The sequence below is a fragment of the Mesorhizobium sp. M0862 genome (assembly GCF_040319795.1).
Lineage (GTDB): Bacteria > Pseudomonadota > Alphaproteobacteria > Rhizobiales > Rhizobiaceae > Mesorhizobium.
On the sequence record NZ_JAMYOJ010000011.1, the window covers coordinates 1 to 57,158 of the forward strand.

The 57,158-nt window shown below is 63.9% G+C and carries 50 protein-coding genes and 1 pseudogene (1 of these 51 running past the window's edge); 24 read left to right on the top strand and 27 right to left on the bottom strand.

Going from position 1 to position 57,158, the window contains the following annotated elements; genetic code table 11:
• Positions 1-373: 373 nt before the first annotated feature.
• From NKI15_RS17590 to NKI15_RS17600, 3 genes are all read left to right on the top strand, one after another.
• The gene (locus tag NKI15_RS17590) at positions 374-1,243 is read left to right on the top strand and encodes a carbohydrate ABC transporter permease (protein ID WP_023745368.1); all 870 of its coding nucleotides are present in this window, start codon (positions 374-376) and stop codon (positions 1,241-1,243) included.
• On the top strand, positions 1,240-2,064 hold the full coding sequence (locus NKI15_RS17595; protein WP_023668609.1) for a carbohydrate ABC transporter permease: 825 nt from the start codon (positions 1,240-1,242) through the stop codon (positions 2,062-2,064). Before NKI15_RS17590 ends, NKI15_RS17595 begins: the two co-directional genes overlap by 4 nt.
• Positions 2,065-2,135: 71 nt before the next feature.
• On the top strand, positions 2,136-3,611 hold the full coding sequence (locus NKI15_RS17600) for a M81 family metallopeptidase (protein ID WP_352514905.1): 1,476 nt from the start codon (positions 2,136-2,138) through the stop codon (positions 3,609-3,611).
• Positions 3,612-3,770: 159 nt separating this feature from the next.
• Here NKI15_RS17600 and NKI15_RS17605 read toward each other — a convergent pair whose 3' ends face one another.
• From NKI15_RS17605 to NKI15_RS17630, 6 genes are all read right to left on the bottom strand, one after another.
• A complete protein-coding gene (locus tag NKI15_RS17605) occupies positions 3,771-5,825 on the bottom strand; it encodes a M3 family metallopeptidase (RefSeq protein WP_352514904.1) in 2,055 nt (684 codons plus the stop codon).
• 88 nt (positions 5,826-5,913) lie between these two features.
• Complete coding sequence (locus NKI15_RS17610; RefSeq protein ID WP_352514903.1) at positions 5,914-6,327, bottom strand: nuclear transport factor 2 family protein; 414 nt, start codon at positions 6,325-6,327, stop codon at positions 5,914-5,916.
• 67 nt (positions 6,328-6,394) lie between these two features.
• Complete coding sequence (locus NKI15_RS17615) at positions 6,395-7,039, bottom strand: carbonic anhydrase (protein WP_023681438.1); 645 nt, start codon at positions 7,037-7,039, stop codon at positions 6,395-6,397.
• Positions 7,040-7,188: 149 nt separating this feature from the next.
• Positions 7,189-7,953, bottom strand: coding sequence for a DUF429 domain-containing protein (locus NKI15_RS17620; protein WP_352514902.1), 765 nt, complete (start codon positions 7,951-7,953; stop codon positions 7,189-7,191).
• Positions 7,950-8,834: a pyridoxal kinase PdxY gene (pdxY, locus tag NKI15_RS17625; RefSeq protein WP_352514901.1), complete on the bottom strand. Its 885-nt coding sequence runs from the start codon at positions 8,832-8,834 to the stop codon at positions 7,950-7,952. Before pdxY ends, NKI15_RS17620 begins: the two co-directional genes overlap by 4 nt.
• 133 nt (positions 8,835-8,967) lie before the next feature.
• The gene (locus NKI15_RS17630) at positions 8,968-9,219 is read right to left on the bottom strand and encodes a hypothetical protein (protein ID WP_023698736.1); all 252 of its coding nucleotides are present in this window, start codon (positions 9,217-9,219) and stop codon (positions 8,968-8,970) included.
• Positions 9,220-9,382: 163 nt separating this feature from the next.
• Here NKI15_RS17630 and NKI15_RS17635 point away from each other — a divergent pair, with 163 nt between their 5' ends.
• From NKI15_RS17635 to ppa, 7 genes and pseudogenes are all read left to right on the top strand, one after another.
• Positions 9,383-10,015, top strand: coding sequence for a LemA family protein (locus NKI15_RS17635; RefSeq protein WP_023681434.1), 633 nt, complete (start codon positions 9,383-9,385; stop codon positions 10,013-10,015).
• A gap of 239 nt (positions 10,016-10,254) precedes the next feature.
• On the top strand, positions 10,255-11,019 hold the full coding sequence (locus NKI15_RS17640; RefSeq protein WP_352514915.1) for a TPM domain-containing protein: 765 nt from the start codon (positions 10,255-10,257) through the stop codon (positions 11,017-11,019).
• A 49-nt stretch (positions 11,020-11,068) separates the two neighbouring features.
• Positions 11,069-11,527: pseudogene (locus NKI15_RS17645) on the top strand (TPM domain-containing protein); the annotation flags it as partial.
• 35 nt (positions 11,528-11,562) lie between these two features.
• On the top strand, positions 11,563-12,453 hold the full coding sequence (locus NKI15_RS17650; RefSeq protein WP_352514900.1) for a TPM domain-containing protein: 891 nt from the start codon (positions 11,563-11,565) through the stop codon (positions 12,451-12,453).
• A 6-nt stretch (positions 12,454-12,459) separates the two neighbouring features.
• Complete coding sequence (locus NKI15_RS17655) at positions 12,460-13,098, top strand: TPM domain-containing protein (protein WP_352514899.1); 639 nt, start codon at positions 12,460-12,462, stop codon at positions 13,096-13,098.
• A gap of 168 nt (positions 13,099-13,266) precedes the next feature.
• Entirely contained in the window at positions 13,267-13,773 is a 507-nt protein-coding gene (locus tag NKI15_RS17660; protein ID WP_352514898.1) for a GNAT family N-acetyltransferase, read from the top strand.
• Between the two features lie 123 nt (positions 13,774-13,896).
• Positions 13,897-14,430, top strand: coding sequence for an inorganic diphosphatase (gene ppa / locus NKI15_RS17665; RefSeq protein WP_023668623.1), 534 nt, complete (start codon positions 13,897-13,899; stop codon positions 14,428-14,430).
• Positions 14,431-14,657: 227 nt separating this feature from the next.
• On the opposite strand, the gene NKI15_RS17670 is transcribed toward ppa, so the two are convergent.
• Positions 14,658-15,254, bottom strand: coding sequence for a hypothetical protein (locus NKI15_RS17670; protein ID WP_023712049.1), 597 nt, complete (start codon positions 15,252-15,254; stop codon positions 14,658-14,660).
• Positions 15,255-15,508: 254 nt separating this feature from the next.
• The gene (locus tag NKI15_RS17675; protein WP_023835195.1) at positions 15,509-16,126 is read right to left on the bottom strand and encodes a TetR/AcrR family transcriptional regulator; all 618 of its coding nucleotides are present in this window, start codon (positions 16,124-16,126) and stop codon (positions 15,509-15,511) included.
• A 73-nt stretch (positions 16,127-16,199) separates the two neighbouring features.
• On the opposite strand from NKI15_RS17675, the gene NKI15_RS17680 reads away from it, so the two are divergent.
• Positions 16,200-17,483, top strand: a complete 1,284-nt coding sequence (locus NKI15_RS17680) for an MFS transporter (protein WP_023835196.1) — start codon at positions 16,200-16,202, stop codon at positions 17,481-17,483.
• A gap of 100 nt (positions 17,484-17,583) precedes the next feature.
• Here NKI15_RS17680 and NKI15_RS17685 read toward each other — a convergent pair whose 3' ends face one another.
• On the bottom strand, positions 17,584-17,862 hold the full coding sequence (locus tag NKI15_RS17685; protein ID WP_032891500.1) for a hypothetical protein: 279 nt from the start codon (positions 17,860-17,862) through the stop codon (positions 17,584-17,586).
• A gap of 197 nt (positions 17,863-18,059) precedes the next feature.
• Between NKI15_RS17685 and typA the strand changes: the two genes are divergently transcribed.
• A complete protein-coding gene (gene typA / locus NKI15_RS17690; RefSeq protein ID WP_023747336.1) occupies positions 18,060-19,889 on the top strand; it encodes a translational GTPase TypA in 1,830 nt (609 codons plus the stop codon).
• A 59-nt stretch (positions 19,890-19,948) separates the two neighbouring features.
• On the opposite strand, the gene NKI15_RS17695 is transcribed toward typA, so the two are convergent.
• Together NKI15_RS17695 and NKI15_RS17700 are read right to left on the bottom strand one after the other, a co-directional pair.
• Entirely contained in the window at positions 19,949-20,575 is a 627-nt protein-coding gene (locus NKI15_RS17695) for a DUF1062 domain-containing protein (RefSeq protein WP_352514897.1), read from the bottom strand.
• A gap of 339 nt (positions 20,576-20,914) precedes the next feature.
• A complete protein-coding gene (locus NKI15_RS17700) occupies positions 20,915-21,949 on the bottom strand; it encodes an L-idonate 5-dehydrogenase (RefSeq protein WP_352886456.1) in 1,035 nt (344 codons plus the stop codon).
• A 139-nt stretch (positions 21,950-22,088) separates the two neighbouring features.
• Between NKI15_RS17700 and NKI15_RS17705 the strand changes: the two genes are divergently transcribed.
• On the top strand, positions 22,089-22,703 hold the full coding sequence (locus tag NKI15_RS17705) for a LysE family translocator (protein ID WP_023668632.1): 615 nt from the start codon (positions 22,089-22,091) through the stop codon (positions 22,701-22,703).
• A gap of 25 nt (positions 22,704-22,728) precedes the next feature.
• Here the strand turns inward: NKI15_RS17705 and NKI15_RS17710 are convergent, their stop codons facing one another.
• Both NKI15_RS17710 and NKI15_RS17715 read right to left on the bottom strand, forming a co-directional pair.
• Positions 22,729-23,169: a hypothetical protein gene (locus NKI15_RS17710; RefSeq protein ID WP_352514896.1), complete on the bottom strand. Its 441-nt coding sequence runs from the start codon at positions 23,167-23,169 to the stop codon at positions 22,729-22,731.
• A gap of 3 nt (positions 23,170-23,172) precedes the next feature.
• Positions 23,173-23,736 (bottom strand): peroxidase-related enzyme, encoded by a 564-nt coding sequence (locus NKI15_RS17715; RefSeq protein WP_023668634.1) that lies wholly within the window; start codon positions 23,734-23,736, stop codon positions 23,173-23,175.
• Between the two features lie 131 nt (positions 23,737-23,867).
• Here NKI15_RS17715 and NKI15_RS17720 point away from each other — a divergent pair, with 131 nt between their 5' ends.
• Complete coding sequence (locus NKI15_RS17720; protein WP_352796513.1) at positions 23,868-28,658, top strand: NAD-glutamate dehydrogenase; 4,791 nt, start codon at positions 23,868-23,870, stop codon at positions 28,656-28,658.
• 275 nt (positions 28,659-28,933) lie between these two features.
• Positions 28,934-30,313, top strand: a complete 1,380-nt coding sequence (locus tag NKI15_RS17725; protein WP_352886459.1) for an MFS transporter — start codon at positions 28,934-28,936, stop codon at positions 30,311-30,313.
• Between the two features lie 44 nt (positions 30,314-30,357).
• On the opposite strand, the gene purH is transcribed toward NKI15_RS17725, so the two are convergent.
• The 3 genes from purH to NKI15_RS17740 all read right to left on the bottom strand — a co-directional run bounded on the left by purH (position 30,358) and on the right by NKI15_RS17740 (position 34,880).
• Positions 30,358-31,974, bottom strand: a complete 1,617-nt coding sequence (gene purH / locus NKI15_RS17730; protein ID WP_023752666.1) for a bifunctional phosphoribosylaminoimidazolecarboxamide formyltransferase/IMP cyclohydrolase — start codon at positions 31,972-31,974, stop codon at positions 30,358-30,360.
• Between the two features lie 106 nt (positions 31,975-32,080).
• Complete coding sequence (locus tag NKI15_RS17735) at positions 32,081-33,805, bottom strand: heparinase II/III family protein (RefSeq protein ID WP_352514894.1); 1,725 nt, start codon at positions 33,803-33,805, stop codon at positions 32,081-32,083.
• Positions 33,806-34,022: 217 nt separating this feature from the next.
• Positions 34,023-34,880: a helix-turn-helix transcriptional regulator gene (locus NKI15_RS17740; RefSeq protein WP_502898700.1), complete on the bottom strand. Its 858-nt coding sequence runs from the start codon at positions 34,878-34,880 to the stop codon at positions 34,023-34,025.
• A 159-nt stretch (positions 34,881-35,039) separates the two neighbouring features.
• Between NKI15_RS17740 and NKI15_RS17745 the strand changes: the two genes are divergently transcribed.
• A complete protein-coding gene (locus NKI15_RS17745) occupies positions 35,040-35,891 on the top strand; it encodes a phytanoyl-CoA dioxygenase family protein (RefSeq protein WP_502898705.1) in 852 nt (283 codons plus the stop codon).
• Between the two features lie 19 nt (positions 35,892-35,910).
• Here the strand turns inward: NKI15_RS17745 and NKI15_RS17750 are convergent, their stop codons facing one another.
• Both NKI15_RS17750 and htpX read right to left on the bottom strand, forming a co-directional pair.
• Positions 35,911-37,296, bottom strand: coding sequence for an RsmB/NOP family class I SAM-dependent RNA methyltransferase (locus NKI15_RS17750; RefSeq protein ID WP_352514892.1), 1,386 nt, complete (start codon positions 37,294-37,296; stop codon positions 35,911-35,913).
• Complete coding sequence (gene htpX, locus NKI15_RS17755; protein WP_023688861.1) at positions 37,287-38,312, bottom strand: zinc metalloprotease HtpX; 1,026 nt, start codon at positions 38,310-38,312, stop codon at positions 37,287-37,289. The genes NKI15_RS17750 and htpX overlap by 10 nt, the downstream gene beginning before the upstream one ends.
• A 105-nt stretch (positions 38,313-38,417) precedes the next feature.
• Between htpX and NKI15_RS17760 the strand changes: the two genes are divergently transcribed.
• The gene (locus NKI15_RS17760) at positions 38,418-38,624 is read left to right on the top strand and encodes a DUF1674 domain-containing protein (protein ID WP_023688862.1); all 207 of its coding nucleotides are present in this window, start codon (positions 38,418-38,420) and stop codon (positions 38,622-38,624) included.
• 166 nt (positions 38,625-38,790) lie between these two features.
• Here the strand turns inward: NKI15_RS17760 and NKI15_RS17765 are convergent, their stop codons facing one another.
• On the bottom strand, positions 38,791-39,456 hold the full coding sequence (locus NKI15_RS17765; protein WP_023668644.1) for an HAD-IA family hydrolase: 666 nt from the start codon (positions 39,454-39,456) through the stop codon (positions 38,791-38,793).
• 178 nt (positions 39,457-39,634) lie between these two features.
• Between NKI15_RS17765 and NKI15_RS17770 the strand changes: the two genes are divergently transcribed.
• Complete coding sequence (locus tag NKI15_RS17770; protein ID WP_023688863.1) at positions 39,635-40,504, top strand: transglutaminase-like domain-containing protein; 870 nt, start codon at positions 39,635-39,637, stop codon at positions 40,502-40,504.
• 387 nt (positions 40,505-40,891) lie between these two features.
• Positions 40,892-42,160 carry a class I SAM-dependent methyltransferase gene (locus NKI15_RS17775; protein ID WP_023688864.1) on the top strand — a complete coding sequence of 423 codons (1,269 nt, stop codon included), beginning with the start codon at positions 40,892-40,894 and terminating at the stop codon, positions 42,158-42,160.
• 66 nt (positions 42,161-42,226) lie between these two features.
• On the opposite strand, the gene NKI15_RS17780 is transcribed toward NKI15_RS17775, so the two are convergent.
• A complete protein-coding gene (locus NKI15_RS17780; protein ID WP_023688865.1) occupies positions 42,227-42,964 on the bottom strand; it encodes an MOSC domain-containing protein in 738 nt (245 codons plus the stop codon).
• A 9-nt stretch (positions 42,965-42,973) separates the two neighbouring features.
• Positions 42,974-44,929, bottom strand: coding sequence for an acetate--CoA ligase (gene acs, locus NKI15_RS17785; protein ID WP_352886463.1), 1,956 nt, complete (start codon positions 44,927-44,929; stop codon positions 42,974-42,976).
• 305 nt (positions 44,930-45,234) lie between these two features.
• On the opposite strand from acs, the gene NKI15_RS17790 reads away from it, so the two are divergent.
• Complete coding sequence (locus NKI15_RS17790) at positions 45,235-45,507, top strand: usg protein (protein ID WP_023668649.1); 273 nt, start codon at positions 45,235-45,237, stop codon at positions 45,505-45,507.
• Positions 45,508-45,567: 60 nt separating this feature from the next.
• Here NKI15_RS17790 and NKI15_RS17795 read toward each other — a convergent pair whose 3' ends face one another.
• Positions 45,568-46,602: an aldo/keto reductase gene (locus NKI15_RS17795; protein WP_023688867.1), complete on the bottom strand. Its 1,035-nt coding sequence runs from the start codon at positions 46,600-46,602 to the stop codon at positions 45,568-45,570.
• A gap of 43 nt (positions 46,603-46,645) precedes the next feature.
• Positions 46,646-47,827, bottom strand: a complete 1,182-nt coding sequence (locus NKI15_RS17800) for an MFS transporter (RefSeq protein WP_286458483.1) — start codon at positions 47,825-47,827, stop codon at positions 46,646-46,648.
• 123 nt (positions 47,828-47,950) lie between these two features.
• Between NKI15_RS17800 and NKI15_RS17805 the strand changes: the two genes are divergently transcribed.
• On the top strand, positions 47,951-48,859 hold the full coding sequence (locus NKI15_RS17805) for a LysR family transcriptional regulator (RefSeq protein WP_023700207.1): 909 nt from the start codon (positions 47,951-47,953) through the stop codon (positions 48,857-48,859).
• A gap of 51 nt (positions 48,860-48,910) precedes the next feature.
• On the opposite strand, the gene NKI15_RS17810 is transcribed toward NKI15_RS17805, so the two are convergent.
• The 3 genes from NKI15_RS17810 to NKI15_RS17820 all read right to left on the bottom strand — a co-directional run bounded on the left by NKI15_RS17810 (position 48,911) and on the right by NKI15_RS17820 (position 51,121).
• Entirely contained in the window at positions 48,911-49,960 is a 1,050-nt protein-coding gene (locus NKI15_RS17810; protein WP_023700208.1) for an aldo/keto reductase, read from the bottom strand.
• A 154-nt stretch (positions 49,961-50,114) separates the two neighbouring features.
• Positions 50,115-50,369: a type II toxin-antitoxin system Phd/YefM family antitoxin gene (locus NKI15_RS17815; protein WP_023700209.1), complete on the bottom strand. Its 255-nt coding sequence runs from the start codon at positions 50,367-50,369 to the stop codon at positions 50,115-50,117.
• Positions 50,370-50,458: 89 nt separating this feature from the next.
• Positions 50,459-51,121, bottom strand: coding sequence for a YggS family pyridoxal phosphate-dependent enzyme (locus NKI15_RS17820; RefSeq protein ID WP_023700210.1), 663 nt, complete (start codon positions 51,119-51,121; stop codon positions 50,459-50,461).
• 147 nt (positions 51,122-51,268) lie between these two features.
• On the opposite strand from NKI15_RS17820, the gene leuS reads away from it, so the two are divergent.
• Both leuS and NKI15_RS17830 read left to right on the top strand, forming a co-directional pair.
• Positions 51,269-53,896 carry a leucine--tRNA ligase gene (leuS, locus tag NKI15_RS17825; protein ID WP_352514891.1) on the top strand — a complete coding sequence of 876 codons (2,628 nt, stop codon included), beginning with the start codon at positions 51,269-51,271 and terminating at the stop codon, positions 53,894-53,896.
• Positions 53,883-54,479: an LPS assembly lipoprotein LptE gene (locus tag NKI15_RS17830; RefSeq protein ID WP_023831794.1), complete on the top strand. Its 597-nt coding sequence runs from the start codon at positions 53,883-53,885 to the stop codon at positions 54,477-54,479. The genes leuS and NKI15_RS17830 overlap by 14 nt, the downstream gene beginning before the upstream one ends.
• An 89-nt stretch (positions 54,480-54,568) precedes the next feature.
• Here the strand turns inward: NKI15_RS17830 and fsa are convergent, their stop codons facing one another.
• Positions 54,569-55,225 (bottom strand): fructose-6-phosphate aldolase, encoded by a 657-nt coding sequence (gene fsa, locus NKI15_RS17835; RefSeq protein ID WP_023698236.1) that lies wholly within the window; start codon positions 55,223-55,225, stop codon positions 54,569-54,571.
• Between the two features lie 90 nt (positions 55,226-55,315).
• On the opposite strand from fsa, the gene NKI15_RS17840 reads away from it, so the two are divergent.
• On the top strand, positions 55,316-57,158 hold the 5' portion of the coding sequence (locus tag NKI15_RS17840) for a primosomal protein N' (RefSeq protein ID WP_023704948.1). It continues 341 nt past the right edge of the window; only the first 1,843 of its 2,184 coding nucleotides appear in the window; the start codon lies at positions 55,316-55,318; its stop codon lies off the right edge, out of view.

Here is a 57,158-nt window from a genome sequence, read left to right on the forward strand (position 1 = left end):
CCCCGCCCCCGCCCCCCCCCCCCCCCCCCCCCCCACCCCCCCCCCCCCCACCCCCCCCCCCCCCCCCCCCCCCCCCCCCCACACACAACCCACCCCCCCCCCCCCCCCACCCCCCCCCCCCCCCCCCCCCCCCCCACCCCCCCCCCGCCCCCCCCCCCCCCCCCCCCCCCCCCCCCCCCCCCTCCCCCGATCGACGGGGGAGAGGAAGGGCTCCCTTCCGCAACCGCTGCGGAGGATGGGCAGGCAGGTGAGGGGCAGCGCAAACGTCCGCAGGAGATTCAAACCCTGAAGCGCTGCCTTAGACCGATATGCGAGATTGATCCGAGCTGGCGCGCCAGCGCCACTTATGTCCAACATGGTACGAATCCGGCCGATGCAAAATCGTTACCTGCCCTATTTATTGACCTTGCCCAGCCTGTTTCTGGCCGCAGTCGTCATCTTCTGGCCGGTCTGGGACCTGATCCAGATATCGACGCATGATGTCAGCCGTTTTGGGCAGCTGCGGGACTTCAACGATTTCGCCAATTATTCCGCCTTCCTCGCCGATCCCGATTTCCTGGCGGCACTCTGGCGCACCGGCCTGTGGACCGTGCTGGTGGTCGGCGGCGCGCTGCTGTTGTCCGTCCCCGTGGCGATGATCCTCAACACCGATTTCTACGGCCGCGGCATTGCCCGCGTCATCATCATGCTGCCCTGGGCGGTGTCGCTGACGATGACGGCGGTGGTCTGGCGCTGGGCGCTCAACGGCGAAAGCGGGATGCTGAACTCGGCGCTGATCGGGCTTGGCCTGATCCATGAAAACATCCAGTGGCTGGCGCGCGCCGAGACCGCCTTTCCGATGCAGGTGCTGATCGGCATATTGGTGACGGTGCCCTTCACCACCACGATCTTCCTCGGCGGCTTGTCATCAATCCCGGACGATCTATACGAGGCGGCCGCCCTGGAAGGGGCGACGCCGCTGCAGCAGTTTCGCGAGATCACCTTTCCGCTGCTGAAGCCGTTCATCAACATCGCCATCGTGCTTAACACCATCTACGTCTTCAATTCCTTCCCGATCATCTGGGTGATGACGCAGGGCGGGCCGGCCAACTCGACCGACATATTGGTCACCCACCTCTACAAACTGGCCTTCCGCATCGGCAAGCTTGGAGAGGCCTCGGCGGTATCGCTGCTGATGTTCGCCATCCTTTTGATCTTCACCATGATCTATGTGCGCCTCGCCATGCGGGAGCAGCGTACATGACGCCCAAGCTGAAGCGCACGATCATCGCCTGGCTGCTGCTTTCGCCGCTGCTCGTGGTGACGATCTTCCCCTTCGCGGTGATGTTTTTGACCGCGGTCAAGCCGCGGCAGGAGGTGCTGTCGCCGACCTGGTGGCCAAGCGAATTCCACTGGTCGAATTTTGCCGACATGTGGGTGGCGACGGGATTCGGCCAGGCGTTAGCCAATTCGCTCTATGTCTCGGTTATCGCCACCGTCGGCGCCATCCTGATCTCGGTGCCGGCCGCCTATGCCATGTCGCGGTTTCGCTTTGCCGGGTATGGCGCCTTCCGCCAGTTCCTGCTGATCTCGCAGATGATCTCGCCGATCGTGCTGGTGCTTGGCCTGTTCCGGCTGATGGCCGCCTGGGGCCTGATCGAATCGACGACGGCGCTCGGCGTCATCTACATGGCTTTCAACGTCGCCTTCACCGTGTGGATGCTGCAGAGTTATTTCGACACCATCCCGCGCGATCTCGAGGAAGCAGCGTGGATGGAGGGCGCCGGCCGCTGGCTGACCTTGCGAAAAGTGTTTCTGCCGCTTTGCCTGCCGGCAATCGCGGTCACCGCCATCTTCACCTTCATCAACGCCTGGAATGAGTTCGTCGTTGCGCTCACAATGCTGCGCAGCCAGGAAAGTTACACGCTGCCGATCCAGGTGTTCTCGCTGGTCGCCGGCCGCTACACGATCGAATGGCACCATGTAATGGCGGCGACGCTGCTGGCGACGCTGCCGGTGGCGATTCTGTTCATCTGGCTGCAGCGCTATCTCGTCCGCGGGCTGGCGCTCGGGGCCGTAAAATAGCAATTCCAGGAAAAGTGTGGAGCGGTTTTCCGTCCGGAATTGCGAAAAACAAATAGCCGTACGGAGTTTTCATGCGCATCTTCACCGCCTCGCTGGCGACCGAAACCAACACCTTCTCGCCGGTGCCGACCGACCGGGCGTCGTTCGAGATGGCGTTCTATGCCGGGCCGGGCAAGCATCCTGACACACCGACCTTGTGCTCCTCGCCGATGGTCGCCTTGCGCCGGCGCGCGGCTGCCGAAGGGCTGACCGTCGTCGAAGGCACCGCCACCTGGGCAGAGCCGGGAGGGCTGGTGCAGCGGCAGACCTATGAGGCGTTGCGCGACGAGATTCTCGGCCAGTTGAAGGCAGCCTTGCCGGTCGACGCCGTCATCCTCGGCCTGCACGGCGCCATGGTGGCGCAAGGCTATGACGATTGCGAAGGCGATCTGCTGGAACGGGTTCGCGCAATCGTCGGGCCGGATGTGGTGGTCGCGGTCGAGCTCGACCCGCACAGCCACCTGACGCCGAAGCGCGTGGCGGCATGCAATGTCATGGCCTATTTCCTCGAATTCCCGCACACCGACTTCTATGAGCGCGGCGAACATGTCGTCGAGCTTGGATTGGCGGCGGCGCGCGACGAGATCAAGCCGGTGATCTCGACCTTCGACTGCCGCATGATCCAGGTGCTGCCGACCAGCCGCGAGCCGATGCGCTCCTTCGTCGACCGCATCAAGGCGCTGCACGGCAAGGACGGCGTGCTGTCGGTCTCGGTCATCCACGGCTTCATGGCGGCGGACGTGCCGGAAATGGGCACGCGCATCCTGGTCGTGACCGACAATGACAAGGCCAAGGGCGATGCGCTGGCGGAGACGCTCGGGCGCGAGCTTTACGCCATACGCGAAAGGACGGCGATGACGATGCTGAACACCGAGGATGGCATCGCGCGGGCACTGGCCGTGCGCAAGGGAAACCCCGGCAAGCCGGTTGTGATTGCCGACATCTGGGACAATCCCGGCGGTGGCGTCGCCGGCGACGGTACCGTTGTGCTGCGCGCCATGCTGGAACAGGGCGTGGACAATTTTGGCGTGGCGACGATCTGGGACCCGATCGCTGTCACCTTTTGCCAGGCGGCAGGCGAAGGCGCCGTCATCGACCTGCGCTTCGGCGGCAAGGCCGGGCCGCTGGCCGGCGAACCGATCGATGCGCGCGTCAAGGTGTTGAAAGCCGTCCCCGAGGGCTGGCAGAGCTTCGGGCCGAGCCGGGTGACGCTCGGACCAACGGCGCTGGTGCGCATCGAGGGCACGGAGGTCGACATCATCCTCAACACCAACCGCACGCAGACCTTCGAGCCGGATATTTTCTCCAACATCGGCGTCGATCCGATGCGCAAGGACATATTGCTGATCAAGTCGACCAATCATTTCTACGCCGGCTTCGCACCAATCGCGGCGGAGATTATTTATGTTTCGGCGCCGAGCTCGTATCCGAGCAATCCGACGGTGACGGATTACAGGAAGCTGACGCGGCCGGTGTGGCCACGGGTGGCGGATCCTTGGCGCTGGTGATCGCCCCACTTGAGGGGGAGATGTCGCCAAAGGCGACAGAGGGGGTCCTCGCGCGTGAAGCGCCGACCTTCATCTGCCGCAGCGGGTCGAGCCCAGTCGGGCCGAGCCCCTCTGGCCGCTTTGCGGCCATCTCCTCCTCGAGGGGGAGATAAGCCGGCGCTACACCAATCCCCGCTTCACCATCATCGCCTCAGGCGAAGGCATCTTGCCACGGAACGCCGTGTACAGCTCCTCCGGATCCTTCGACCCGCCAGCGGCATAGATATTCTTCCGAAGCCGTTCCGCCAGCGCCGGGTTGAAGGGATCGCCGGTCTCCTCGAAGGCGGCGAAGGCGTCGGCGTCGAGCACTTCCGACCACATGTAGGAATAGTAGCCGGCTGAATAACCGTCGCCGGAGAAGATATGGCCGAAATGGGGGGTGCGATGACGCATGGCGATGGTGTCGGGCATATCAAGCTTTTCCAGCGTTTCGGCTTCGAAACGCAGCGGTTCCGCCGGCGCATCCGGCCGCGCGTGATACGCCATGTCGATCAGCGCCGACGCTGTGAACTCGACCGTGGCGAAACCGGCGCCGAACGTGCGGGCGGCCAGCATCTTGTCGAGCAGCGACTTCGGCATCGGCTTGCCGGTCTTGACATGCAGCGCATGCTTTTCCAGCACTGCGGGCACCGTCAGCCAGTGCTCGTAGAGCTGCGAAGGCAGTTCGACGAAATCGCGGGAAACCGACGTGCCCGCCACCGACGGCCAGGTGACGTCGGTCAGCATGCCGTGCAAAGCATGGCCGAACTCGTGGAACAGGGTCTTGGCCTCATCGACCGACAGCAGCGCTGCTTCCCCGGCCGGCGGCTTGGCGAAGTTCATGATGTTGTAGATCACCGGCTTTGAGCCATCCCCAAGCTTGTAGCCAGACTTCAGCGCGCTCATCCAGGCGCCAGAACGCTTCGAGGATCGGGCGAAATAGTCGGCGAGGAACAGGCCGCGCTCGCTGCCATCGGCGTTCTTCACCACGAAGACGCGCGCGTCGGGATGCCAGGCGGCGATGCCCTTCTTCTCCTCGAAAGTGATGCCGAACAGTTTGGTGGCGACGTCGAAACAGGCGTCGATGATGCGGTCGAGCTGCAGATAGGGTTTCAGCTCCGCCTCGTCGAAGGCGAATTTTTCGGCGCGCAATTTCTCCTGGTAGAAGCGCCAGTCCCAGGCGGCGAATTTTTCGTTGCTGCCGGCCTTGGTCGCCAGCCGCTCCAGCTCCTTCTGGTCGGCGGCGGCCTTCTCCAGCGCTTTCTCCCAGACCGGGTCGAGGAGGTCGTGCACCGCCTTCGGCGTCTTGGCCATGGTGTCGTCGAGCTTCAGCGCGGCGAACGAGGCATAGCCGAGCAGCCTGGCCTTTTCGGCGCGCAGTTTCAGCATGTCGCGCACCACTGCGGTGTTGTCGCTGGCGCCGCCGTTCTGGCCGCGCATGGTGAAAGCGCGGAAGGCGCTCTCGCGCAGGTCGCGGCGTTCGGAGAAGGTCGTGAACGGCTCATAGATAGAGCGCGACAAGGTGACTGCGTAGCGGCCTTTCTGGCCGCGCGTCTCGGCGGCTTCGGCCATCGAACTCTTCACGAAGTCCGGCAGGCCCGCAAGATCAGCCTCGTCGAGGAAAAGCGCCCAGTCGCGCTCGTCGGCCAGCACGTTCTGGCCGAAGGTCGTGCCGAGCGAGGACAGCTCCTCGCTGATGTTGGCCAGCCGCTTCTTGCCGTCGGCGTCGAGCTTGGCGCCCGAGCGCACAAAGCCTTTCCAGGTCTTCTCCAGCACCCGCAGCGTCTCGGCGCCGAGTTTGAGCGTCTCCCGGCGCTGATAGAGATCGTCGATGCGGGCAAACAGTTTCTCGTTCATTGAGATCGCCGAGAAATGCCGCGACATCTTCGGCGAGATCTCACGCTCCAGCGCCTGGATCGAATCGTTGGTGTGGGCGCCGGCCCGGCACCAGAAGATCGACGAGACATGGTCGAGCGGCTCACCGGCGAGCTCGAGGGCTGCCAGCGTATTCTGGATGGTCGGCACATCCTTGTTGCCGGCGATCGCATCGATTTCGGCCTCATGTGCCTTCAGCGCCGCGTCGAACACCGAGGAGAAATCGTCGTCGCCGATGCTGGCAAAATCCGGCAGGCCGAGCGGCCCTTGCCATTTGGTCAGCGGATGGGCGGCGAGATCGACGGTTTTCGTGGACGGCATGGGGGATCTTTCGATGATTGGCGGAGCTTGCTGACCGATGTAGGGCGATGACTGGCGCGGCGCAACAGCGCGGCCGTTCAAGCCCGCGTCAGAAGCCGTCGCAATTTTCCGCGATCGCCGCTTGCGAACTGGCGGTGATGCGGTAGCCGGTGACGGCGAACGTCTCCTGCATCAGCATGTCATTGTTGGGGAAATCATAGCAGGCGATGACAGTGGTGACGCCGGCCTCGCTCTTTTCGACGCGATGCCGGATTGCGGCGCCGGCGACCGCGCCCTTCCATTCGTCGATCGAGGCGATGAATTCCTGTTTCGACTGCACGACGCCGAGATCGTCGAGCTTGATGCTGGCATCGTCGGCGAGCAGGTCCGACAATTCGGTGCGATCGGCAACCAGCAGCGCCGAATACCAGCGGTCTATAATAGCGCCGTCATCGGAGCGGGCACGGACGAGCGAAATCAGCAGCGCCGCTACGGCGAAAGCGATCGCACGCCAAAGCCGCATTCTTGCCTCCTCTTATTTGACCATGCCCTAATCCGAAAACCGGTTCCCACTTTTCCGGATCATGGGTCTACGTCAAATCCGGCCGCTCGAAGTCCCCAGTGTCCTTGTTCATCACCCAGAGTTCGCCGGTCGAGATGTCGAACCAGGCGCCATGCAGCGACAGCCGCCCCTTGCCTTCGAGGATGGAGACGCAAGGGAAGGTCCTGAGATTGGCGATCGAATAGCGGATGGAGATGCGCTCCAGCGCCGTCTGCCGTTCCGTTGCCGTCATGAAGGTGCTGGACGACACGGTTTCGGCCGCCGGCGCGATCAGGCTCATCCATTTGCCGATGAAGTCGCCGGGCGACAGCGGCGCCGAATTGGTGTCGAGCGCGGCGCGGATGCCGCCGCAGCGGCCATGGCCCATCACCACGATGTTTTTCACCTTCAGGCTCTGCACGGCGAATTCGAGCGCGGCCGAGGTCGAGTGGAACTCGCCGTCCGGTGCATAGGGCGGCACCAGATTGCCGACATTGCGCAGAACGAACAGTTCGCCCGGACCGGCGTCGAAGATCGCCTCGGGGGCAGAGCGGGAATCGCAGCAGGCAACGATCATGGTTTCGGGCGCCTGCCCCTCGCGGGCGAGCTCGCGGTAGCGTCCGCTCTCGGTGAGATAGCGGCCATTCATGAAATTGCGGTAGCCGGTCCAAAGATGTTCGGGGAGATGGGGCATGGGCTAGGGATGAAGCCTTTCGGGGTTAGCGACGGCAGCTCATTTCAAGTTAGAAAGGCTCTAACGGCAAATGCCCGTCGCGGGCAATGCCGAATTGCGGATGGCTTCGTCGCAAATCGCCATGCCGCACGCATGGCTCGCCGCTTGCCTCACGCCCAGATCGCCAGGGGAATGCCCAAACGGTCGGCAAGCGGCGGGTCGGGAAACGGCTTTGCCTCGCCGCCGGCAATGCGTCCGGCAATCAGCATCATCGCTGCGGCGTCGAGGAAATCGTCGGCGGCAGCACCGCGTTGCGGCGGCTGGTCAAGGAAAGCTCTGGTATAGCCCTGCCGGCAGAGCAGTGCCTTGCGCTCTTCCATCCCGGCAGGATTGACTGCGCCCTTGATCTTCTTCGGCAGCGTCATCGGTTTTTCGCCGTTCAGCCGGCAGAAGGCCACTTCGGGGTGCGATTCGAAGACGCGGCGGCGCAGTTGCGGACGTGCGATCAGCAGCGCGTCGATCTCGCGTATCTTGGCAAAGATGCCGAAGGCCTGGATCGAGACGCCGCGTGGCGGATCGGAGGTCGCCCTGGCCACCTCGCTGGCGCGCCGATGCGCCTCATACCAGGCCTCGACCGTGGTGAAGTCGCTGATGTCGGCGTAGAGGGCCGCGCGGGACGGGATAGAGAAGACGCTGGATTGCCGTGCTCCGAGCATTGGCCGTACCAAGGTCTCCGGCCCGCGCCCGCCTCTTTGCGAGACGTCCGGCAGGCCGATCGGCATGTCGACGGCCACTGTCGCATCGGCGGGCAAGGCGTCGAGCAGGGCCGCAAAGCTGGGAAAGACGCGGACTGACGGCGCGGCATCCAGATCGCGGCGGACGGCGATCCAGCCGGCCTTGCAGCCGTCTACGCCGACGACCACGGTCGACGTCACGCCCGGCGGTCCCGCCCCGGATGCGTGAGGTGGCGCAGCTGCACCATCGCCATCGGATGCGACAGGCTCTGGGCATCGGTTTCAAGCTGCAACTCGTCGCCGCCACGCTTGGCGGTTCGCGCCAGGATTTCGTAGACGGCGGCGGTGGTCGATTGCAGCGCCTTGATCGGCGGCTGCCCCGACAGGATGCGGGCGAGGTAGACGGCCGCAGTCAGGTCGCCGAGGCCATTCGGCGGCTTGTCGATGAGGCGGTGTTCGGCCAGCAGCGCCTGGGTGCCGTCAAGCAGCAGATTGCCGGTGCCGCCGGTCATCATCGACTGTGCCGACGTCACCAGCATTGTTGACGGTCCGGCATGGAGGGCGGCCGAGATCACCGATTTCAGATCGGGCAAGGGCGCGCCGGCCATCCACTCCAGCTCATAGCGGTTGGGGGTGGCGATGTCGGCGATCGGCATCAGTCGATCACGCATGGCGGCGGCCGTCAGCTCGGGCACGTAGAGCCCGCCGGAATCGCCCATCACCGGATCGCATATATAGATCGCTTCCGGTGTCTTGGCCTTGACGGCCGCGACCAGCGAAGCGACGGCGTCGGCCTGGCCGGCCTCGCCGAGATAGCCCGACAGCACCGCACCGACCTCACCCAGCCAGGGCGCGCGCTCGAGATCGGCCATCAGCGCCTTGAACTGGTCGAGCGGCGGCACGATGCGCGTGGCGCGGCCGTGGCCCGGATGCCAGGGCAAGATGACCGTCGGTACCGCCCACACCGGAAAGCCCAGCGTCTCCAGCGCAAACACGGCGGCGCGGTTACCGACCGAGCCGCGGGCGACATGGCTGGAAATGACGATGACCGCGCGCGGCGCGTCGGCTTTTTCGCTGTTCATGGAAAATCCTAGATACGGATAATTTTTCGTTGAATCGTCATCCTGATCTATCTCTTTGGTTGGAGCATGATCTCCGGACAAAACGGTTCCCGTTTGTCCGAGAAAACCGGTTCCCACTTTTCAGGATCATGCTCTAGCTGCCCCGGGAGACGTAGTACACGAGCCAGATCAAAAGGCCGAGGGCGACGATGAGCCCAAGTGCGCGACCGATGCGGGTGCCCCAGACCTCGATCGGATCAGATCGGTCGGCCTCCGCTGCGGTAACATGATCGCGCGCGCCTTTCGCTGCCCGTGACACCAGCGATGCGCCGCCAAGGCCGCCCTCGTTCGCCACGCGCTCGATAATGCGGCGCGATTCGCTGTCATCGTCGCGGCCTTCCGCCATGATCCTGTCCTGTTTGCCGGCAACCATATCGTGTTCGCGCGATCAATCACAGGGCCTCGCCGGCGCATGAATGCGCGCCAGGAATGCGCGCCAGCGGCAGACATTTTCTTGAGCGCGGATTGTGCTAATGCTTCGCATGCAACTTCTGTCGAGGGACCTCACCATGTTTGCCCAGCGCCTTGCCTTCCCTTTCCGCAGTCTGCCGGCCGTGCTGATGATGGCCGTCGTGCTGCCTCTGCTCGCCGGCTGCGGCTTCAACACCATCCCGACGGCGGAGGAAAACGCCAAGGCGGCATGGAGCGAGGTGCTGAACCAGTATCAGCGTCGGTCCGACCTCATTCCCAATTTGGTCGAGACGGTGAAGGGCTATGCCTCGCATGAAAAGGACACGCTCGATGCGGTGGTCGAAGCGCGCGCCAAGGCGACGCAGATCACGGTGACGCCGGAAACGCTGAAGGACCCCGAAGCGCTCAAGAAGTTCCAGGATGCGCAATCAGGGCTGACCAGCGCGCTGTCGCGGCTGATCGCGGTGTCGGAGGCCTATCCCGACCTCAAGGCCAACCAGAATTTCCTGGCGCTGCAGGCGCAACTCGAAGGCACCGAGAACCGTATCGCCGTGGCGCGGCGCGACTACATCCTGGCGGTCAAGGATTACAATCTGACGCTGAGGACCTTTCCGTCGGTGCTATGGGCAACCTTCTGGTTCCGCAGCAACGAGCCCTTCGCCAACTTCACCGTCGAAGAAGACAAGATGCAGCCGCCGAAGGTCGATTTCGGCACGAAGCAGGGCGGGTGATGACGTCTGGGTGAGCTTGGCCTTTGCCAGCCTTGCGTTCCTTCACACCCCCCTCTGTCCTGCCGGACATCTCCCCCTCAAGGGGGGAGATCAGCTGTCTTCTGTCCTTGCGCCAATTATCAGCGTTGCCGGCTGAGCGTCGGCAGCGAGATTGCCAATCTCCCCCCTCGAGGGGGAGATGTCCGGCAGGACAGAGGGGGACGCGAAGGAACGCCAACCTTGGTGTTCTTCTCGCCTTTCTGGCCGTCTTCCTGCCCCTCACCGCCTTCGCCGCCGATCTCCCCACGCTGACCGGCCGCGTCGTCGATAACGCCGGCATTATCGACGCGGGAACCAAAGCCGCGCTCACCCAGAAACTCGCCGACTTCGAGACAAAAGGCTCCGACCAGATCGTCGTCGCCACCATCCCCAGCCTCGACGGCGAGGAGATTGAGCCTTACGCCAACCGGCTGTTCCGCTTCTGGAAGCTCGGCCAGGCCAAGGAAAACAACGGCGTGCTGCTGCTGGTGGCGCCGAACGACCGCAAGATGCGCATCGAGGTCGGCTATGGGCTGGAAGGCACGCTGACCGATTTGCACACCAAGCTGATCATCGAAAACGACATGGTGCCGGCGTTCCGCGCCGGCGATTTCTCCGGGGGCATTTCCAAGGCCGTCGACGACATGGTGATGGTGCTGGAAGGCAATCCGGAGGAATTGGAGGCGCGCGGCGAGCGCAACAAGAAGCCGCCCATCAATACCGACAATCTGTTCTTCGGCGTCTTCATCAGCATCTGGGCGATCATCTTCTTCGGCAGCATGGCTGCCTCCATCCTGCCGCCGATCTTTGGCAAAAAGCTCGGTCCCCGCCGCTATCGCTGGCTGGGCATGACATTCGAGCCGGGCCGGCGGTCGTCCAGCGGCGGGTCTTCGGGCGGGGGCGGCTGGTCGGGTTCAAGCGGTGGTGGCGGCTTTTCCGGCGGCGGCGGTTCGTCCGGCGGCGGCGGCTCCTCGGGAAGCTGGTGACGAGATGACCACACGCATCACCAATCCCTGGCATGGCCGTTTCGCCACGATGACCGGCGCTGCCTTGCTGGTCTTGCTCGTCAGCTTCGCGGCGCTGGCGGCGGAACTGCCCGCCCTCACCGGTCGTGTCGTCGACAATGCAGGCATCATCGACGCCGCGACCGAGCCGGCGCTGACGCAGAAGCTGGCCGATTTCGAGACCAAAGGCTCCGACCAGATCGTCGTCGCGACGGTTCCCAGCCTCGACGGCGAGGAGATCGAGCCTTACGCCACCCGGCTGTTCAACGCCTGGAAGCTCGGCCAGAAGGCCAAGAACAATGGCGTGCTTCTGCTGGTGGCCGTGAACGACCGCAAGATGCGCATCGAGGTCGGCTACGGGCTGGAGGGCACACTGACCAACCAGCAGGCTACACGGATCATTGAAGATGACATGGTGCCGGCTTTCCGCGCCGGCGATTTCTCCGGCGGTATTTCCAAAGCGGTCGACGACATGATCATGGTGATCGAGGACGGTCATGGTGGTTGAGGGGAGCTGGTGACGGCATGACAGTACGCGTCTTCAATCCGCCAAAACCTGGCCGCGCAGCCGCGACGATCGGCATCGCCTTGTTGACGATGCTCGCCATGCTGTTCGTAGCCTTGGCGGCAGACCTGCCGGCACTCACCGGGCGGGTGGTCGACAATGCCGGTATTATCGACGCCGCGACCAAGGCGGCACTAACGCAGAAGCTCGCGGATTTTGAGACCAAAGGCTCCGACCAGATCGTCGTCGCCACGATCAACAGCCTGGACGGCGAGGAGATCGAACCCTACGCCAACCGGCTGTTCCGCTTTTGGAAACTCGGCCAGGCCGGCGAAAACAACGGCGTGCTTCTGCTGGTGGCCAAGAACGACCACAAGATGCGCATCGAGGTCGGCTACGGGCTGGAAGGCACGCTGACCGACCTGCACACCAAACTGATCATCGAAAACGACATGGTGCCGGCGTTCCGCGCCGGTGATTTCTCCGGCGGCATTTCCACGGCCGTCGACGACATGGTCATGGTGCTGGAAGGCAATCCGGAAGAGCTGGAGGCGCGCGGCAAGCGCAACCCGGCCGACCACAGCACGCCCGTCGATCCTATAGTCGCGGTCTTCCTGATCCTGTGGGCGGCGATGTTCTTCGGCGGCCTGGCGATGGCCTTCCTGCCGCCGATCTTCGGCACCAAGCTCTCGCCGGGCGTGTATAAATGGCTGGGCATGACCTTTCGCTACGGCCAGGGGCCGAGCGGATCGTCCTCGGGCTCCAGCAGCTGGACAACAAGTTCGTCGTCGGGCAGCGGATGGTCATCGGGAAGTTCGGGCAGCAGCTGGTCTTCGGGCTCAAGCAGCGGCGGCGGGTTTTCTGGCGGCGGCGGTTCGTCCGGCGGTGGCGGGTCTTCAGGGAGCTGGTGAGAGAAGATGGCAACACGACCGATCAGCCCACAGGACCATGAGCGCATCGCCACCGCGATCCGCGCCGCCGAGGCCGAAACCGACGGCGAGATCTACTGCGTCGTTGCGCATGCCAGCGACGGCTATTTCTTTCCCGCCGCCTTCATGGCGACATCAGGCATGCTGATTGCCAGCCTCGCCGTCGCCTATGGGCTGGAAGCCTGGTGGCTGTCGATCCGGCTGCCGCATTTCGTCATTGTCCAACTGTCGGCACTGGCCTCGGTGTTGGTGCTTTTGTGGGCGCTGCCGGGCTTGCGTATCCATCTGGTGCCGCGCCGGCAGCGTTATCAGGCGGCACATGACAATGCGCTCAGGCAGTTCCTCGCCCGCAATGTCCACCGCACCACGGCGCGCACCGGCGTGCTGGTCTTCGTGTCGATCGCCGAACGTTATGCCGAAGTGGTCGCCGATTCGGGCATCGACAGCAAGGTCGGCCAGCATGTCTGGGACGGCGTGGTGCGCGATCTCCTGCAGCATGCCGGCGACGACCAACTCGCCGACGGCTTCGTCAAGGCGATCGGGCAGGTCGGCGCGGTGCTGGCCGAGCATTTCCCGGTGACGTCGGGCGATGCCAATGAACTGGACGATCATCTCGTCGAGATCTGAAAAGCCAGCACGCGCTACCCGGACGGACGCCTGACCGCGCCGGCTGGGTGCGTTTTCCAGGCAGGCTTTGCCCATTGTCAGCAGTGTCGCGATCGGCTGTGAGAAAGCGGTCGGCGGGCTGACCTCGACTCTTGCAAATGGCCGATGCGGGTTTATGGTTAACAAATCATGAATACGCTGAGCATCGACATCAGGAAAGCCGAACCGCGCGACGCTGGCGCCATTGCGGACGTGCACCAGCAGGCTTGGGAGGGCGCCTATTCCGGCATCATCCCGCATCGCTCGCTGACCTCGATGATCAACCGCCGCGGCGCCGACTGGTGGGCCAACGCCATCCGCCGCGCCGCCACCGTTCTGGTGGTCGAGATCGGCGGCACCATCACCGGCTATGCCACGATCGGCAAGAACCGCGCCCGCGAGCTGAAGCAACAGGGCGAAATCTACGAACTTTACCTGCGTCCGGAATATCAAGGCATCGGGCTCGGCAGCCGGCTGTTCAAGGCGGCGCGGGCGCGGCTTGCCGACCACGGGCTGAAGGGAATGGTGGTGTGGGCGCTGGAAGACAACCAGAACGCACTTTCCTTCTATGCCGGCGCGGGTGGCCGTGACGTCGCCGAAGGCGTCGAGATTTTCGAGCAGAGGGCGCTCAAGAAGGTCGCCTTCGTCTGGGAATGACCGGCCTCGGTTACAAATCATCATAAACCGTGCGCTTCCGTTAGCGCTTCGCACCAATCGCCGCATTGCACCATGCCGCGCCGCCCGCTATCGATCTTGGACATCGAGAGAGGGATTTAAGCCATGCGAATCGAAGCCATTGCCATCGGAAAGAACCCGCCCGAGGACATCAACGTCATCATCGAGGTGCCGATCGGCGGCGAGCCGATCAAGTACGAGATGGACAAGGAGGCCGGCACGCTGTTCGTCGACCGTTTCCTGCATACGTCGATGCGCTACCCCGGCAATTACGGTTTCGTGCCGCACACGCTGTCGGGCGACGGCGACCCGATCGACGTGCTGGTCTGCAACACGCGCGCGCTGGTGCCGGGCTGCGTCATCAATGTGCGACCGATCGGCGTGCTGGTGATGGAAGACAATGCCGGCCAGGACGAGAAGGTCATTGCCGTGCCGTCGCCGAAGCTGACGCTGCGCTACGAAAACGTCACCGAATACACGCAGCTGCCCGAGATCACCCGCGACCAGGTCCAGCACTTCTTCGAGCACTACAAGGATCTCGAGCCCGGCAAATGGGTCAAGATCGAAGGCTGGCACGATTCGAAATACGCCAAGAAGATGATCGTCGACGCGATCGCACGGGCGAAGGCGGCGAAGTAGCGCCGAGAGAGGCCTGCGTCTCGTTCAAGTAAGCGGCAAACGCCAGCGCGAGGCACCCCCCTCTGGCCTGCCGGCCATCTCCCCCTCAAGGGGGGAGATCGGATGTCGCAACGGCTTTCGTCAATTTTCAGCGCCGAAAGAAAAGCGCCGCCAGCGAAGCTGCCAATCTCCCCCCTTGAGGGGGAGATGCCCGGCAGGGCAGAGGGGGGTGCCTTGCACCCACGTGGCTAGTTATCCACCCGACCAAACGCCGGCACGTTGCCGATGACGGTGTGCTTGTCCTTGCCACAGGCGAAACTCTTCGCCTTTTCGTCCGCCAGCTTGCGCGCCTGGTCGTTGGCCTGAGGGTTGCCGGTGGCGAGCACGAGGCCGATGGTGCAGCCGTCGCGGGCTTCCATCTGGGCGACCTTGGCGACGAGCAGCACTTCGGTCGGCTTGTTCTCATCCTCGGGATTGCTGATCGAGCGGCGGTGGATCACCGCGAAGGGAACGGCAACGTCGCCCTTGGTCTCGATGCGCCATTCGACCTTGGCGCCGGACGAGTTGAAGCCGGAAAAGCTCTCCCAGACCGAGGTCATCTCGCCGCCGGGCGGAAACCCGTAGAATAGCGATTCACGCGCATCGTCGTAGGCGATCAGCACGGGATAGCCGCGATAGCCGGAGCAGGCGAGTTCGGCCCAGTCGCCATCGCCTTCCTCGGCCTGCGCATAGGTCACGCAATCCTTTTGCGAGTCGAGGTCGGTGTAGACGCTGGATATGCCATCGGCATGGGCTGCCTGGCAGAGGGCGGCGAGGGCGAATGGAACAAGCAGCAGGGTTCGCATGCGGACTTTTCCCTTGAGGTTGGCCCCAGCCTATCGCCAAATTTGCGGCCGGCCTAGCGTGCCAATCTCAACGTTGGCGCCGCCCACATCGCCCTGCCGGGCAATTCTCCCCCTGAACGGGAGAAAGTGGCCGGCTGCGCCGCTGGCGACAACCTTGCAACGCTGGCAATTGGCGAAATCGTGATGAGAGCGTTCCTCGCCCCATTTCCGGGAAAGGATGCCGTTAGGTGAGGGCGGCGCCAACGTTCGAAATGTTATTTCTTCAAGCTCGCCTCGATCAGCAGGTCGGCGTTGCGGGCCACCGATTGCGCCGGGCCGCCTAGGCCGAAGAGCTGGCCGCTGATATAGGCGCCTTCGATCAACAGCAGCAGGCCGTCGCCGAGCGTGTCAGGGTCTTTAGCGCCCATCGCTGCGGCCATGGCGCGCAGGCGGTGGCGCAGCTCCTGCTTGTTGGCCTCGCTGACGACACGCGCCGGATGGCCATGTTCGGGATATTCCACCGCCGCGTTGGTCATGCCGCAGCCGCGATAGTCCGGCCTTTGCGTGCGCTTGCCGACGCGAGTCAGGAAAGCCCTGAGCTGTGCGCGCGGGTCGCCGGGGTGGGCAGCCACGGCTTCGTCGAAACGCTCCCAATACTCACGGTCATATTGCCTGAGATAGGAAGCGGCGAGCTCGTCCTTGGAGGGAAAGCTGCGGTAGAGGCTGGGCTTGGTGACGCCGGCGCGCTTGACGATCTCGTCGACGCCGATCGCCCGGATGCCGCGGCGGTAGAACAGGTCGTACGCCACGTCGAGGATTTTCTTGGCAGCCTTGGGCGGTGCCACTGCATGACCGTCCTTGATGGTCAGTTCAAAATTTTTGTCCGTTGGCATGGTATGACTCGATTGACGTGTTACCGATCGGTACGTATACAGGTCCTCACCCTGCAACGTACCGGTCAGTAACATGATAGCTCAATCCCGTCCGTTTGGCCAGCGCTACGCTTTCGTCGTGGTTGGCGTCATCTTCCTCTGCCTGTTGATCGCGGCCGGGCTTCGTTCCGCACCCTCGGTGATGATGCTGCCGTTGGATAAAAGCTTCGGCTGGGGGCGCGATACGGTTTCGATTGCCGCCGCGATCGGCATCTTCCTTTACGGCCTGACCGGGCCGTTTGCCGCCGCATTGATGGAGCGTATCGGCTTGCGCCGCACGCTGCTTGCCTCGCTTGTGATCATGTCGGGCTCGACCGCGCTCAGCCTGCTGATGACCGAGCCATGGCACCTGTTCCTCACCTGGGGCGTGTTTTCCGGCATCGGCTCCGGCGCGGTCGCCACCGTGCTCGGCGCCACCATCGTCAACCGCTGGTTCAAGACCAATCGCGGCTTGGTGATGGGGCTGATGTCGGCCTCCAGCGCCACCGGCCTGTTGGTGTTCCTGCCGCTGCTGGCATCGCTCGCCCAGTCGGGCGGCTGGCAGCCCGTCGCTACCGCCGTCTCGATCGCCACCGCCTGTCTTCTGCCGCTGGTCTGGCTGTTGGTTCCGGAGCGTCCCGCTTCGATCGGCATGGTGCGCTATGGCGCCGGGGCGGATGACGTGCCGCCGGTATCGCCGGCATCGCAAGGCAATTTCCTGGCGCATACGCTGAACACGCTACGCCGCGCCGCCGGCACCCGCGTCTTCTGGTATCTGTTCGCCACGTTCTTCATCTGCGGCTTCACCACCAACGGGCTGGTCGGCACGCATCTGATCTCCTTCTGCGGCGACATGGGCATCCCCGAGGTACAGGCCGCAGGCCTGCTGTCGCTGATGGGTATTTTCGACCTGATCGGTACGACGCTCTCGGGCTGGCTCACCGACCGTTTCGACCCGCGCAAGCTGCTCGGCGTCTACTACGGCATTCGCGGTCTGGCGCTGATCTATCTGCCCTATTCCGGCTTCTCGGCGACCAGCCTGATCATCTTCGCCGTGCTCTACGGTCTCGACTGGATCGCCACCGTGCCGCCGACGCTCAGGCTCGCCAACGAGGCGTTCGGCGACCGCAGCGGCCCGATCGTGTTCGGCTGGATCGTCGCCGGCCACCAGGTGGGTGCGGCCACTGCCGCCGCCTTCGGCGGCACCATGCGCGAGCTGCAGGGCAATTACGAACTGGCCTTCTTGATCGCCGGCATGACGGCGATCGTGGCTGCGTGTCTGTCGCTGCTGATCAATACGAGCAGGCCGGCGTTCGATCCGGAGCCGCAAGCGGCGTAAGGCGCGGTACTAATCTCCCCTTGGTGACGCTCGATCCGGTGCGGTCGGCGTAAGCCTTTGGGTCGGTGCGAAGGATCGCTATGCCTGGAATGGGCAGCCGTCAGTCCGAGTAGCAAACCGTCGGAATCTTCGGCCACACCGCGCTGTCGCAGCCTGCAACCTGCTGCCTCTGCTTGAAAGAGGCGCTGACCGGGCCGGTGACCACGGGGTCGACGCCATCAGGGGCGTCGGCAAACATCTGCTCGGCCGTCCGGTCGGACGACGAAGCCGGATTGGCTTCCTTCACCGTGGCGGCCGATTGAGCGGCATTGGCCGCCAGCACGGCAGCGAATGCGACCGAAGCGATGAGGGGCCAAAATCGGTTGAGTTTGTCGGTCATGAATTTCGAACTACCCGGGCCCAGAAAGGTTCCCGCCTTGGTTAACAAAACCATCTCACACCGAGATGCTTAAGATTTGATGAGTATTTGGTGGTGCGCCTCCTCTTTCGCAATTGCGAAAAACCCTGTATGAGCCGCGCAACCGAAAGAGGCGGCGCCTTTTGGCCTGCTGCCTGCAACGCTCCCGAGACCACAAAATGAAAATTCGTAATATCGCGATCATCGCGCACGTCGACCATGGAAAAACCACCCTCGTCGACCAATTGCTGCGGCAATCCGGTTCCTTCCGCGACAATCAGCGCGTCGCCGAGCGCGCCATGGATTCCAACGACCTCGAAAAGGAACGCGGCATCACCATCCTGGCCAAGGCGACCTCGGTCGACTGGAAGGACACCCGCATTAACATCGTCGACACACCCGGCCACGCCGATTTCGGCGGTGAGGTCGAGCGCATCCTGTCGATGGTGGATTCGGCGATCGTGCTGGTCGACGCCGCCGAAGGCCCCATGCCGCAGACCAAGTTCGTCGTCGGCAAGGCGCTCAAGGTCGGCCTGAAGCCGATCGTCGTCATCAACAAGATCGACCGTCCGGACGCCCGCCACGTCGAGGTGGTCAACGAGGTGTTCGACCTGTTTGCAGCGCTTGACGCCACCGACGAGCAGCTCGACTTCCCGATCCTCTACGGTTCTGGCCGCGATGGCTGGGTCTCGGAAAATCCGGAAGGCCCGAAGGACCAGGGCCTGGCGCCGCTGTTCGACCTCGTCATCAAGCATGTGCCGGAGCCGACCGTTCATCCCGGCCCGTTCCGCATGATCGGCACCATCCTGGAAGCCAATCCGTTCCTCGGCCGCATCATTACCGGCCGTATCGAGAGCGGCACGCTGAAGTCCAACCAGGCGGTCAAGGTGCTCCACCATGACGGCACGCAGATAGAAACCGGGCGCATCTCCAAGATCCTCGCGTTCCGTGGCCTTGAGCGCCAGCCGATCGAAGAGGCGCAGGCGGGTGACATCGTCGCCATTGCCGGCCTGTCCAAAGGCACCGTCGCCGACACGTTCTGCGACCTGGCGGTGACCGAGGCGTTGCATGCGCAACCGATCGATCCGCCAACCGTGACCATGTCTTTCCTGGTCAACGATTCGCCGCTCGCCGGCACTGAAGGCGACAAGGTGACCAGCCGCGTCATCCGCGACCGCCTGCTGCGCGAAGCCGAAGGCAATGTCGCGCTCAAGATCGAGGAATCGCCCGACAAGGATTCGTTCTTCGTTTCCGGCCGCGGCGAATTGCAGCTGGCCGTGCTGATCGAGACGATGCGCCGCGAAGGCTTTGAAATCGCCGTGTCGCGTCCGCGCGTCGTCATGCAGAAGGGCGAGAACGGTGAATTGCTGGAGCCGGTCGAGGAAGTCGTCATCGACGTCGACGAGGAGCACGCCGGCATTGTCGTGCAGAAGATGTCGGAGCGCAAGGCCGAGATGGTCGAGCTGCGGCCTTCGGGCGGCAACCGTCAGCGCATCGTCTTCCACGCGCCGACGCGCGGACTGATCGGCTACCAGTCGGAACTGTTGACCGACACGCGCGGCACCGCCGTGATGAACCGGCTGTTCCACGCCTACCAGCCCTACAAGGGCGGACTGCCGGGCCGCACCAACGGCGTGCTGATCTCCAACGAACAGGGCGAGGCAGTGGCCTATGCCATGTGGAACCTCGAAGACCGCGGCCCGATGGTCATCGACCCGGGCGTCAAGGTCTATCAGGGCATGATCATCGGCATCCATAGCCGTGACAACGACCTCGAAGTGAACGTGCTGAAGGGCAAGAAGCTGACCAACATCCGCGCCGCCGGCAAGGACGAGGCGGTGAAACTGACGCCGCCGATCCGCATGACGCTGGAGCGCGCGCTGGCCTGGATCCAGGACGACGAGCTGGTCGAGGTGACGCCGAAGACCATCCGCCTGCGCAAGCTCTATCTCGACCCGAACGAGCGCAAGCGCTTCGAGAAGTCGGCCAAGGTTGTGGGCGCGGCGTAATCGTCTGATTTCCAAATCCGGAAGGAGGCGAAGCACCGATGTGCTTCGCCCTATTTCGTTTATCTGCTCGCCCTTGAGATGATGGTTTCTCGGTCGGCTTCGCCGGAGAGATCAATTCGCACGATCGTGCCATCGCGAGCCGGCTTGCGCAAAGCCCTGGCGCCTTCGGAAACGACAAACAGCAATCGTTTCTCCTCCAGCGCCTGAAGCCTTGATCGCGAGATGCCGAGTTCGCCGGCGAGCAGACGGTCTAGCCGCAGCGATGTCGGCATTTCCAGCCCAAGCCTGATTTCAAGCGCGGCTGCGGGTCGGCCTTCGCCGCCGAGCCGGTGTTTGTGAACGGCGACATCGGCAAACTCCTCGACGCGGCCGACCCGGTTTCGCAAAGCCACGACATCGAAGGCATGGCGGCGGGCGAGGGCCGGATCGTTGCTTTCGAGAGCGGTCAGCAGCGTCGGTTCGATGTCGCGGCGGTTGCAGCGTTCGAAAATGCCGAAATTCCACGAATTGTCGCAGTCGATGCAGCGATAGATCAGCCAGACATCAATGCGTTTGCCATTGGCGTTGACGCGGAATTTGTCGCTGCAGCGATAGGCTTTCACGGCGCCGCAGCGGTTGCAGTGGATCAGGGGTCGAGGTGCGATTTCGGGCGCGATTGCCCAGCGGATAGCGAGATGTTGGGACAAGCCGGAAGACCTTCCAGTGTGGAAGTTCTTCAGGTCGGCAATGGCGAGATGCCCATGCGGGCACGGCGTGGCGAGAGCTAGCTATGTCGGAAATCAGCTGTCACGGGCGGCAAAGCGCGCGACAACGGTTCAGCAGTGCCAAACCGGTCTCGAACCGCCGCCTGAGGAACACGTGAAATGGAGCAGGCACCGCTTAATGCGGCGCCCTGCCAAGTGTGATCAGGGAGTTGGCGAGACCGGCGGTTACTGAGGCAAAATGAAGCTCGAAATGAATGTCGGGACGGTTCTTCTAGCGGCAAGATGCCGAGCGGGCAAGGTTCATAGGGTGTCTCGCCCTGCTCAGGCGAAGGCGATCTGTACCTTCATCGATTTGTTGCGGTCGCCGGCGATCTCGAAAGCCGCAACCGCCTCGTCCATCGGATAGATGCCGGTCAGCAGCGGCTTGACGTCGACGCGACGGTTGTTGATCAGATCGACGGCCAGCGCGAACTCGTCGTGGAAACGGAAGGAGCCGCGCATTTCGATCTCCTTGGCGACGATGAGATTCTGAGGCAGCGACATGTCGCCGCCTAGGCCGAGCTGCACGAGCACCCCGCGCGGCTTCAGCACATCGAGCCCGGCTCGCACCGCGCGCTCATTGCCGGAGCATTCGAACATGAGGTTGAAACTGCCCTTCTCGACATTGTAGCCAGCGAGCTTGTCGGCATCTGTGGCGACATTGATGGTGCGGTCGGCGCCGATCTCGTTGGCCTTGGCCAGAACCGCGTCCATGACATCGGTGACGACGATCTCGCGCGCGCCGTGGACGCGCGCGGCCAGGATGCACAGCGCGCCGATCGGCCCGCTGCCGGTGACCAGAACCCGCTTGCCGAGCAGCGAACCGGCGCGGTTCACGGCATGCAGCGTTACCGCGAACGGCTCGGCAAAGGCGGCTTCGTTGATGGAGACATGGTCGGCGATTTTGTGGCACTGCCAGGCCTCCGCGACGAGGCGCTGGCGGAAGGCGCCCTGTATATGCGGCATCGGCATGGCGCTGCCGTAGAAGCGCATGTTGAGGCACTGGTTCTGCATGCCCTGCAGGCAATAGCGGCAGGCATTGCAGGGCCGGCTGGGCGAAATCGCAACGCGGTCGCCGACGGCAAGGCTGGAAACGCCGGCGCCAAGTGCCTTCACCGTGCCAGCGACCTCATGTCCGAGGATCATCGGCTCGCGCAGGCGCACCACGCCGAAGCCGCCATGATTGTAGTAGTGCAGGTCCGAGCCGCAGATGCCGCCGGCCTCGACCGATATTTCGACCTGTCCGGCGCCAGGCGCGCCCGAATCGGTCTCTTCGATGCGCAGGTCTTTTGCGGCGTGGATGACGATTGATTTCACGGCCGCGATCCTTTCTCAAACCGCTGGCACGGGCAAGTCCGATCTCCGAAATGTGTCGCGTTCGTTGGCCCTCAGGCAGAGGGTGCCAAATTGACGCCGATCGGATATTCTTCGCCATCCAACGCTCGAAGGCTCCGTCATGCACCTCACCTCGCTCCTGATCTTCGCCGCCGCCTTGTTCGTCGCTGCCGGTTCGCCCGGCCCGTCGATCGCCGCACTTGTTGCCCGCGTCATCTCGAAAGGCTTTCGCGACGTGTTCCCTTTCCTGCTCGCCATGTGGATCGGCGAGGCCATCTGGCTGTCGCTGGCGGTGTTCGGGCTGGCGGTCGTGGCGCAGACCTTCCATTTAGCCTTCGTCGTCGTGAAATGGATCGGCGTCGCTTACCTCGCCTACCTCGCCTTCAAGATGTGGACCGCACCTGTCGACGCAAAAGAAGGCGAGATGCCGCGCGAGGATTCGGCGACAAAGCTGTTCTTTGCCGGCATGGCGGTGACGCTCGGCAATCCCAAGATCATGATGTTCTATCTGGCGCTGCTGCCGACGATCATCGACCTCGCTTCGGTGAGTGTCATCGGCTGGGTCGAACTGACGGCGACGATGGCGGTGGTTCTGATCGCCATCGATCTCGCCTGGGTCGTCGCGGCCTCACAGGCGCGCAAACTGTTGAAGAGCAAGCGTGCGATGAAGATCGCCAACCGCATCAGCGCCACGACGATGGCCGGCGCCGCCGCGGCCATCGCGGCGCGATCCTGACCGCCTTTCTATGGGAACCTCAAAGCTAGACGTTGTCCAATAGACCCATGCTATCAGACGTGCCAACTTTCCAGCCGGCGAAGCATCCCAAAACGCCACAGGCCGCGCATCGTACGCCAACATAAAGCCAGCGAACGCCGTCACGTTCCGGGTAGATGGAAAACCCGACGCCGATGTTTGCAGCTTCGGAGCCGCACTCGGTGCACGCCCATCGTTCCGGCTGGGCTTCGTCCCAAAATTCCGCACTGTCGCAGATAAGATGCTCGGATCCGCAGACCGTGCACGTTCGTCGCGCCACACCCTCGTCATCGTCGGCATCGAGGAGAAACGAGATGGAACCGCACTTGCAGCGGGCGAGCCTGAAGTCATGAACCTCGGCGTTGTCGGCGCCATAGGCTTCCAAGTATTCTCCGATGTCAGTGGGCTCGCTGCCAACCCACCACTTGCCTGACGTATCTATCGTCATTGGTCACCTCGCCATTGAGTGGTATTCGTCGTTCGGGCGCATGTCGATGGCCGCCGCCACGCGGTTCGACATGTTGAAGAAGGCGGCGGTCGAGGCGATGTCCCAGATGTCTCGGTTGGTGAAGCCGGCGTTGCGCAGTGCTTCCCTGTCCGCCTCGACGATCTTTGCCGGCTCTTCCGTCAGCTTGACGGCGAATTCGAGCATCGCCGTCTGTTTCGGTGAAAGATTGGCAGCGCGGAAGTTCATCACCATCATCTCGCCGAGAGCCGGATCGCCGGAGAGCTGGCGCACCGCCGCGCCATGCGCGGTCAGGCAATAATAGCAGTGATTGATCGAGGAAACGACGACCGCGATCATCTCCCGTTCCAGCTTCGACAGGCCGGATTCACCCAGCATCAGATCATTGTAGGTGTCGGTAAAGGCGCGCAGCTTCTTCTCGTCGAAGGCATAGGCAAGAAGCACGTTGGGAACCAGGCCGAGCTTTTCCTCGCATTTGGCGAAATAGGCTTTTGTCGCCTCGCTCAGTTCCGCGATACCGAGGTCAAGTGCGCTGATTTTGCCGGACATGGGGTCTCCCTCTTCGTTCACCGCCGCCTGACCGTCGAATTCCTGTAATTCTTATCGAGCCGTCAAACCTTTGTCGCCAAACAGCGGTCATCTGCTACCATAGTCGTAAAAGCATGTGACGGGAGGACAACATGGCGAGCGTGAAATCCGCAGCTAAGCCGAAGAAAACAGCCAATGCCGGGGTGAAACCCGACGGGAAGCCGGCCAGGCTCGCCGACTATCTGCTGGCCCGCGCGCCGGCCGAAGACATTGCCGCCTATGACGCCGCCGACCTGGAGCGCGCCGCCGACCTGGCAGGACGTGCGGTCGCCGCCCACAAGAAGGGCCAAAGTGTCGTCGCCGTCGATGCCGGGTCGGGCGTCTCCCGCGAGGGCCGCCCGATGACGATCATCACCGTCGTCAACGACAACATGCCGTTCCTGTTCGATTCGATCCTCGGCGAGATCACAGAAACTGCCGGCGAACCGACTTTGGTCACCCATCCGGTCATCGCCGTGCGTCACGGCAAGGCCGGCGTCGACGAGATCCTCGGCGACGGCAGCGCCCTCAAGGACGATGGCAATCACGACCGCCTGAGCGTCGTCCATGTCCATATTCCGCGCCTGACGGCGGAGCAGGCCGACGCGCTGGCCGACCGCCTGCGCAAGATGCTCAACCAGGTGCGCGCCGCCGTCAGCGACTGGAAGCCGATGCTCGCCCGTCTCGACCAGGCGATTTCCGAATTCCGCTATTCCGCCGTGCCGCTCGACAAGAAGAGCGTTGCCGAGGCCATCGCCTTCCTTGAATGGCTGCGCGACGACAATTTCACTTTCCTTGGCATGCGCGAGTTCAAATATTCCGGCGGCGCGGAGAGCGGCAATCTGGAGCGCGCCGACAAACCCGGTCTCGGCATCCTCGCCGACCCGGATGTGCTGGTGCTCCGGCGCGGCACCGAGGCGGTGACGACGACGCCCGAAATCCGCGCCTTCCTGCATGGGCCGGAGCCGCTGATCGTCACCAAGGCCAACGCCAAGTCGCTGGTGCACCGCCGCATTTATCTCGATTATATCGGCGTCAAAACCTACACCGCCAAGGGCACGCTTGCCGGCGAGTTGCGCATGGTCGGCCTGTTCACCTCGACCGCCTACACGCGCTCGGTGATGAAAATCCCGTATCTGAGGTCAAAGGCCGAGACCATCATCGCCAAGTCCGGCTTCGACCGGCACGACCATTCCGGCAAGGCACTGATCAACGTTCTGGAGAGCTATCCGCGCGACGAACTGTTCCAGGTGCCGGTGCCGATCCTGAAGAAGCACGCCGCGGCCATTCTCGGCCTGGTCGAGCGGCCGCGGGTGCGGGCGCTGGTGCGCGCCGACCAGTTCGACCGCTTCGTCTCGATCCTCGTCTTCGTGCCGCGCGACCGCTATGACAGCGTCGTGCGCGAGAAGATCGGCACCTATCTCAAGACCGTCTTCGAAGGCCGTTTGTCGGCTTACTATCCGGCTTTCCCCGAGGGCGGGCTGGCGCGTGTGCATTTCATCATCGGCCGCTCCGGCGGCAAGACGCCGAAGGTCGAGCAGGCGGTGATCGAAGCGGCGATCCGCGACATCGTGCGAACCTGGGACGACGCGCTGGCCGAAGCTGCGGAAGCCGTCGGCGGCGATCCATCGCTGAAGGCGATCGCCGCGCGTCTGCCTGAGAGCTATCGCGATTCCTTCAGCGCGGCCGTCGCGCTGAAGGATGCGGGGCGCATCGCCGGCATCAGCACCGCCAACCCGATCGCCATCGACTATTACCGCCATGCCGAGCAGAAACCGCATCAGGCAGCGCTGAAGATCTACCACCACGGCAGCCCGGTAGCGCTGTCGCGTCGCGTGCCGGTGCTGGAAAACATCGGCTTCCGCGTCATCAGCGAGCGCACCTTCGAAGTTGGCGAGGACGGCGGCGACACCGTCTTCGTCCACGACATGGAGTTGGAGAACAGCTACGGCAAGCCGATCGACCTCAGCGATGGCGGCGCGCTGTTCGAGGACGCGTTCCTGTCGGTCTGGCGCGGCGACATCGACAATGACAGCTATAACGGGCTTGCCCAGACCGCCGGCCTGTGGTCGGGCGAAGTCAGCATTCTGCGCGCCTATGGCCGCTACCTGCAGCAAGCCGGTATCCCGCAGAGCCAGGATTTCATCGCGGCCGCGCTCAACCGCTATCCCGACATTGCGCGCGGCCTGCATGCACTGTTCGTCGCTCGTCTCGGCCCGACCGCCGAGACGGAAGGCGTCGTCGCCGCCAAGCACCTCAAGGCCAAGATCAAGGACGCGCTGGAGGAAGTCCCTAACATTGATGACGACACCATCATCCGCCGCTATCTCAACCTGATCGAAGCCTCGTTGCGCACCAATCATTTCGTTGCGGGAACGAAGGCGCGGGGCCAGTCACTGGCGATCAAGCTGGACTCGCAAGCGGTCGATGGCCTGCCGGCGCCGCGGCCGTGGCGCGAGATCTTCGTCTATGGGTCCGAGGTCGAGGGCGTGCATCTGCGCTTCGGCCCGGTTGCGCGCGGCGGCCTGCGCTGGTCGGACCGCGCCCAGGATTACCGCACCGAGGTGCTCGGCCTGGTCAAGGCGCAGCAGGTCAAGAACGCCGTCATAGTGCCGGTCGGCGCCAAGGGCGGCTTCTATCCGAAGAAGCTGCCGATGAGCGCCGGCCGCGACGCCATCTTCGAGGCCGGCACCTCGGCCTACAAGAATTTCGTTTCCAGCCTGTTGTCGATTACCGACAATATCGGGCTGGACGGTGTCATCCCGCCGGCCGGCGTTGTCAGGCGCGACCCCGACGATCCCTATTTCGTCGTCGCCGCCGACAAGGGCACGGCGACCTTTTCCGACACCGCCAACGCCATCAGCGAAAGCCACGGCTTCTGGCTCGACGACGCCTTCGCCAGCGGCGGCTCGGCCGGTTACGACCACAAGAAGATGGGCATCACCGCCAAAGGCGCCTGGGAAGCGGTCAAGCGGCATTTCCGCGAGATCAACCGCGACATCCAGGCCACCCCCTTCACCGTCGTCGGCGTCGGCGACATGTCGGGCGACGTGTTCGGCAACGGCATGCTGCTGTCGCCGCAGACCAGGCTGATCGCCGCCTTCGACCATCGCGACATCTTCATTGATCCCGATCCAGACAGGGTGGCGTCGATGGCCGAGCGCGAGCGCATGTTCGCGCTGCCGCGTTCGTCCTGGCAGGACTACGACAAGACCAAACTGTCGGAAGGCGGCGTCATCGTCTCGCGCAGCCAGAAGTCGATCACGCTGCCTGCGGCAGCGGCGGCGGCGATTGGCCTCGCCAAGACCACCGCGACACCGGCCGAGATCATGACCGCCATCCTCAAGGCGAACGTCGACCTTCTGTGGTTCGGCGGCATCGGCACGTATTTGCGGGCCTCGGGCGAAACCAATGCCGAAGTCGGCGACCGCGCCAATGACGCCATCCGCATCACCGCGCTCGATGTGCGGGCCAAAGTGATCGGCGAGGGCGCCAATCTCGGCGTCACGCAGCGTGCCCGCATCGAATTCGGCATGAATGGCGGTCGCTGCAACTCCGATGCCATCGACAATTCCGGCGGCGTCAACTGCTCCGACGTCGAGGTCAACATCAAGATCGCGCTGGCGTCCGCCATGCGCAAGGGATCGCTGACCCGGCCGGCGCGCAACAAGCTGCTGGCCGAGATGACCGACGAGGTCGCCGGCCTCGTGCTGTCCAACAATTACGAACAGACGCTGGCGCTTTCCATCGCCCGCAAGCGCGGCCTTGCCGACATCGCGCACCAGAGCCGGTTCATGGCGGCGCTGGAGGCTCGGGGCCTGCTCGACCGCGCTGTCGAGACGCTGCCGTCGCCGGCCGCCCTTGCCGAGCGCGAGGCGCGTGGCGAGCCGCTGACCCGGGCGGAGCTTGGCGTGCTGCTCGCCTATGCCAAGATCGTGCTGTTTTCCGACATCGTCGCCAGCGACGTGCCTGACGACGCGCATTTCGACCGCGATCTGATGGGCTATTTCCCTGACCGGATGGCGAAGAAATATGCGGCCGAGATCCATGGCCACCGGCTGCGCCGCGAAATCATCGCCCGCGTCGTCGCCAACGATCTCGTCAATCGCGGCGGACCGTCATTCGTCAACCGGCTGCAGGAAGCCACGGGGCGCAGCGCGGCCGACGTGGTGCGCACCTTCGCCGTGGTGCGCGACGGCTTCGCGTTGCCGGCGCTCTATCAGGAGATCGATGCGCTGGACAGCCACATCGACGGCCAGGCGCAGCTCGATCTCTACCAGTCCGTCAGCCGGCTTATCTTCGTGACCAGCGGCTGGTATCTGAAGAACGATGCCGGCACCGCAGCGCTCGGCCAGCGCATTGCCGAACTGCAAGAGGCGCGCATGGCGCTGGAGCCGAAGCTGCTCTCGCTGCTACCGGCCTTCTCGCGCGAGCGGGTCGAGGAGAGGCGGTATGGCCTGTTCAAGGCCGGCGCCCCCGAAAAGCTCGCCGGGCAGCTGGCAATGGCCGATGTGGCGGGACTGATCCCCGACATCGCACTGACGGCGCGCACGGCCAATGCCGACGTCGTCGCCTCGGCCAAGGCGTTCTTCGCCGTCAGCGATGCCTTCCGCATTCCGCGCGTCGAAGAGGCGGCGCGTTCAATCACGCCGTCGGACTATTACGACCAGCTGGCGCTGTCGCGCGCCACCGACACGATCGGCGCGGCGCGGCGCGGCATTGCGGTGGCGGCTCTCGCCGGCCATGCCGGGACGGCGGATCCTGTGGCGGCCTGGCTGGAAGCCGGAGGCGAGCGCGTGGCGCGCATCCGCGAGCGGCTGCAGGCGCTGACCGAAGGCGGGGATATCACCGTGTCCAGGCTGTCGGTGGCTTCGGGGCTGATGAGCGATCTGACGGGGATGTGAACATCTCCGAAACGCCGGCGCCGCCCTCATTGCCCTGCCTGGCATTTCTCTCCGTATAGTGACGAGGAGAAAGGGCGGGCCGTAGCCTTGGCGCCCTTGTTGCAACGCTGGCGACTAGCGAAATCATCGATGAGAGCAACCCTCTCCCCGTCACTATTCGGGGAGAGGATGCTGGCAGGCAGGTGAGGGGCAGCGCGAATCTTTGGCGGTTTGCATGAGCACTCGAAACATGCAGACATGGCATCCGAGAAGCGCGGTGTCCCGGGGGAATCATCATGGCGGCGGTAGAAACAGTGCAGCGGGCATCCGGGCACGGCATCTGGGGATGGATGTTCTTCGACTGGGCGGCGCAGCCGTTTTTCACCGTCGTCACCACCTTCATCTTCGGGCCTTATTTCGTCTCGCGCATGGCGAGCGATCCGATCTCAGGCCAGGCGGCCTGGGGCTACGGCATCGCTGTTGCGGGCCTGGTCATTGCCGTGCTGTCTCCCATCCTCGGCTCGATTGCCGACCAGACCGGGCCGCGCAAGCCGTGGATTGCGTTCTTCGCCTCGATCAAGATCATCAGCCTTTGCCTGCTATGGTTCGCCGCTCCCGGCTCGAACCTTTTCCTGGTGGTGCTGTTCTTTTCTCTCGCTTCGGTCGCGGCGGAATTCTCGACCGTGTTCAACGATTCGATGATGCCGCGCCTGGTGCCGAAGAGCGAGATCGGCCACGTCTCCAACATTGCCTGGGGACTTGGTTATCTCGGCGGCATGATCGCGCTGATCTTTGTTGTCGCCTGTCTTGCGGGTTCGCCGGAGACCGGCAAGACGATCATCGGCATCGACCCGCTCTTTGGGCTCGACCCGAAACTCGGCGAGGACGCGCGCGCCACCGGGCCGCTGTCGGCCGGCTGGTATTTCCTGTTCATCCTGCCGATGTTCTTCTTTACGCCGGACGCCATCAAGGGGATTCCGATCGGGCCCGCGGTGCGCGAGGGGCTGTCGGAACTGAAGTCGACGCTGACTGAAGTGCGCCGGCGCAAAGGCATCTTCCGCTTCCTTGTCGCCCGCATGATTTATCAGGACGGCGTCAATGCGCTGCTCGCTTTGGGCGGCACCTTTGCGGCAGCGATGTTCCACTGGTCGATCACTGAGATCGGCATGTTCGGCATTATCCTCAACGTCGTCGCCATCGTCGGCTGCCTGGTTGCCGCATGGCTGGACACCGCGCTTGGCTCCAAGACCATCGTGATGATTTCGCTCGTCCTGCTCAGCATCGCCACCATCGGCATCGTTTCGACCGGGCCAGGCTACACATTGTTCGGCGCCTGGATGATGCCGGGAGCCGATAGTGGCGGCCTGTTCGGCACGGCGGCGGAAAAGGCCTACATTTTCTATGGCCTGTTAATCGGGCTGGCGTTCGGACCGGTGCAGGCGTCGTCACGCTCCTACATGGCGCGCAGCGTGACCGCAGCCGAATCCGGCCGCTATTTCGGCATCTATGCGCTGGCCGGAAGGGCCACGAGTTTCCTGGCGCCGTTCATGGTGGCGTCGATCACGCTCGCCAGCGGCTCGGCGCGGCTCGGCATGGCGGCCATCGTGCTGTTCCTGGGCGTTGGGATCGCGATATTGATCTGGACGCCGTACCCGGCGGATCAGCCGGTGGAATAGCGCCGCACTTTTCCTTCTCCCCTTGTGGGAAAAGGCAGAGGCGCTCAATGCCTGAAATGCCTCACGCCGGTAAACACCATAGCAATGCCATGCGCGTCGGCAGCGGCGATAACGTCGTCGTCGCGCATCGAGCCGCCGGGCTGGATCACCGCCGTGGCGCCGGCTTCGATGGCTGAGATCAGCCCGTCGGCGAAAGGGAAGAAAGCGTCGGAGGCGACCACCGAGCCCTTGGTCAACGGCTCCGCGAGGCCAGCTGCTTCCGCCGCGTCGAGGGCCTTGCGGGCGGCGATGCGCGAGGAATCGACGCGGCTCATCTGGCCGGCGCCGATGCCGACGGTAGCGCCGTCTTTTGCATAGACGATGGCGTTCGACTTGACGTGCTTGGCGATGCGGAAAGCGAATTTGAGGTCGGCCATCTCGGCCGCACTCGGTGCGCGCTTGGTCACCACCTTGAGCTCGAGATCGTCGACCACCGCGTTGTCGCGGCCCTGGACGAGCATGCCGCCGGCGACGGATTTCACAGTGATGCCGCCGGCGTGCGGATCGGGCAGACCGCCGGTGACCAGCAGTCGCAAATTCTTTTTGGCGGCGATGATGCGGACAGCGTCCTCCGACGCGTTCGGCGCGATGATCACCTCGGTGAAGGTTTTTACGATCTCCTGCGCCGCTTCCGCATCGAGGATGCGGTTCATGGCGACGATACCGCCAAAGGCCGAAACCGGGTCGCAGGCCAGCGCTCTCGCATAGGCAGCAGCCAGCGAAGCGTCCTCGGCGACGCCGCACGGGTTGGCGTGCTTGATGATGGCAACGGCGGCGCAGCGGTTGGGGTCGAACTCGCCCACCAGCTCGAAGGCGGCATCGGTGTCGTTGATGTTGTTGTAGGACAGCTGCTTGCCCTGCAACTGGCGAGCCGTGGCGACCCCCGGCCGCTTGTCGCCATTGACATAGAAGCCGGCGCTCTGATGCGGGTTCTCGCCATAGCGCATGACGCTTTCCAGCCTGCCCCCGAAGGCGCGCCAGGTCGGATGCTCGATCTCCAGCGTTTCGGCGAACCAGCCGGAGATCGCCGCATCGTAGCTGGCGGTGCGGGCAAAGGCCTTTGCCGCCAGCTTCTGGCGGAAATCCAGCGACAGCGAGCCGATGTTCATCTCTAGCGCGTTCAGCACCGAGGCATAATCGCCGGGATCGGTGACGATGGCGACATAGGCATGGTTCTTGGCCGAGGCGCGGATCATCGCCGGGCCGCCAATGTCGATGTTCTCGACAACAGCGGCATAGTCGGCGCCGGAGCGGCGGACCTCCTCGAACGGGTAGAGATTGGAGACGAGCAGATCGATCGGCTCGATGCCGTGATCGTGCATCGCCTTGGCGTGTTCGGGATCGTCGCGCACGCCGAGCAGTGCGCCATGCACCGACGGGTGCAGCGTCTTGACGCGGCCGTCCATGATCTCGGGAAAGCCTGTCAGTTCCGAGACGTCACGCACCGCCAGCCCCGCCTCGGCGATCGCCTTTGCCGTACCTCCGGTCGAGACCAGCTCGACGCCGGCCGCGACCAGCCCTTTGGCGAAGTCGGTCAGGCCGGTCTTGTCGAAGACGGAAAGCAGGGCGCGGCGGACCGGAAGGAGGTCGGGTGCCGGAATGTTCTTGGCGGCGACGGCCATGGGCTGGCGGCCTTTCAGGGCTGATTGGAGAGCGTTGCCGGGCCGTAGCACATGAGGTCAGGAAATCAAGCCGGAAGCTCGATCAAGCCGGCGCCGGCAACGACGCTCAGCTGTTCTCGGGATAGCCGGCGATGCCGGTGCGCGTGAGCTGCCAATGCACCTCGGCGATCTCCGAGGCCTTGAAGGCGAGCACGATCTGGCGGCTGCGGCGCGGGCCGCCAAGGCCGGCGAAATAGATCGATTCCTCGACCTCCGGCACCACTTCGGTGCAGGTGAACACCCATGTGTCGGCCTGGTCGGCGGTCAGCACCAGGCGGTCATGCTCGTCCTGCAAAAGGTTGATATCAGGGTGGATGTGGAAGCGCACCACGACGAAGTCGCGGCCATTGTTGCGGATCGCCGCACCGCCCGGGCGGAGGAAGCGATCCCTGCCGGCGAGCACATTGCCCTCGCTCGACAGTTTCAGCTCGCGCTCATGCAGGAAGCCGAAGCGCTGCACATAGCCGTCATGGCGGGCGATGAAGCCTTGCGCGCCCTTCTGGTCGATGCGCTTGCAAGGCACATGCTGCGGGCCGCCGAGCAAGGGTGAGCCGAGCAGGTCGTTGACGCGCAGCGAATGGGAAAACCGCGCTGACGAGGTGTCGTTGATGGTGGCGGTCGAATGCGCCGCGGTGGCACGGGCCAGCGGCCGGAACTCGGCGGCGCCATAGGTGTCGATGCCGGCATTGACGATATAATGCTGGCGACCGGACGAGAGTTCGAAGGCCAGGCACCCGGCATGCGCGGCGTTGGACACATCGACGGCCGGCGACGGGCCGGTATCGGCAATCACCGTCACGCCGCCCATCGACAGGCGCTCATAGCCGGAATGCGGCGCGTGCAGCAGCGGCGCGCCGGCGGTGTCGTCGTGGCGCAAGATGGTGGCTATACGGTCGTGGATGGTGGCGCCCATGCCGTTGAAGCGGGCGAGGCTGCCATCCTGATGGCGGAAGAAACGGAGCGCCGGCAGCATGCGGTCGATGGCGCCCATCAGGGCGGCCGGTGGCGTTTCGGCCTGGTTGGCATAGGTCTGACGCAGCGGCAGGAGATCGGCGAGCAATTCGAGCACCGCCATCGGGTTGCGCGAAATATGGCCGCCATCGGGAAGGATCTGGCGGTCGAGTTCTTCCGCCAGGTTGCGGGTGGCGCCGCGCAGTGCCGAGGCCGGCGCCGGCAGCGACAGCGCGGCGAAGGCAAGCGCGATACGAGCGCGCAGCCTGTCCTTGCCGTCCGGCATCTCGCGCGCCATCGAGCGGAGATAGCGGATCTGCACGGCGAGCGATTTCAGGAAGGCGCGATAGAACGGAAATTCGGCCCCTTGTAGGACAACCGAGGAGTGTTGCAACCAGGCAATGACTCGCTTGGCGGTGGTGCCGGGCTCCCAGGCTATGCCGGAAATCTGGTTGCCATGCATGGCGATCCAGTCGGAGACAAGCGCGCGTGCATTGGCGGCGGCCAGCTCGGTGCCGGCGGCGCGCATATGGCGCAGCCAGCGAAAGCCGTGCAGCGTCTTCACCCAGCCGCGATTGGCGACATCGATCTGGAATGGCGATTTGCCGCCGGTCTCGACCAGATGTCCCGACAGCGGATAGCGGCCATAATAGATCTCGAGCGCGATCTGCGGATCGGCGAGCCTGAGGTCGGGCGGTGCAATCAGGACGCGTTCGGGCGTGCGCCCGGAATAGCGCCAGCGATAGACTGGCCCTGCGCGAAGGCGCCGGCGCGTCTTGCGCCAAAACTCCTTAGCGACAAGCGTCCACAGACGTGTCGTGCTGCCGGCAGCCAGTGCCAAAACCCCTCCTCGTCGCCTGGAGATAGAGCATGCTGTCGCCCGAAAACCGCGTCACACTTTTCGGCATCATGTTCCGGTACCCCAGCACAAGCTTATATGATTCAAGAACTTGTGCGAAGTCGAATTCCGCCGACGTGAAGCGCCTCACGCTGCCGGCCACCGACCCGCCCCGAAAAAAGTCAAGCGCTTCGCGGGTTTAAGCCCGGCAATCCGGCACTCACTTGCGGTTGTGGCGAGACCGAAATTCGCTGGGCGAACAGTTTTCCCGGTCGCGAAACAGACGGGAGAAATAGAAGGCGTCGTGGATGCCGACGGCGGCCGCAATGGACTCTATGGGCGAATCGGAGGCGGCCAGCATCTGTTTGGCGCGGTCGAGCCTCGTGCGCAGTTGGAAGGCCTTGGGCGACATGCCGGCTGCCCGCGCAAATCTGCGCCGCAAGGTTGCCGGCGACATCGAGAATTTCGCGGCGAAGGCATCGAGATCCACCGAGTCGCACGCGCAGCGGCGCAATTCGTCGACGATGGGCTGCATGTCGGCGGCATCCTGGAGGCTGGGGTTTCGTTGACGGTTGTTCCAATCCATTGCCTGGCGGGCAGCACGCACGACGATGCGATGCATCGTGGCGGCGGCTTCTGCCTGGCTCAGCATCGTATCGAGCGACAGCTCACCATGCAGCCTGTCGAACAGCCGCTGCATTTTGCCGAGGTCGCGCAAGGGGACGACAGGGGCGTCCTCGGCAATCAGCCGCAGCCGGGTGAAATCGCGTATCAAGGCCCCGTCGAAGAGTGCCCAGCGTTCGAGCCAGCCCGATGCGTCCGGGCCGTAGGAATGCATCCTCCCGGGAAGCAGCCAGAACAGGGCCGGCGCTTGGATCGTCTGCATGCCGGCAGTCCTGGTTTCAAGCCAGCCTTGACCGTTCTCAATCAGCACCACGGCGAATTCCGGCAATTTGCGCGCTTGGATCGCCTGCGTGACGCGATGCCGACCAATCCCTGTAACCGACAGGCCGCCGGCCGCGGCCGGTGCGGATCTGTAGAGTGCGTAAGAGAGATCGTTCATGAGCGAAAAGTCCATGGCTTCGTTCCGTCCATGGGCGAGTGTGCAAACAGTATGGCATTTCCAGCTAAGGATGGAAAATCGCAGGTGGCTGAAATGTCAAGCTCAACAGGTGGCATGCAACGACGGAGTCCTGTTGCGTCAATCGATCTGAACGCCAACGGCAAGACATTATCGATGGCGCCGAACCGGTTGGGCCATCTCGTGCCAACCGACGCCGGGATCGGCATCGATGCCATTCGAGGCCTCCTTGCCGAGCAAGGCTATGTCTGGCTGAAAGGTATGCTGCCGCGCCGCGACGTCATGGATTTTCGCGGCTGGGTGTTTTCGTATCTGGCCGACACCGGCTTGCTGCAGCCCGGGTCCGATCCCGCGCTTGGCCTGGCGGCCGGCACGTTCGACCGTCAGCTCGCCGATCGCCGGTTGATGGCGCTGGTTCGCTCCACCGCCTATGAAGGGTTCTGCGCACAGCCCCGGATGGCCCGGCTGATGGATGCGTTCGTCGGCGGGCTGTCCTATTTGCACAAGCGCAAGATCATGCGCTTCACCCAACCGGGCACCACCGTGGCGACGCCGGCGCATTACGATCTCGTCTATCTTCGCGGCGGCACCAGCCGCATCGTCACGGCCTGGATCCCGATCGGCGACGTTCCCGTCGACATGGGCGGCCTGGTCTATCTCGAGCGATCGCACGCCATCGGCCTCGACATGGAGGCCCGGTTCGCCAGGGACAATGCCGGGCTGAGCCCGCAGGAGCGCATCAGCGCCTACAACAGGAACATGAGCGAGGGCGGCTGGGTGTCGAAGGACCTGCCCGACATGGCGGAGCGGTTCGATACACGCTGGCTGATCGCGGACTTCGAGGCCGGCGATGTCGTCCTCCACTCGCCCTATATGATCCACGCCTCGACGACCAACCAGAGTGCGGAGGGGCGTATCCGGCTCTCCACCGATATCCGCTACCAGAATGTCGATGATGAGATCGATGCAAGGTGGGGGAAGCACTGGTCCTTGGACGACATGCTTTAGGCATGTCGTCGCGTCGGAGTCAGGCCAGACGTCGCATGCGGGCGGCAAAGAAGCCGTCCAGGCCGGAAACCCCTGGCGAACCACGGTCAAGATCGGCGGGTGTGGTGCGCAGCGTGCCTTGCGGGGTCAGGAAGGCGTCGATGCCGGCGATTTCGCCGGGCTGCAGTGGATCGTCGGCGACGGTTTTGTTGCCGGCCAGAAAGACGCGATACAGATCCTCGCCTTCGATCGGGTCCAGCGAACAGTTGGAAAAAACAATCCGACCGCCCGGTTTGACCAAAGTGACGGCGCGGGCGAGCAGCTTTGCTTGCAGATCGGCTAGCTTTTCGACGTCGGCTGCCGTCTTGGTCCATGGCACGTCGGGGTGGCGCCGAACCGTGCCTGTGGAAGAGCAGGGCGCGTCGAGCAGGACGGCGTCGAAAAGCTCCGCCGGCTGGTATTTCAGCAGATCGGCCTGCACGATCTCGGCGGACAGCCCGAGTCGTTCGAGGTTCTGCGTCAGCCGCGCCAGCCGGTTCTTCGAGGTGTCCACGGCGGTGACTTTGGCGCCGGCAAGGATCAGCTGAGCGGTCTTGCCGCCGGGGGCGGCGCAGAGGTCGGCGACGCGTAATCCTTTGACATCGCCGAACAGCCGCGCCGGAAAACTGGCGGCGGCGTCCTGGACCCACCATGCGCCTTCGCTGAAGCCCGGCAGTTCGGTGACGGAGGCGCTGAGCTTTTCCACTCGCACCGTGCCGGTCGGCAGCACGATGCCGCCGAGCTTTTCGGCCCACAGTTCGGGATCGGCCTTGACCGTGAAATCCACCGGCGCCTCAACGCGATGCGCCGCCAGGATCTGTCTGGTCATCTCAGGGCCATAGGCAGCTTTCAGGCGATCGGAGAACCATTTTGGCGCCTCATCGGTGGCGGCAAGAGCTGCCGGCAGTTCGGTTTCCTTGGCGCGCACCAAAGTGCGCAGCACGCCGTTGACGAGGCCGGAAAAGCGCTGCGTGCGTGGGTCCGACTTGGCGTGGGTCACAGCCAAATCGACGGCGGCGCTGTCGGGGATGTCGAGGAACAGGATCTGCGCCGCCGCAACATGCAGGATGTGCGACAAAGCTGTGGCGTTGGGTGGCAGCGGCTTTTCAAGGCGGCGGGCGAGGAGCCCGGCAATGGTCATGCGGTAGCGCAGCGCGGTCACCAGTATGGCGCGCACCAGGCCGCGGTCGCGCAGGTCGAGCACCTTGTATTGCGGATGGCCGTTCTCGTGGTCCGTCAGCCCGTCGAGCGGCGTCTTGGCGTCGATAACGGCGGCCAGCAGCCGCGCCGCTGCCTTGCGCGCGGCGAGGCCGGCGACGAATTCGTCCGAGCTGTTTTCGCGATCGCCTGAATGTGCGGGCCGGGATCTGGCGCCGCTCACGACCACGGACCTTTGGGTCCGGTCGGATTGCGGCCCCACGGATTGGCTTTCGGCTTGGCCGGTCTGGTCGGCGGAGTGGGGCGTGCTGCCTTGCCCCACGGGCCTTGCACGGCATCGGCCGGGAATTCTTCTGTTTGCCCGGGCGTCGGCGCTTGGCGCGGCGCCGGCTGGCGGCCTGCCATGTCGCGCGCCATCGCCTGCAGCGCGGCGATGCGGTTGTCGGTATTCGGGTGGGTCGAAAACAGGCTGTCCATGCGCTCGCCGTGAAGGGGATTGATGATGAAGAGATGCGCGGTCGCGGGATTGCGTTCGGCATCCTGGTTGCGGATGCGTTCGGCGCCGCGGGCGATCTTGTCAAGCGCCGATGCCAGCCAAAGCGGATTTCCAACGATTTCGGCGCCGCGCCGGTCGGCCTCGTATTCGCGCGTGCGGCTGACCGCCATCTGCACGATCATGGCGGCGAAGGGTGCGACCAGCATCGCCACCAGCACGCCGACAAAGCCGAACGGGTTGTTGTTGTCGCGGCTGCCGCCGAAGAAGAAGGCGAAATTGCCGAGCATCGAGATGGCGCCGGCGAGTGTCGCGACAATGGTCATGGTCAGCGTGTCTCGATGCTGGATGTGGGCCAGCTCATGCGCCATGACTGCCGCCACCTCCTCATGCGACAGGCGCTCCAGCAGCCCGGTCGAGGCCGCGACCGCGGCGTTCTCGGGATTGCGGCCGGTGGCGAAGGCGTTCGGCTGCGGATTGTCGATCAGATAAGTCTTGGGCATCGGCAGGCCGGCCTGCTTGGCCAACGCCTCGACGATGGCGTGGAATTCGGGCGCGTTCTTCGCGTTGACCTCGACGGCGCGGTTCATCGACAGCACCATCTTGTCGGCATTCCAGTAGCTGAACAGATTGGTGCCCGCGGCGACCAGGAAGGCGATCATCATGCCGCCGGTGCCGCCGATCAGAAAGCCGACGCCCATGAACAGCGCCGTCATCGCGGCCAGAAGCATGGTGGTGCGTAGCGTGCTCATCATCTGCTCCCTGTGCGGCCGTGGCAAAAAAAGGTCGATCGGGGTGAACTCATGGCTATATGATGGGAAACGCCGCCCTTCGTTTCAATCCGCCCGGACTATCGCATGACCGACCAACCCAGCAAAGCCGATGCCGACCGGGAGAAGGACCTGACGCCGGCGGCCAGCCGAGCGCTGGCTGAAGCCGAGGCGCGCCGTGAAGCGTATCGCCAGAAGGAAGCTGCGTTGCCGAAGGAAATCGGCGGCCGCGGCGGCAAGGAACCCGGCCGCTACGGCGACTGGGAAGTGAAGGGACTGGCTAGCGATTTCTAGGGGTTCAGGAACGGAAGAACTGGGGAACTGGTGAACTGAAGAGTTGAAGAAAAAGGCGCATAGCAGTTCTCCAGTCCTCCAGTCCTCCAGTCCTCCAGTCCTCCAGTCCTCCAGTCCTCCAGTCCTCCAGTCCTCCAGTCCTCCAGTCCTCCAGTCCTCCAGTTCCTCAGGCCGCGCTGCGCTGTGCCCCCAGCGTCATCCAGCCGCTGTCATCGATGGCGATGGAGACGGTTTCGTAGCCGCCAATCGAGTTGTGCTGAGTCGTCATTGGATGCTGGTGAGTGGCGCTGATCACCATCACCGACGCGCCCGCTGCTTCCGCCGCCGCGATACCGGCCGGTGCGTCCTCGAAGACCAGACAGTCGCCGATGTCGACGCCGAGCCGTTTTGCCGCCAGCAGGAAACAGTCGGGCGCCGGTTTGCCGTGCGACACATCCTCGGCCGCGACCACCAAGGCGGGAACCGGGATGCCGGCGGCCCGCATGCGCAGCAGCGCCAACGGGCGCGGCGCGGAGGTGACGATCGCCCAGCGCTCGGCCGGCAGCGCGTTGAGAAACCGTACTGCGCCGGCGATCGGCAGCACGCCTTCGACATCGTCCGACTCGGCCTGCAACAGCACAAACGCCTCATGAACAGGGTCGACGCCGGGAAGCGCCAGCCTGGTGATGGTCTCGACCGCCCGCACGCCATGGATCGTCGGCAGGAAGGCTTCGACGTCGAGACCGTGCTTAAGCGCCCACGCCGCCCAGACGCGCTCGGCCGAGGCGATCGAATTGAGCACCGTGCCATCCATATCGAACAGGAACGCGGCGAATTTTCTGCCTGCAAACATCAGATTTTCCACGGGTTAGGGATCGTTTCGGGAGGTCGAAACATGTCGTTCGACCGTAACGTCGCCACGCCTGCCTGGGAAGCCGCGGGAGAGCCTTTTCGATAGTTCCAGGGAACCATGGTCCCGCCTCTGGCGTTTTGAGCATACTGTTTTCCACGGGATCGAAGGGGCAATCATTGTGCTGATCCGGCTCGGCTACGAAATCGCCATTGAATGCGTCGGCGCCACGCCGGTCATCTCGCTGCTTGATATCCACAGGGATCGTCAGGCCGACATCAAACGGCAGACGCGCGTGCTGACGTCGCCTTCAGTGCCGAGCAAGGTCTATCACGATCTGTTCGGCAATACCTGCCGCCGCTTCACCGTACCCGCCGGCAGTTTCCGCATTCTCTATGACGCAGCCGTCGAGGACAGCGGCGAGCCTGACGCGGTCAACACGCTGGCCAGGGAAGTGCCGGTGGCGGAACTGCCGGACGATGTGCTCGGCTACCTCCTCGGCAGCCGCTATTGCGAGACCGATCATCTGAGCAGTCTGGCCTGGCAGCTTTTCGGCCATGTTCCCTCCGGCTGGGCGCGGGTGCAGGCGATCGTCGACTATGTCCACAACCGGCTGTCCTTCGGCTATGGCTATGCGCGGTCGACGCGTACCGCAGCCCAAGCGCATGAGGAGCAGGTTGGTGTATGCCGCGACTTCGCCCATCTGGCGATCACGCTCTGCCGCTGCATGAACATCCCGGCCCGCTATGTGAACGGTTATCTCGGCGACATCGGCGTACCGGCCGACCCGGCGCCGATGGATTTTTCAGCCTGGATGGAAGTGTTCCTCGACGGCAAGTGGTACACGTTCGACCCGCGCCACAACAAACCCAGGATCGGCCGCGTCGTCATCGCGCGCGGCCGCGATGCCACGGATGTCCCGCTGCTGCACAGTTTCGGCCCACACCAACTCTCGCTGTTCAAGGTCTGGACCTACGAGCAGGAAGGCAAGCTGTTCAATCCGCCCTATCACGGCGTCGACAAGACGATCAGCGCGCGGATGCTGGCGTGACCGGATTCTGATCTGCTTCGACACACAATCCGGAAATGGAAAAGGCCGCCGCTTCTTGACGAAGCCGGCGGCCTTCCGTGTTTCCGTCCGTGGCGCGGCCAATGGCGGCGACCGAGGTCACCCGCCGCGCTTATCGCGCCTTAACGGGAAGACTGCTTCCCGAAAGTGCAATCCGCTGAGGCCACGTTCTGGAAAACGAAATCACTCGACATCGGATCACCTCCTTTCGATTTGTTGAACACGTACAGATGATGGGGTGCGTTGCAGCAAAAAACAAGATGCCGATTTGAAATAGCTGGCGAGCCGCCTTTTGCGCCGGGTTGCGAAGAGCCGCGAGGGCGGGCAAAATCCATGCAAGGTGGATTGTCAGGACTCGGGAGGATGGCCATGGAGGCAGCCGAGAAGGCCGCGCGCATCGTGCGAACGGTGATCGAAACGCTGAAGCCGGGTTTTGCGGTCAAGCTGTGGACCGGCGAGCGGATCGGTCCCGCCATCGGGCCCGTGCTCACCATCAACGACCAGGACATCGTCTGGCAGGTGGTGAAGCGGCCATCGCTGTCGACGCTGATCGAGATGTGGATCTCCAAGACGATAGACATCGAAGACGGGACGATTTTCGATTTCTACGCACTGCCGTCGCAAGGCAAGCTCAGGACCAAGCTCAAGTCGCTGCCGAAGCTGGCGATCCTGCGCGACCTGCCGGCGGTGCTCCTGTCACGCAAGCAGATGAGTGCACGCACCGATCTGTCGGGTCGCAACCCCTATGTCAGCGGGTCGAGCCAGGAGGCGATCCAGCATCACTACGACATTTCGAATGCCTTTTACCGGCTCTTCCTCGACGAGCGCATGGTCTACAGCTGCGGCTACTTTAAGGATTTCGCCGATGGCATCGACCAGGCGCAGGCCGACAAGCTCGACCATATCTGCCGCAAGCTCAGGCTGAAGCCGGGCGAAAAGCTGCTGGACATCGGCTGCGGCTGGGGTGCCATGCTGATCCATGCGGCCAAAAATTACGGCGTCGTCGGCCATGGCGTGTCGCTGTCGCAGGCGCAGACCGATCTCGCCCGCGAGCGCATCCGTGCCGAAGGGCTGCAGGACCGCATCACCATCGAAATCAAATCCTATACGGAGCTCAAAGGCTCCTTCGACAAGATATCGTCGATCGGCATGTTCGAGCATCTCGGCCTCGCCAACCACGCCACCTATTTCAAGACCATCCATCGCTTGCTGAAGCCCGGCGGCATCTATCTGCACCACGCCATCACCAGGCGCAGCAAGGGCGACTTGAAGAAAACCTTGCGCAAGGGGCCGGAGTTCAAGGCGCTGCTCAAATACATTTTCCCAGGCGGCGAACTCGACACGATCGGCATGACGCTGGGCAATCTGGAGGCGCATGGCTTCCTGGTCTACGACGTCGAGAATCTGCGCGAGCACTATGCGCGCACCTGCCGGCTGTGGGCCGAGCGGCTACAGGCTCGCTTCGACGAGGCGGTCGCCGAAGTCGGCGAGGCCAAGGCACGGCTGTGGCTGCTTTATCTCACCGGCTGCTCGATCACCTTCGAGCGCGCCTCGGCGCAGATTTTTCAGACCGTCGTCACCAAACGCGCACGCGGGCCGAGCGGGCTGCCGCCGACACGGGCGGATCTGTATCGGTAGAGATAGGATTCGGGGCCGAACCCCACGCTTTCCAAGGTCTGCGATTCGCTGCCTCGCGGTAGAGGCCTACACGAACCGCATCGGCGCGCCGATCTCGACGCGGGCAGGCCTGTCCACAGTGCAATAGACGCCAAGATTGTGCGCGTTGTGGCGGACCAGATTGCGCAGGATGCCGGGATCGTGGTCGAAGCCGTCCTGGCTGATGATGGTGAAGCCGCAGCGGCGGCACGGCTCCGAGACGGTCACCAGCAGATCGCCGATGGCGAGCTTGCGGCCAATCCATTCGGTCTCGGGAAACGAGCCTTTGACCGCCGCCATGTCGACGACGATGTTGGGGCGGAAGCGGCGCGGATCGGGAATGCCTTCGGGGTGCAGCGCCTTGAGCCGCGCCAGCGATGCGGTGGTCAAGAGATGGATCGGCGCTTTGCGGTAGCGCGCCGCGGTGAGCGGGCCGGTGTAGCCGGGAGCGTTGTCCTGGCTGAACGGCCTGATCGAGGCGGCGAAGCCGAGATAGGCCGAGATGGCTTGGTCGCATTCCACACCCGGCACTGCCAGCCAGTCGCCGTCGGGAACGGCGATCTCCAGCTTGCGGTCCTTGCTCAGCCGGGTGCGGATGCGCGGCACCTTGTGCCACTTGGCGTCGCGGTCGGGCCGCGCGATCTCATTGTCCGAGACATCGACAAGGCCGAACAGCCGGTCGCCGTCGATGGTTTCAAGGCCGACCGAAATGGCGTCCTGGCGTTCGCCGGCAAGCGAACTTGCGGGGTAACGCCAGAGCTCCGTGACTGCGCCCAGTGCAGCCATCAAATCCCCTCAGCCCTTCTTGTTCTGGCGGTTGGCGATCAGATCATCGACCACGGCCGGATCGGCCAGTGTCGAGGTATCGCCGAGCGCGGAAAAATCGTCCTCGGCGATCTTGCGCAGGATACGGCGCATGATCTTGCCGGAGCGGGTTTTCGGCAGTCCGGGCGCGAATTGCAGCTTGTCGGGCGAGGCGATGGCGCCGATCTCCTTGCGGACATGGGCCACGAGCTCCTTGCGCAGTTCCTCGCTCGGCTCCACGCCTTTCATCAAGGTAACGTAGCTGTAGATGCCCTGGCCCTTGATGTCGTGGGGATAGCCGACGACAGCTGCTTCCGACACCTTCTCATGGCTGACGAGCGCCGATTCGACCTCGGCCGTTCCCATGCGGTGGCCGGAAACGTTGATGACGTCGTCGACGCGGCCGGTGATCCAGTAATAGCCGTCGGCGTCGCGGCGACAGCCGTCACCGGTGAAGTATTTGCCCTTGTAGGTGGAGAAATAGGTCTGCACGAAGCGGTCATGATCGCCATAGACCGTGCGCATCTGGCCGGGCCAGGAATCGGCGATGCAGAGATTGCCGTCGGCCGCCCCTTCCAGCACCCTACCTTCGCCGTCGACCAGCTGCGGCCTGATGCCGAAGAAGGGCCGCGTCGCCGAACCAGCCTTGAGGTCGGTGGCGCCGGGCAGCGGCGTGATCAGGATGCCGCCGGTCTCGGTCTGCCACCAGGTGTCGACGATCGGCACCTTGCCGTTGCCGACGATGTTGAAATACCACTCCCAGGCTTCCGGATTGATCGGTTCGCCGACCGAGCCCAGCACGCGCAGCGACTTGCGCGAGGTCTTCTTCACCGGTTCGTCGCCGGCGCCCATCAGCGCGCGCAGCGCCGTCGGCGCGGTGTAGAAGATGTTGACCTTGTGCTTGTCGATGACTTCCCAGAAGCGCGACTGCGAGGGGTAGTTCGGCACGCCCTCGAACATCAGCGTGGCGGCGCCGTTGGCGAGCGGGCCATAGACGATATAGCTGTGGCCGGTGACCCAACCGACATCGGCGGTGCACCAGTAGATATCGCCATCATGGTAGTCGAAGACATATTGGTGGGTCATCGCGACATAGACGAGATAGCCGGCGGTGGTGTGCAGCACTCCCTTCGGCTTGCCGGTCGAGCCTGAGGTATAGAGGATGAACAGCGGATCCTCGGCCTTCATCTTCTCCGGCTTGCAGTCGCCTTTCACCGTGGCGATCTCGTCATGGTACCAGATGTCGCGTCCCTGGACCCAGCCGGTCTTGCCGCCGGTGCGACGAACGACGACCACCTTATCGACCTTGGTGCCGGCCTTGGCGGCGATTTCGATCGCTCTGTCGGTGTTTTCCTTCAGCGGGATCGGCTTGCCGCCGCGCAGGCCTTCGTCGGCGGTGATGACGAAGGTCGACTTGCAGTCATCGATGCGGCCGGCCAGCGCGTCCGGTGAAAAGCCGCCGAAGACGATCGAGTGGATGGCGCCGATGCGGGTGCAAGCCAGCATCGCGTAGGCCGCTTCCGGGATCATCGGCATGTAGATGGTGACGCGGTCGCCCTTCCTGACGCCGTGCTTCTTCATCACATTGGCGAGCCGGCAGACATGCTCGTAGAGCTCGTTATAGGTGATCTTCTTGTCGTCGTAGGGATTGTCGCCTTCCCAGATGATGGCTGTCTGGTTGCCGCGCTTCTTCAAATGGCGGTCGATGCAGTTGTAGGAGACGTTGGTTTCGCCGTCCTCGAACCATTTGATCGAGACCTTGCCCTCGAAGGAGGTGTTCTTGACCTTGCTGAACGGCTTGAACCAGTCGATGCGCTTGCCGTGCTTGCCCCAGAACTTGTCCGGATTCTTCACGCTGTCGGCATACCATTTGAGGTAGGTGTCGTTGTCGATCAGCGCATTCTTCTTCCACGCCGGCTGGACGCGGTGGATCTTCACCTCGGACATGTCTTCACTTTCCTCCCAAACCACCCCGCCGGCTTGACCACAGCCAGGATCACGGCGACGCAGCCGCGAATTCGGCGGCATTATTAACAGTTCCGCGCTGACGGCAACATTAGACGTTGGATTCGCGTGGCGCGATGCCGCAGCTCCCGTTTCGGTTGTATCAGCACTCGGCAGCGGTCGCTGCTAACTGCATGTTTTCGTGCATAAAACCCGACTGGGATCAGGAAAATCATAGACAGTTAAGGAACGGCGCGCACAATTCGGTGTTGGGAGGAATGGAGAATCAACTAGGCCAAGGGGCTGTCATGCGCGATCATTCCGAAATGGACCTGATGCTCAAGGGGTATGGCCTGACCACGGCCAAGATTCTGTACCATTTTCCCGACCACCCGCATCTGCTGCAGAGCTTCATCTGGCAGGATTACGATCTGGCGCCGAAGTTTCCGGTGCTGATCAAGTTCATCGAGTTCTGGAAGGCCAGGCTCGACGGGCCGCTGCATTCGATCAGCTACACGCACCAGAAGCTGATCGCGCCGAACGAATGGCGGAAGGTGGATGGGGAGTTCGTGCTGCACTGAGCGGCAGTATAGCTGATCTCCCCCGCAAGGGGGGAGATTGGCAGCTTCAACGTCGTGCGATCACACCGCAGGCGGGTTCAGTCGGGCGAAACCTTCCTGGCGGCGATAAGGGAAGTACGGGTAGGGCGCGGTCACTTCGCTTGCGGCGTCGAGCTTTTTGACCTGCTCCGGCGTCAATGCCCAGCCGACGGCGCCGAGGTTCTGGCGCAGCTGTTCCTCGTTGCGGGCGCCGATGATGACCGAGGACACGGTCGGGCGCCGCAACAGCCAGTTGATGGCGATCTGCGGCACGGTCTTGCCGGTCTCTTCAGCCATCGCATCAAGCGCATCCATGACCCGGTAGAGATGTTGGTCCGCGACCGGCGGGCCGAAATCGGCGGTGTCGTGCAGCCGGCTCTTTTCCGGCAGGGGCTGGCCGCGGCGGATCTTGCCGGTCAGGCGGCCCCAGCCGAGCGGGCTCCACACCAGCGCGCCGATGCCCTGGTCGATACCGAGCGGCATCAGCTCCCATTCATAGTCGCGACCGACCAGCGAGTAGTAGACCTGATGCGCGGCGTAGCGCGGATAAGCATGCTTGTCAGCTTCCGCCAGCGATTTCATCACCTGCCAGCCGGAGAAGTTGGAGACGCCGACATAGCGCAGCTTGCCGGCGCGCACGAGGTCGTCCAGCGTCGACAACACCTCCTCGATCGGCGTGCCGGCATCGAAGGCGTGCAGCTGCAACAGGTCGATGTAATCGGTGCCCATGCGCTTCAGGGCGGCGTCGACGGCTTTGATCAGCCGCGAGCGCGACGAGCCGTAGTCGGCCGGTCTGTCGCCCATCGGCAGCGAAGTCTTGGTCGAGATCAGCACCGCGTCGCGGCGGCCTTTGATGGCTTCGCCAAGCACTTCCTCGGAGGCGCCGTTCGAATAGACATCGGCGGTGTCGAACAGATTGACGCCGGCCTCGAGGCAGATGTCGATCAGCCGCCGCGCTTCCTTGGCATCGCTGTTGCCCCAGGCCCCGAACAGCGGCCCGGAGCCGCCGAAAGTGCCGGCGCCGAAAGAGAGTGCGGGCACTTTCAGGCCCGATGCGCCGAGACGTCGATAATCCATTTTATGCTCCTTGATGATGTCGAAGAAGGATTGCGCGTGATGCTCATGACTGGGCGCAGACCGGCACCCCGATTGTGGGGGCGCGATCGAGGCGCAGCGCCAGGGCAGCGACGCCAAGAGCCGCGACCGGCAGCAAAGCGGCGATCCAGGTTAGTGAGCCGAGGCCGAGGTCATGGGCAATCACCGCGCCGCCAAGCCAAGCGCCGGCGGCATTGCCGAGGTTGAAGGCGGCGATGTTGAAGGACGAGGCGAGGCTCTGGCCCGCGCCTTGCGCCTTTTCCAGCACCCACATCTGCAGCGGCGCCACGGTGGCGAAGGCGGCGGCACCAAGCAGGCCGACATAGATGACGGCCAGGATTTGGCTGTGGACGGCGAAGGTCATTGTGGCCAGCACCAACGCCAGCACCACGAGGCTGCCGAGCACCGCCGGCACCAGCCAGCGGTCGGCGACCTTGCCGCCAAGCAGATTGCCGGCGATAAGACCGCCACCGAAGACGAGCAGGATCGGCGACACGGCGGCTTCCCCAAAACCGGTGATCTCGGTGAGCAGCGGGGCGATGTAGGTGAAGACGGCGAAGACGCCGGCATAGCCGAGCACGGTGGTGGCGAGGCCGAGCAGCACCGGCGTGCGGCGCAGCACTGCGAGGTCGGCGCGCAGATTGGTCTTCTCGGGCGCTTCCTTGCTGCGCGGCACCAGAAGCAGGATGACGGCAAAGGCTGCCAAGCCGACCAGGGTTACGGCCCAGAAGGTGGCGCGCCAGCCGAAGGTCTGGCCGAGCCAAGTGCCGAAGGGCACGCCGAGGATGTTGGCGATAGTCAGGCCGGTGAACATCAGCGCGATCGCCGAGGCTTTCTTGTTGGGCGCGACCAGGCCGGTGGCGACCACCGAGCCGACGCCAAAGAAAGTGCCATGGGCAAAGGCGGTGATGATGCGGGCGCCCATCAGCGTCCAGTAGTCGGGGGCGATCGCACAGGCGAGGTTGCCGAGCGTGAAGATCGCCATAAGGGCCAGAAGGACGGTCTTGCGGGGCCAGTTGCCGGTGGCGATGGTCAAAAGCGGCGCGCCGATGACGACGCCCAACGCGTAGCCCGAAATCAACTGGCCGGCGGCCGAGATCGAGACTCCGAGATCTTTGCTGACATCGATCAGCAGCCCCATGATGACGAATTCGGTGACACCGATGCCGAAGGCGCCGGCAGCGAGGGCGTAGAGAGCAAGAGGCATGGCGGTTTCCAGTTCGAACTCGATGAACGCGACCAGACCCGCGCCCCGACCGCAGAGATCGTGTTGCCATGCCTTGTGAACCAGACTTGCCTTGGGCATATTTCCTGTGAAATAGATTCACAAATGGCCAGACCCGATATCAACCGTTCCGGCGAGATCGAAGTGTTCGTCCGCGTCGTCGAGGCGGGCAGTTTCTCGGCTGCGGCTCGTTCGCTGCGTATGACACCGTCGGCGGTGAGCAAGCTGATCGCGCGACTGGAGGCAAGGCTCGGCGCGCGGCTGGTCACGCGCTCGACGCGCAAGCTGCAGCTGACGCCGGAAGGGACGGCGTTCTATGACAGCGGGGTGCGCATCCTGGCCGATATGGCGGCGGCCGAGCGCGAGGCGGCCGTGGGTGCCGCGCCGCGCGGACGGCTGCGCGTCAACTCCTATGTGCCCTTCGGGGTGCATCGGCTGATCCCGCTGCTGCCTGATTTCCTCGAACGCTACCCCGGGATTTCGGTCGATCTGGTGCTGACCGACAGCGTCATCGATTTGATGGCTGAGCGTGCCGACGTCGCCATCCGCGCCGGGCCGCTCGGCGAGTCGCGGCTGGTGGCGCGCAAGCTCGGGCAAAGCCGGATGACAGTCGTTGCCGCACCGTCCTATCTCAAGACGCATGGCACGCCGCTGGTTCCAGCAGATCTCGACCGGCACAATCGCATGGCTTTCGGCTTTGTCCGGCATGTCGATGGCTGGTCGTTTGTCGATGCAACCGGGAACGCCGTCATGGTGCCGATCACCGGAAACACGCTGGTCGGCGATGGCGAGTCGATGCGGTTGATGGCGGTCGGCGGCGCCGGCATCGCCCGGCTGGCACACTGGCATGTGGCCGATGACATCGCGGCGGGGCGGCTGACGGCGCTGCTGGAGGATTTCAATCCGGGCGACGAGGAGCCTACCCACGCCGTCTATGTCGGCCAGGGCCGGCATTTGCCCGCACGGGTGCGGGCGTTTCTCGACTTTCTGGTCGAGAGCGTGCGGATGAGCTGAAAAGACGTTGGGGAGCCAGATGACCCCCCAAGCATCAGGCGACAGCGATGACTATTTCTTCGGGGTGAACGGCGCCGGGCGGCGACCGGCGCCCTGACGCTCCAGCATCCAGCCGGGATATTCGGCCGGCAGCGCGCTGACCTCATCCAGTTTGGCGAGATCGTCGGCGTCGAGCTTCACCTCGGCCGCGGCTAGGTTCTGCTCGAGCTGCTCCATGCGGCTGGCGCCGATGATGACGCTCATGACGAAAGGTTTGGCCAGGACATAACCGAGCGCGACCGTAGCGACGCTGACATCGTGCTTTTTGGCGATGTCGCGCATGACGGCGACGGCTGCCCAGGCGCGGTCCTCATCGACCGGCGGGAAGTTGAAGGCGGCGCGGCGGCCCTCGCCATTGCCGGGCGCGCCGGGACCGTATTTGCCCGACAGCAGGCCGCCGGCCATCGGCGACCAGACCATCAGGCCGAGCTTTTCCTCGTTGATGAGCGGCACGATCTCACGCTCGAGATCGCGGCCGGCGATCGAGTAATAGGACTGGATGGTCTCGAAGCGGGAGAACCCCTTGCGCTCGGCAATGCCCAGAGCCTTGGCGATGCGCCATGCCTGCCAGTTGGAGACGCCGACATAGCGAACCTTGCCGCTGGCAACCAGGTCATCAAGTGCCCGTAGCGTCTCGTCGATCGGCGTCACCGTATCGGTGCCGTGCAACTGATAGAGGTCGATATGGTCGAGCTGCAGCCGCTCCAGGCTGCCCTCGACCGAATCCATGATGTGGCCTCGCGAAGAGCCGCGCTCGTTCGGGCCCTGGCCCATGGCGCCATGCACCTTGGTGGCAATGACGACGTCCGAGCGCTTGACGCCGAGATCCCTGAGCGACTGGCCGAGCAGGCGCTCGGACTGGCCGAAGGAGTAGACGTCGGCGGTGTCGAAGAAATTGACGCCGGCGGCGATCGAACGGCCAACGATGTCGTTGACGCCCTTCTGGTCGAGGCTGGCGATCAGACCCCATTGGGCATTCTCGCCGGCGGCGCCGAAGGTCATTGTGCCGAGGCAGAGTTCGGAGACGAACATCCCCGTATTTCCGAGTTGATTGTAGCGCATGGTGGCAGCTCCAGAAGATTTGGTGATTACGCAAAGCAAATAGGAACGGTACGTTTCGTTTCCAGTGGTGGCGTAATCGACCGGATGCATCTGGCCCCATAGAACTCGTCAACCGTGGCGAGATGCGCGAGGCGATGTTTGTGTCGAAAATCTATCAGAATTCCACGGGTCGGATCATCGTCTCTGAGCGGCGGTTGACCTCCTCGACGAAATCGTCGTCCCATGCGGGACCGGAGAGGAGATATTCCGCAAGCGAAGGCTTTGCGCCGATCAGTTGGTCATAGTCATCAGGAGACAACACGACGGCAGCTGGCTTTCCGCGCAAGGTGATGGTTTGCGGCCCTTCTTCGCGCGCCTGTCGCACAAGCTTCGAAAGATTGTTTCGTGCGTCCCTGAGGTGCCAGTCCAAGAAGAATAGTCCTCGCTAACTCGGCCGGATGTGCTCGATACATTAGCTCGAAAAATCGGGGATCGACAGGTGTCTCGCGAAGCCGACGACTACCGGCTCCCAAAAATCGCCGAGCCGACCCGGACGCTGGTGGCGCCGAAGGCGATCGCGGTCTCGTAGTCGCCGGACATGCCCATCGACAGTTTGGCGACGCCGGCCTCCTTGCCGAGCTTTTCCAGCAGGGCGAAATGCGGGCCGGGATTCTCGTCCGCCGGCGGGATGCACATCAGGCCTTCGATGGCGAGGCCGTGGACATCGCGGCAGCGGGCAACGAAGGCAACGGCGTCGCGCGGCTCGATGCCGGCCTTTTGCGGCTCCGAGCCGGTATTGACCTGGACATAGAGTTTTGGTGCACGGCCTTGCCTAGCGATCTCCTTGGCGAGTTCGGCGGCGATCTTCTCGCGGTCGACGGTCTCGATGACGTCGGCGAGCGCGACGGCTTCCTTCGCCTTGTTCGACTGCAGCGGGCCGATCAGATGCAGCTCGATGTCGGGGAATTCAGTTTTCAGCGCCGGCCATTTGCCTTGCGCCTCCTGCACCCGGTTTTCGCCAAAGACGCGCTGGCCGGCCTCGATGACCGGGCGGATGGCGTCGGCCTCAAAAGTCTTCGACACAGCAACCAGCGTCACGGAGCCGGCGTCGCGGCCGGCCTCGCGCTCGGCGGCAGCGATCCTCGTCCTGACGGCGAAAAACTGTTCGACGGCGCTCGCCATGCCTATATCCTGCCTGTCTTTCTAGCCCTCGCCGGCTCACCGCAGTTGACGGGTCCGGCAATCCATGGTGAACACCGCCACGACATTTACCTTGGCCACCGGGCCTTGTCCGGCGGTCTGCGCCTGCTTTTAAGTGAAAATCATCCGATGGCAACCGAACGATACAATCCGCGCGCGTCAGAGCCCAAATGGCAGAAGGCCTGGGCCGAAAAGAAGCTGTTCGAAGCGCAGAACGACGACCCGAAGCCGAAATACTACGTGCTGGAGATGTTCCCCTATCCCTCGGGGAAGATCCATATCGGCCACACCCGCAACTACACGATGGGCGACGTGGTGGCGCGCTACAAGCGGGCCAAGGGTTTCAACGTGCTGCACCCTATGGGCTGGGACGCTTTCGGCATGCCGGCCGAAAATGCGGCGATGCAGAACAAGGTCCATCCCAAGGAATGGACCTACGCCAACATCGCCGCCATGCGCGAACAGCTCAAGATGATGGGCCTGTCGCTGGACTGGACGCGTGAGTTCGCCACCTGCGACGTCGACTATTACCACCGCCAGCAGATGCTGTTCCTCGATTTCGTCGAAAAGGGGCTGGTGACGCGCAAATCCTCCAAGGTCAACTGGGACCCGGAGGACATGACGGTGCTCGCCAACGAGCAGGTCATCGACGGCCGTGGCTGGCGCTCGGGCGCGCTGGTCGAACAGCGCGAGCTGACGCAGTGGTTCTTCAAGATCACCGACTACGCGCAGGACCTGCTGGACTCGCTGAATGGTCTCGGCGAGTGGCCGGAAAAGGTCAAGCTGATGCAGCAGAACTGGATCGGCCGCTCGGAAGGGCTGCTGATCCGCTGGCCGCTGGCCGCTCCGGTTGGCGATGCGAAGGAACTGGAGGTCTACACGACCAGGCCCGACACCATTTTCGGCGCGTCGTTCATGGCGGTTGCCGCCGACCATCCGCTGGCCAGGAAGGCCGCCGAGACCAATCTCGATCTGGCCAAGTTCATCGACGAAATCAGGCATATGGGCACGTCGGTGGCCGCACTGGAGACGGCCGAGAAGAAAGGTTTCGACACCGGCATCCGCGTCGTGCATCCGTTCGACGACTCGTGGACCCTGCCGGTCTATGTCGCGAATTTCGTTTTGATGGAATACGGCACCGGCGCCATATTCGGCTGCCCGTCGGGCGACCAGCGCGACCTCGACTTCGCCAACAGATACGGCCTGCCGGTGATCCCGGTGGTGATGCCGGAAGATGCCGACGCCAAGACCTTCCATATCACGGAAGAGGCCTATGTCGATGACGGCGTGATGATCAATTCGCGCTTTCTCGACGGCATGAAGCCGGAGCAGGCGTTCGACGAGGTCGCAAAGCTGCTGGAGCAGAAGACCATCGGCGGTCGGCCAATGGCGGAGCGCAAGGTGAACTTCCGCTTGCGCGACTGGGGCATTTCGCGTCAGCGCTACTGGGGCTGCCCGATCCCGATGATCCATTGCGAGGATTGCGGCGTCGTGCCGGTGCCGAAGGCCGACCTGCCGGTCAAGCTGCCCGACGACATCGAGTTCGACCGTCCCGGCAATCCGCTCGACCGCCACCCGACCTGGCGGCATGTGAAGTGCCCGCAATGCGGCAAGGATGCGCGCCGCGAGACCGACACGATGGACACGTTCGTCGATTCGTCCTGGTATTTCGCGCGCTTCACCGCGCCCTGGGCCAATGAGCCGACGGAGCCGAAGGCTGCCGATGACTGGCTGGCCGTCGACCAGTATATTGGCGGCATCGAGCACGCGATCCTCCATCTGCTCTATTCGCGCTTCTTCACCCGCGCCATGCGCGCGACCGGGCATCTCGACCTGGCCGAGCCGTTCAAGGGCCTGTTCACGCAAGGCATGGTGGTGCATGAGACCTACCGCGTCGGCGGAGCGTCGAACAATGGCCGCTGGCTGTCGCCGGCTGAGGTCAGGATCGAGGATGTCGGCGGCAAGCGCCGCGCCGTCGAGATCGCCACCGGCGAAGAGGCGGCGATCGGCTCACTCGAAAAGATGTCGAAGTCGAAGAAGAATACGGTAAGCCCGGAAGACATCACCGACGGCTACGGCGCCGACACCGCACGCTGGTTCATGCTGTCGGATTCGCCGCCCGAGCGCGACGTCGAGTGGACGGACGATGGCGCCGCCGGCGCACATCGCTTCATCCAGCGTGTCTGGCGCCTGGTGTCCATTGCCGCCGAGACGCTTGACGGCGCCAAGCCGCAGGCGGCGCCGGAGGGCGAGGCGGGGGCCGTTTCCAAGGCCGCGCACAAGATCCTGAAGGCTATCGGCGAGGATATCGAGAAGCTCGGCTTCAACCGGGCCATCGCCCGCATCTACGAACTGGCCAATGCCTTGACCGCGCCGCTCAACGACGTCGCCGAGGGCAACTCCGACGCGGCGCTGAAAGGCGCCTGCCGCGAGGCGGTGGAGATCCTTGTGCATGTGGTCGCGCCGGTCATGCCGCATCTGGCCGAAGAGTGCTGGCACACGCTCGGCGGCACCGATCTGGTCGCCGAACGGCCTTGGCCGGTCTACGATCCGGCACTGGTGGTCGACAACGAGATCGTGCTGCCGGTTCAGGTCAACGGCAAGAAGCGCGGCGATTTGACAATTGCCCGCGACGCGGACCAAGGTGCGGTCGAAAAAGCGGTTCTGGCTCTCGACTTCGTGCAGAAAGCGCTGGAAGGTAAGGCGCCCCGCAAGGTGATCATCGTGCCGCAGAGGATCGTCAATGTCGTTGCTTGACTTCAGAAGGATGGGGCCTGATCTGGAAAAGACGACGCTATTGCTGCGCCGCGCAGCGCTGTACGGCATGGTCGCCTCGGTGGCGCTGGTTTCGGCCTGCACGGTGAGGCCGCTCTATTCCAGCGCGCCGCTGAGCGCCGGTTCCACGGTCAGCGCTTCGGCGGAACTGGCGTCGATCGCGGTCAAGCCGGTCAAGACACGCTACGCCCAGCAGGTCCGCAACAATCTGATCTTTGCCTTTGGCCAAGGCGCCGGCGAGCCGCCGGCGCCGGTCTACATGCTCGATCTCGGCGTCACCGAACTGGTCGAATCGGCCGCGGTGGTGCAGATCCAGACCGACGAAGACGAGCCGACGGCAGGCACGGTGACGCTGACCGCAAACTATGTGCTGACCGATGCCAGGACCGGCGTGGTGATCGCAACCGGCAAACGGTCGATCCCATCATCCTTCGACAAGCCGACGCAGGAGTTCGCCTCCTACCGGGCACAGCTCGACGCCGAGAACCGCGCCGCGCGTGAACTGGCTGAAATGGTGAGCCTGTCGGTCGCCCAGGACTTGGTCAGGCACGGCAAGAAGGCCTGAGCATTCCCTGGCGCTGCCAACTAGACTTTTAGCAGTCCGCAACAAAAAGGCCGGTTTCCCGGCCTTCTTTCGTTTGTATCGAACCGATCTCAGCCGATCTTCTGGCCGGTCTTGGCCCAGTCGGCAGCGAACTGATCCAGGCCCTTGTCGGTCAACGGGTGCTTGACCAGCGCCTTCAGCGTCGCGGCCGGCGCGGTAACGACATCGGCGCCGATCAGGGCTGCCTGCTTGACGTGGTTCACGGTGCGAACCGAAGCGACGAGGATCTCGGTGTCGAAATCGTAATTGTCGTAGATCTGCCGGATCTCCTGGATCAGTTCCATGCCGTCCGCGCCGGTATCGTCGACGCGGCCGACGAAGGGCGAGATGAACGAGGCGCCGGCCTTGGCCGCCAGCAGCGCCTGGTTGGCCGAGAAGCACAGCGTTACATTGACCATGCGGTTCATCTCGGTGCGGATCGTCTTGCAGGCGCGCAGGCCGTCGAGCGTCAGCGGCACCTTGATGCAGACATTGTCGGCGATCTTGGCCAGGATGTTGGCCTCGGCCATCATGTCCTTGTATTCGACCGCAACAACCTCGGCCGAAACCGGGCCCCTGACGATGTCGCAGATCTGCTTGGTGACCTCGGCGATCTTGCCGCCGGATTTCAGGATCAGCGAGGGATTGGTGGTCACGCCGTCGAGCAGCCCCAGGTCGTTCAGTTCCTTGATGTCCTTGATGTCAGCGGTGTCGACAAAAAATTTCATGGGGGTCTCCTGAAAGATTTCCATGTGCATGCCATGCACATTCGAGGTTGCCCTTTGATCTAGACCAAAGTCGGGGCAAGGTCACGCCCGATGATCGAAGATTCGCCCTTTGTCGCAGCCGCGCCGGTGCTGGTGCCGATGCCGGCCGAACGGCCCTACACCTACGCTGTGCCTGCCGGCGTGCGCGTGGTGCCGGGCTCGATCGTGCGCGTGCCGCTCGGTCCGCGCCAGGTTGCCGGCATCGTCTGGGATGGTGCGGTCGAGAATATCGACGCCAAAAAGCTGCGCCCGATCGAACAGGTCTTCGACTGCCCGCCGATCGACCGCGGCATGCGCCGCTTTGTCGACTGGCTGGCGCAGTACACGCTGTCGCCGCCCGGCATGGTGGCGCGCATGCTGTTGCGCGCGCCGGAGGCGTTCGATCCCGAACCATGGATCGAGGGCCTGCAGCGGACCCTCGTCATGCCCGACCGGATGACGGATGCCAGGACGCGCGTGCTGGAGACGGCGGAAGGGGGGCTTGCCTGGACGCGATCCGGCCTGGCGCACGCGGCGGGCGTGTCGTCGACGGTGGTCGAGGGGCTCAAGGCGCAAGGCGTGTTCGAGACGGTGATGATCCCGCCTCGACCGGTGGTCGCCGCGCCCGATCCCTCCTACGCCATGCCGGAGCTGATGCCGGACCAGGCAGACGCGGCCGCCATGCTGCGCGCCAATGTCGCGGCCGCTGCTTTCAACGTCACGCTGCTCGACGGCGTCACCGGTTCAGGCAAGACGGAAGTTTATTTCGAGGCGGTGGCGGCAGCCCTCGACCAGGGCAGGCAGGTGTTGATCCTGCTGCCGGAGATCGCGCTGACGCATACCTTCCTCGAACGCTTCCAGCAGCGTTTCGGCGCCAAGCCGGCGGAATGGCATTCCGACCTGCCGCCCCGAATGCGCGAAAAGGTCTGGCGGCAGGTGGCGGAAGGCGGCGTGCGCGTCGTTGCCGGGGCGCGTTCGGCGCTGTTCCTGCCGTTCCGCGAGCTCGGGCTGATCGTCGTCGACGAGGAGCACGACCCCGCCTACAAGCAGGAGGATCGCGTCTTCTACAATGCGCGCGACATGGCGGTGGTGCGCGGCCATATCAGCGGCTTCCCGGTGGTGCTGGCGTCGGCGACGCCATCGGTCGAAAGCCGGGTCAATGCGCAGCAGGGCCGCTACAGCAGGGCGGTGCTGTCGGCGCGCTTTGCCGAAGCCGCGCTTCCCGATCTCAAGACGATCGACATGCGGCGCGCGCCGCCGGCCCGCGGCGGCTTTCTGTCGCCGCTGCTGATCGACCAGATGCAACGTACGCTGGAGAAGAAGGAGCAGTCGCTGCTGTTCCTCAACCGGCGCGGCTATGCGCCGCTGACGCTGTGCCGCGTCTGCGGCCACCGCTTCGGCTGCCCGGTTTGTTCGGCCTGGCTGGTCGAGCACCGCTTTCGCGGCCAACTCGTCTGCCATCATTGCGGGCACAATGAGAAGCGGCCGGAGGCTTGTCCGGAATGCGGCACGCTCGACCATCTGGTCGCCTGCGGGCCTGGCGTCGAGCGGATAGCTGAAGAAGTCGTGGCGCATTTCCCCGACGCGCGCACGATCGTCCTGTCGTCCGATTTGATGGGTGGAGTGCGCCGGCTGCGTCTGGAGCTCGAGGCCATTGCCAATGGCGAGGCCGACATCGTCATCGGCACGCAGCTGGTCGCCAAGGGCCATAACTTTCCCAACATGACGCTGGTCGGCGTCGTCGATGCCGATCTCGGCCTCGCCAATGGCGATCCGCGCGCCGCCGAACGGACCTTCCAATTGCTCAGCCAGGTGACTGGACGCGCCGGCCGCACCGGCAAGAAGAGCCTCGGCCTGCTGCAGACTTTCCAGCCGGACCATCCGGTGATGCGGGCGATCGTCTCGGGCGATGCCG

Excerpts from the sequence above, each read along its gene's own strand:
- NKI15_RS17590 (WP_023745368.1), top strand. The coding sequence starts at position 374 with ATGCAAAATCGTTACCTGCCCTATTTATTGACCTTGCCCAGCCTGTTT.
- NKI15_RS17595 (WP_023668609.1), top strand. The coding sequence starts at position 1,240 with ATGACGCCCAAGCTGAAGCGCACGATCATCGCCTGGCTGCTGCTTTCG.
- NKI15_RS17600 (WP_352514905.1), top strand. The coding sequence starts at position 2,136 with ATGCGCATCTTCACCGCCTCGCTGGCGACCGAAACCAACACCTTCTCG.
- NKI15_RS17605 (WP_352514904.1), bottom strand. The coding sequence starts at position 5,825 with ATGCCGTCCACGAAAACCGTCGATCTCGCCGCCCATCCGCTGACCAAA.
- NKI15_RS17610 (WP_352514903.1), bottom strand. The coding sequence starts at position 6,327 with ATGCGGCTTTGGCGTGCGATCGCTTTCGCCGTAGCGGCGCTGCTGATT.
- NKI15_RS17615 (WP_023681438.1), bottom strand. The coding sequence starts at position 7,039 with ATGCCCCATCTCCCCGAACATCTTTGGACCGGCTACCGCAATTTCATG.
- pdxY (WP_352514901.1), bottom strand. The coding sequence starts at position 8,834 with ATGAACAGCGAAAAAGCCGACGCGCCGCGCGCGGTCATCGTCATTTCC.
- NKI15_RS17630 (WP_023698736.1), bottom strand. The coding sequence starts at position 9,219 with ATGGCGGAAGGCCGCGACGATGACAGCGAATCGCGCCGCATTATCGAG.
- NKI15_RS17635 (WP_023681434.1), top strand. The coding sequence starts at position 9,383 with ATGTTTGCCCAGCGCCTTGCCTTCCCTTTCCGCAGTCTGCCGGCCGTG.
- NKI15_RS17650 (WP_352514900.1), top strand. The coding sequence starts at position 11,563 with ATGACAGTACGCGTCTTCAATCCGCCAAAACCTGGCCGCGCAGCCGCG.
- NKI15_RS17655 (WP_352514899.1), top strand. The coding sequence starts at position 12,460 with ATGGCAACACGACCGATCAGCCCACAGGACCATGAGCGCATCGCCACC.
- NKI15_RS17660 (WP_352514898.1), top strand. The coding sequence starts at position 13,267 with ATGAATACGCTGAGCATCGACATCAGGAAAGCCGAACCGCGCGACGCT.
- ppa (WP_023668623.1), top strand. The coding sequence starts at position 13,897 with ATGCGAATCGAAGCCATTGCCATCGGAAAGAACCCGCCCGAGGACATC.
- NKI15_RS17670 (WP_023712049.1), bottom strand. The coding sequence starts at position 15,254 with ATGCGAACCCTGCTGCTTGTTCCATTCGCCCTCGCCGCCCTCTGCCAG.
- NKI15_RS17675 (WP_023835195.1), bottom strand. The coding sequence starts at position 16,126 with ATGCCAACGGACAAAAATTTTGAACTGACCATCAAGGACGGTCATGCA.
- NKI15_RS17680 (WP_023835196.1), top strand. The coding sequence starts at position 16,200 with ATGATAGCTCAATCCCGTCCGTTTGGCCAGCGCTACGCTTTCGTCGTG.
- NKI15_RS17685 (WP_032891500.1), bottom strand. The coding sequence starts at position 17,862 with ATGACCGACAAACTCAACCGATTTTGGCCCCTCATCGCTTCGGTCGCA.
- typA (WP_023747336.1), top strand. The coding sequence starts at position 18,060 with ATGAAAATTCGTAATATCGCGATCATCGCGCACGTCGACCATGGAAAA.
- NKI15_RS17705 (WP_023668632.1), top strand. The coding sequence starts at position 22,089 with ATGCACCTCACCTCGCTCCTGATCTTCGCCGCCGCCTTGTTCGTCGCT.
- NKI15_RS17710 (WP_352514896.1), bottom strand. The coding sequence starts at position 23,169 with ATGACGATAGATACGTCAGGCAAGTGGTGGGTTGGCAGCGAGCCCACT.
- NKI15_RS17715 (WP_023668634.1), bottom strand. The coding sequence starts at position 23,736 with ATGTCCGGCAAAATCAGCGCACTTGACCTCGGTATCGCGGAACTGAGC.
- NKI15_RS17720 (WP_352796513.1), top strand. The coding sequence starts at position 23,868 with ATGGCGAGCGTGAAATCCGCAGCTAAGCCGAAGAAAACAGCCAATGCC.
- NKI15_RS17725 (WP_352886459.1), top strand. The coding sequence starts at position 28,934 with ATGGCGGCGGTAGAAACAGTGCAGCGGGCATCCGGGCACGGCATCTGG.
- purH (WP_023752666.1), bottom strand. The coding sequence starts at position 31,974 with ATGGCCGTCGCCGCCAAGAACATTCCGGCACCCGACCTCCTTCCGGTC.
- NKI15_RS17740 (WP_502898700.1), bottom strand. The coding sequence starts at position 34,880 with ATGGACTTTTCGCTCATGAACGATCTCTCTTACGCACTCTACAGATCC.
- NKI15_RS17745 (WP_502898705.1), top strand. The coding sequence starts at position 35,040 with ATGGCGCCGAACCGGTTGGGCCATCTCGTGCCAACCGACGCCGGGATC.
- htpX (WP_023688861.1), bottom strand. The coding sequence starts at position 38,312 with ATGAGCACGCTACGCACCACCATGCTTCTGGCCGCGATGACGGCGCTG.
- NKI15_RS17760 (WP_023688862.1), top strand. The coding sequence starts at position 38,418 with ATGACCGACCAACCCAGCAAAGCCGATGCCGACCGGGAGAAGGACCTG.
- NKI15_RS17765 (WP_023668644.1), bottom strand. The coding sequence starts at position 39,456 with ATGTTTGCAGGCAGAAAATTCGCCGCGTTCCTGTTCGATATGGATGGC.
- NKI15_RS17775 (WP_023688864.1), top strand. The coding sequence starts at position 40,892 with ATGGAGGCAGCCGAGAAGGCCGCGCGCATCGTGCGAACGGTGATCGAA.
- NKI15_RS17780 (WP_023688865.1), bottom strand. The coding sequence starts at position 42,964 with ATGGCTGCACTGGGCGCAGTCACGGAGCTCTGGCGTTACCCCGCAAGT.
- acs (WP_352886463.1), bottom strand. The coding sequence starts at position 44,929 with ATGTCCGAGGTGAAGATCCACCGCGTCCAGCCGGCGTGGAAGAAGAAT.
- NKI15_RS17790 (WP_023668649.1), top strand. The coding sequence starts at position 45,235 with ATGCGCGATCATTCCGAAATGGACCTGATGCTCAAGGGGTATGGCCTG.
- NKI15_RS17795 (WP_023688867.1), bottom strand. The coding sequence starts at position 46,602 with ATGGATTATCGACGTCTCGGCGCATCGGGCCTGAAAGTGCCCGCACTC.
- NKI15_RS17800 (WP_286458483.1), bottom strand. The coding sequence starts at position 47,827 with ATGCCTCTTGCTCTCTACGCCCTCGCTGCCGGCGCCTTCGGCATCGGT.
- NKI15_RS17805 (WP_023700207.1), top strand. The coding sequence starts at position 47,951 with ATGGCCAGACCCGATATCAACCGTTCCGGCGAGATCGAAGTGTTCGTC.
- NKI15_RS17810 (WP_023700208.1), bottom strand. The coding sequence starts at position 49,960 with ATGCGCTACAATCAACTCGGAAATACGGGGATGTTCGTCTCCGAACTC.
- NKI15_RS17820 (WP_023700210.1), bottom strand. The coding sequence starts at position 51,121 with ATGGCGAGCGCCGTCGAACAGTTTTTCGCCGTCAGGACGAGGATCGCT.
- leuS (WP_352514891.1), top strand. The coding sequence starts at position 51,269 with ATGGCAACCGAACGATACAATCCGCGCGCGTCAGAGCCCAAATGGCAG.
- NKI15_RS17830 (WP_023831794.1), top strand. The coding sequence starts at position 53,883 with ATGTCGTTGCTTGACTTCAGAAGGATGGGGCCTGATCTGGAAAAGACG.
- fsa (WP_023698236.1), bottom strand. The coding sequence starts at position 55,225 with ATGAAATTTTTTGTCGACACCGCTGACATCAAGGACATCAAGGAACTG.